We start from the raw sequence: 50,408 nt of genomic DNA, 5'->3' as shown, positions 1-50,408 counted from the left end.
TCGACGATCATTTCGATCAGCATCCGGATCTCAAGCGCGACAAGGCGCTGCTGGCCTCCATTCCAGGCATCGGCCAGACCTCGGCTCGCCATCTGCTGTGTCTGCTGGCTGACCGGGACTTTACCAGCGCCCGTCAGGCCGCGGCTTTTGCCGGCCTGGCCGTGGTGCATTTTGAGTCGGGTTCCAGTGTGCGCGGCAGGCCCCATTTATCCAAACAGGGCTCATCCAAACTACGGGCCGTTCTATACATGGCGGCCGTGGCCGCCCTACGCCATAACCGCGCTTTGAAGATGTTCTACGACCGCCTGCGACAGCGCGGCAAGCCCGCGTTGTCCGCACTGGGCGCGGTCATGCGAAAGCTCGTCCATATCGCCTTCGGCGTGTTCAAACATAAAACACCCTATGACCCGGCCCTGGCTGCTCAAAATGCTTGATCGTCCAGACGGTATCTACGCGCTGTGTGCGAACGGTTCTTTTTATCGTCCGCAAACGACGCGCTCTTGTAGGTTGGCTTAGGCCGCAGGCCGCAGGCCGTAAGCCAACATGGCAATCGCCCCGTGGGCAGCTTCGAGGCGCGTTGCCGTTTAACTCGGGGCTTCGTTCTTTGTTGGATTACGCTTCGCTAATCCAACCTACGCGGCTGTCTTTTCGCCTTATTCGCGTTTCTTCGCGTGTATTTGCGGACTGTTTTTTTAAAGCCCTGGCGATGAGGTCGGTCTGGCTGCGGCACGCGAAATTCGTCTTGCACATCCATTTCGCGGGCTGCGTTCTTTGTTGGATTACGCTGCGCTAATTCAACCTGCGTGGCTGTAAGGGCGCGACATGGGCCCGCTTAGCGGCCTGTCTTATTCGGCTCCGGCGACGCCCGGCAAGGCGCGCAAATGTATACTCGCGCCTTTGATTCGTTAGTGCCAATGCAACGCCAAGGGGCCGCGTGTGAGTTCCGAGATCGCCAAACCCATCGTTTTGTCCGGTATCCAGCCATCCGGCGAGCTCACGCTCGGTAACTATATCGGCGCGCTCAAGCACTGGGTGGCCATGCAGGACACCCACGACTGCCTGTTCGCGCTGGTGGACATGCATGCGATCACCGTACGTCAGGACCCGGCCGCGCTGCGCGAGCGCTGTCACGAGTTTCTGTGTCTGTATCTGGCTGCGGGCATCGACCCGGAGCGCGCGACCATGTTCGTGCAGTCGCACGTCCCGGCCCATGCGCAGCTGGCCTGGCTTTTGAACTGTCATACGTCGATGGGCGAGCTCAATCGCATGACCCAGTTCAAGGACAAGTCGGCCAAGAACGTCGACAACATCAACGCTGGCCTGTTCGACTACCCGGTGCTGATGGCCGCGGATATTCTGCTGTATCAGACCGATGCCGTGCCCGTGGGCAACGATCAGAAACAGCATCTGGAACTGGCCCGCAATCTGGCCGAGCGCTTCAATGCGCGCACCGGTGAAGACCTGTTTACCGTGCCCGAGCCGATCATCCCGGAAGTGGGCGCACGCATCATGAGTCTGGGTGATCCGACCGCGAAGATGTCGAAATCCGACGATGTCGAGGCCAATGTCATCAAGCTGCTCGACGAGCCCAAGCGCGTGGTCAAGAAGATCAAGCGCGCGGTGACCGATTCCGACGGCGAAATCCGTTTCGACGAAGCAGAAAAGCCGGGCGTGTCGAATCTGTTGTCGATTTATTCAGCGGTCACGGATGAAACCATCGCCGAGCTGGAAAATCGCTATGCAGGCCAAGGCTATGGCGCGCTCAAGGGCGATCTGGCCGATGCGGTGGTGGCGTTCCTGGAGCCGCTCCAGCAACGCTATGCCGAATACCGCGAAGACACCGCCGGCCTGGATGCGCTGCTGGCCCGGGGCGCAGCCGCAGCCCGCCAGCGCGCTGAGCCAACCCTGGAGCGCGCGTTCGCGTTGACCGGGTTCTTACCGTCGGCTTGATCTTGGGGGGGAGTTCGGAAAGGCGGTCCGCAAATGAACGCGAATTAACGCAAATTAAGACAACGGTGAGCCGTGGGACGCGGCATGCGCTGTCGCTCGGTGAACCGCCTGCTTCAAGCCGTTGTTTTATTTGCGAACGTTTGTATTCGACAAACTGCGCCCGATAACCACTGAGCGAGCGATCATTGAGCGAACAGGCCATCGACGACCAATACACCCGGTCCGCCCCAGGCGAGCCGAGCGTGGCCGTGCGCGTCGCGGGCGAGCCGCTCGAACAGCTGCCGGAAGATCTGTATATCCCGCCGGATGCGCTGCGGGTGTTTCTGGAGACGTTCGAAGGTCCGCTCGATCTGTTGCTGTATCTGATCCGCAAGCAGAATCTGGATATCCTGGATATTCCGGTGCATACCATTGCGCATCAGTACATGACCTATATCGAGGTCATGCAGGAGATGGCGATCGAGCTGGCCGGCGAATACCTGCTCATGGCCGCCATGCTCGCCGAGATCAAGTCGCGCATGTTGCTGCCCAAGCCCACCGAGGAAGAAGAGGAGGGCGAGGATCCACGCGCGGAACTGGTGCGCCGGCTCCAGGAATACGAACAGTTCAAACAGGCCGCCGAACAGCTGGACGAATGGCCGCGTGCGGGTCGCGATATCGCCGTGGTTCAGCATGGCCCGGAACGCCTGCATATCGAACGCCCGCAGCCGGAAACCGATCTGGCCGCGCTGCTGCATGCGCTACACGACGTACTCACCCGCGCCGAACTGTTTACCGAGCACAAGATCGAGCGCGAGCCGCTGTCGGTACGCGAACACATGAGCCGTATTCTCGAACGCCTGGGCAACGGTCAGCCCTGTGCCTTCGTGGCGCTGGTGGAAAGCAGCGAAGGGCGCCTCGGCGTGGTCGTATCGTTTCTGGCGATTCTCGAACTGGCCCGCGAAGCGCTCATCGCCATCGACCAGGCCGAGCCCTACGCCCCGGTCGCGCTGCGCCTGGCCGGCCCGCGCCCCGAATGAATCTCGACAAAGAGCCGAGCCTGTGAGCAACGATCCTTCCACCCAGCCCGATCCGCAGACCGATACGCTCGAGCGTGCGACCGAGCGCACCGACCCGAACGAGCCGGTACTGGCCGAATCCGTGCTGCGCTGTATCGAAGCGCTGCTCATGGCTGCGGATGCACCGCTGTCGGTCGACCAGATCGTACGGCTGCTGGAAACCACGCATGCGTTGGAGCGCGCCGACGTGCGCACCGGTATCGAGGCTTTGCAGGCCCGCTATGCCGACAGCGCCATGGATCTGGTCGAGGTCGCCAGCGGTTGGCGCTTTCAGGTGGGCGCCGATTATTCGTCGCTGGTGGCGCGGCTGTGGGAAGAACGGCCGCCGAAGCTATCTCGCGCCATGCTCGAAACGCTGGCGCTGATCTGCTATCGCCAGCCGATCGCGCGGTCCGACATCGAAGCCGTTCGCGGTGTGTCGGTGTCGTCGAACATCGTGAAAACGCTGCAGGAATTCGGCTGGATCAAGGTCGTGGGCTATCGCGATATGCCGGGGCGGCCTGCCTTGTTCGGCACCACGCCCCAGTTCCTGGATGATTTCGGCGTGACCCGACTGTCCGATCTGCCCAGCCTGCCCGAAATCCAGGATCTGGATGCCCTCGATGCCGCGCTCGCGCGTCTGCAGTCCGGCAACGACGCCGATTCGGCCGACGATGCGCACGCGGACCAAGCGACACAGAGCCTGGCGCAAAACGACGACCAGCCGCCCGCCGAGGCAGACGAAACTTCTGGTGGCGACGACGGTGCGGATGATGCAGGTCAACAGGCCGGCGACGCACGTCCGCCAGACTAGGGCATTAACGGCGTCGGCGCCTTGGAATCACAGCGCGCGCGCCCATTGTCGTCTTAGCAGTTTTCAAGCCGTCGTGCCTGGCGCGACGATCCGTTTCAAGCTTTTACAAGACCTCTCAACGCCATGGCCGCATTGAACTCCGAGCGTGTACTGAGCGTGCACCACTGGAACGATTCGCTGTTCAGCTTCACCACCACGCGCGATCGCGCACTGCGTTTTGAAAACGGTCAGTTCGTGATGATCGGCCTGCAGCAGGAGAAAAAACCGCTGCTGCGCGCCTACAGTATCGTCTCGCCCAACTACGAAGACCATCTCGAGTTCTTCAGCATCAAGGTGCCCAACGGCCCGCTCACCTCGCAGTTGCAACATCTGAAAGTAGGCGACGAGCTACTGGTCAGCCGCAAGCCCACGGGCACACTGCTGATTAGCGATCTGCATCCGGGCCGCAATCTGTATCTGCTGTCCACGGGCACCGGGCTTGCGCCGTTTCTGTCGATCGTGCGCGATCCGGCCACCTACGAGCGCTTCGAGCGCGTGATCGTGCTGCACGGCGTGCGCTACGAAAAAGATCTCGCCTACCACGAGCTGCTCTCGCAGACGCTGCCCAACGACGAACTGTTGGGCGAGATGGTCAGCGCGCAGATGCGCTACTACCCGGTCGTCAGCCGCGAGCCCTATCCGCACCACGGCCGGGTGACCGATCTGCTCGATAAGGGCCAGGTCTGTGAAGACCTCGACCTCGAACCGCTGGACCCGAAGCACGACCGCGCCATGATCTGCGGCAGCCCGGCCATGCTCGCCGACTCCGCCGCGCTGCTCGACGCCCGCGGTTTCGACGTTTCACCGCATATCGGCGCCCCGGGCGACTACGTCATCGAACGCGCCTTCGTCGATAAATAGCTTCTTGATTATCTGGGTAACCCAGCTGGCTGTTCTCAAGCAAGCAGGTTGTCCGCGAATGAACGCGAAGAAAAGCAAATAAGGCAAAGACAGATCACTCGAAGTTCGGGTGATCGGATGTCCCCGCCGCTCGCCCAGCTTTGTGCATGATCAAGTTAGTGCTTTAGAACAACTGGCTTTCGGCGAGACGTGAAAACGGCGCGAAGCCGTATTCGTACCCGCTCGATCAGCCTTGCCCCCCGAGTAATCTGTGCAATCCGCGTAATCTGCGGATAACCAAAACCGGCAGCTCGTCGATCTGGGCACTTCGGTTCACAGGAATTATTAACCGCAGATCAACGCAGATTCGCGCAGATCAAGGGCAGCCGAGGGTGGCGATCGTTGTCGACGAAACGCTGAGATACCGCCGAAAAAGCGCACGTTCAAACACCTACGGTCTCGCGCCCAAGGTTCGCCGCATTATCCTGCCGGGCCTTCGATTGCGTTGCATCTGCGTCGAGCTGTGGACAGGTCTTCGACTAGACGGGAAAACGGCGCGAAGTCGTATTCGTACCCGCTCGATCAGCCTTGCCCCCCGAGTAATCTGTGCAATCCGCGTAATCTGCGGATAACCAAAACCGGCGGCCCGTCGATCTGGGCACTTCGGTTCACAGGAATTATTAACCGCAGATCAACGCAGATTCGCGCAGATCAATGACAGGCGAGGGTGGCGATCGTTGTCGACGAAACGCTGAGATACCACTGCAAAAGCGCACGTTCAAACACCGGCATTCTCGCGCCCAAGGTTCCTCGCATTATCCTTCCGGGCCTTCGATCTGCGTTGCATCTGCGTCGATCTGCGGACAGGTCTTCGACTAGACGTGAAAACGGCGCGAAGTCGTATTCGTACCCGCTCAATCCAGCCGTGACCCACAAATAATCTGTGCAATCGGCGTAATCCGTGGATAACCAAAACCGTCGGCCCGTTGATCTGCACGGTTCGCAAGAACTATTAACCGCAGATCAACGCAGATTTACGCAGATCGTGATGGGCAAGGGTGGCGATCATTTTCGACGAAACGCTGAGATACCGCCGAAAAAGCGCACGTTCAAACACCGGCATTCTCGCGCCCAAGGTTTGCCGCATTATTCTTCCCGGCCTTCGATCTGCGTTGCATCTGCGTCGATCTGCGGACAAGTCTTCGACTAGACGGGAAAACGGCGCGAAGTCGTATTCGTACCCGCTCAATCCAGCCGTGACCGCCCCACCAGAAAGATAATCTGTGCAATCTGCGTAATCTGCGGATAGCCTTCTTCGCCTTCGCCTTCGCCTTCGCCTTCGCCTTCGCCGAACTCGGCCCCAACTTGAATCGCCCGGTTAAACTAGTGCATTCGCTCACCGGCGCCCACAGGAAGCCCCATGCCCGAACGTCTACAGAAGCTGCTTGCCAGTGCCGGCTATGGCTCGCGCCGTCAGCTCGAACAGGTTATCGAGGCCGGGCGTATACGTATCAATAACAAGGTGGCCACGCTCGGCGACAAGGCCGACGCGCGCGACGAGATCCGCATGGACGGCAAGCGCCTGAATCTGGACGAGCGCCTGAATACGCGTACGCGTGTGCTGGCTTACAAGAAGCACGTCGATCAGGTGGTCACCCGCAAGGACCCGGAAGGCCGGCCGACCATTTTCAAGAGCCTGCCCAAGATCAAGGCCGGGCGCTGGTTGGCCATCGGGCGCCTGGACGTGAATACCTCGGGTCTGCTGCTGGTGACCACCGACGGCGAACTCAAGCGCCGGCTCGAACACCCCAGCTACGAGATCGTGCGCAGTTACGCGGTACGGGTACGGGGCGAGGTGGACGACGCCATGATCGAGCGTTTGCTCGAAGGCGTGGAACTTGACGACGGCGTCGCCCGTTTCGATTCGATTCGTGTCGCCGACGATGCGCACAAGGCCAACCGCTGGTTCGAAGTGACCGTACGCCAGGGCCGTAATCGCGTGGTGCGCCGGCTGTGGGCCTCGCAGGGCGTGACGGTCTCCCGGCTCATGCGCATTGGCTTCGGTCCGGTCGCGCTGCCCAGTGGCGTCAAGGCCGGCGGTTGGCGCGAACTCGACCGCAAGGAAGTGCGCGAACTGGCAGCACTCGTCGACTTGCAACGCTAGGTGGCGAACGAAGAGCCGAGCGCATCGGCGCTACGCGAGTTCCACGATCGTCTGCGCGCAGCCTACGGGCCCCAGCACTGGTGGCCCGTCCAGGACACGGATAATCCGCGCTTCGAAATTCTCGTCGGCGCGGTGCTCACCCAGCATACGGCCTGGACCAATGTGGAAATGGCGATCGCCACGTTGCTTGAGGCCGGCTCCTTGCAAGCGCAGGCGCTGCTCGCCCACGAAGACTTACCGCAGCTGATTCGCCGCGCGGGGCCGCACAACATCAAGGCCAAACGCCTGCGCGCACTGTGCACATGGTTCGTCGAGCAGGGCGGTTTCGACGCGCTGCAAAAACGGGATAGCGCCACGCTGCGCCGTGAACTGCTGGCCCTGCACGGGATCGGCCATGAAACCGCCGACGTGATTCTGCTCTACGCCTTCCAACGCCCGGTATTCGTGGCCGATGCCTATGCCTTTCGCATCATGGAGCGTTACGGCTGGACGAGCGGTACACGCAATTACGAACGGCTGCGCCGGCGTATCGAACAGGCCGGCCCGGCGGGCGACGCCGCTTTCTACGACGAACTGCATGCGCTGATCGTCGCGCATGCCAAACAGCGCTGCCACAAGCGCAAGCCGGACTGCGAGCACTGTGTGCTTCACGATCGTTGTGATCACGGGCGGGCCACCATTGCTGGATCCGAGCGCGCCGTATAGCCGTGTAGGTTGGCTTAGGCCGCAGGCCGTAAGCCAACAAGGGCGAGCACGGTTGCCGCTTTCGGAGCGTGCGAGCCTGAGCGGTCTTGTCGGCTGCGTTTTTGTGTTGGATTACGCTTCGCTAATCCAACCTACGCGCTGGGGCGCTTCTCTTGTCGTCCGCAAATCTACGCGAATAGGCGCAAATGATGCAGCTTCGTAGGTCGGCTTAGGCCGATAGGCCGTAAGCCAACACGGCCGATGCCACGGGTGCCGGGCCAAACCTCGCCGGGCGAAAAGGAGCGCAGCAAAGCATTCGATGACGGTGCGACCACTGCAAGCGGGCAACATATGGCGGCCAGCGACGTCTTGAACTGCGCCGGCCGTATCAACACGTATCAGCTTCGTTCTGTGTTGGATTATGCTTCGCTAATCCAACCTGCGGCCCTGACGGGGTGTGAATACAGGCAGGCGCGTTTTCGATCGCTCAAGGTCGCGTTTATTCGTGGACCCGCCTGCTTTTGTCTTCGGGTTCGCAAGCGCGCTCCGCAAGCGCGAAGCCGATCCTAGGGAACCTCTGCATAACCTCTCGCGGCTCGCGTTCGAGTGCTCAAATGCGTTGCGACAAGGCGTCCGAGCGCAGCGCCTGCCTTATTGGCAGGTCAAGCTCGGCAACGCAGTCGCAGCGCATTTGAGGCCGAACCCCTTCGGGGCCGGGGCTTTGCGCGCGCCTGGTCGGCGTCGAGGCAGGCGCACCGTGCAACCAGCACGCTACGCCTACCTCTCCTTGCCAGACACGCGCAAAGCACGCCGGCGCGACCGCGACAGGTTGTGCAGAGGTTCCCTAGGTTGCGATCGGCTGCCCGTCGGCACCGACGATCTGGCCGGTGGTGCCGCGTGCGTTTGCCGAGAGCAGGTGGACATAGGTATCGGCGGCGGCTTCGGGCGCTTGCGCGTTGGGGTCGTCGCTGGGAAAGGCCTTGGCGCGGAGCGGGGTCTTGCGCGGGCCGGGGTCGATGCCGTTGAAGCGCAGGCGCCCGCTTTGTTCGTGTTCGACGGCGAACATTTGCACGAGCGCGGCCAGCGCCGCCTTGCTGACGCCGTAGGCGCCCCAGAACGCCTTGGGCGTGGCCGCGGCCTCGTCGAGCGTGAAGATCACCGAGGCATCGTCCACGGATTGCAGCAGCGGCAGGCAGATCTGGGTGAGGGTGAAGGCAGCGGTCAGGTTGATATGCATGATCCGCTGCCAGCCGTCGATCGGGTGCGTGGCCAGTGGCATGAGGCCGTCGAAACGGGCGGCCAGATGCACGATTCCGTCGAGACGGCCGCAGTCGGCGGCGATGCCGTCGACCAGGCGCTGGTAGTCGTCTTCGCCGGCGCGGGTCACGTCGAGCGGAAACAGCGCCGGTTCCGGGCTGCCGTCAGCAAAGATGGTGTCGAACACGGGGGTGAGCGTGCGTTCACGCCGGCCCAGCAGCACACACTCGGCACCGGCGGCGGCAACTGCGCGCGCCACCACGGCCCCGAGGCCGCCCCCGGCGCCGGTTATCAGAATCACGCGGTCGGCGAGCGGTTTCGAGTCGGAAGATACAGTCATTGGGTTGGGTCGTTGGCTCTCAAGTCGGATGGGCGCCGGCCACGGCCTGGGCGTCGAGTTGTTCGAGTGCGGCACGCAGGCCCGCCACGGTGTCGACCACGACATCGGCCTGCCAGCCGTGGATGTCGTCGCCGGGCGGAATATAGCCGTAGGCCACGCCAATCGTGGCCATGCCGGCGACGCGCCCGGCTTCGATATCGCGATCGGAATCGCCGATATAGACACAGCGCGTGGCATCCACGCCAATACGTTCGCAGGCCAGATACATTGGCGCCGGGTCGGGCTTGGCCACGCCCGCGGAATCACCGCCGATCACACACCCCGGCGGCGGGTCGAAATCCATATGCGTCATTAACGGCAGCGCGAGCGCTTCGAGTTTGTTGGTCACCACGCCCCAGGCCAGGCCGCTGTCGGCGAGCTGGCGTACGAATTCGCGCATGCCGTCGAAGGGCTGGGTGTCACGGGTCATGCGCGCGCGATAGGTCTCGATGAAACGGTCGTAGTTGGCACGATAGTCGGCATCGTCGGGGGTCAGATCGAGGCCCTTGCCGAGCATGCCGCGCCCGCCGAAGGAGCACATGGGGGCCAATTCAGATAGTGGCATGGCATCGAGCCCAAGCTCGGCGCGCATATCGTTGATCGCGCCGGCCAGGTCCGGGGCGGTATCGAGCAGGGTGCCGTCGAGATCGAACAGCACCGCATCGAAGGCCTGTAACTTCATGCCGGGCTCGCCGCGGGTTTGCGCGCGTGCAGGAAGTAATTCACGTCCGGGCTTTGCGCCAGGCTGGCCCGCCGGGTGAGCGGGTTGTAGTGCATGCCCGCGATCTCCGCGACTTCCAGATGGGCATGCCGGCACCAGGCACCCAGCTCCGACGGACGAATCAGCTTGTTGTATTCGTGGGTGCCGCGCGGCAGCAGGCCGAGCACGTATTCGGCGCCGCCGATCGCCAGCAGCCAGGCCTTGGCGCTGCGGTTGATCGTGGAAAAGAACAGATGGCCGCCGGGGGCAGCGAGCATGGCGCAGTCGTCGACCACATAGGCCGGCGTATCGACATGTTCGAGCATTTCGTAGCACACCACGATGTCGAAGGCGCCCGGCGCTTCGCGCATGAGATTACCGCTGGAGATGCAGCGATAGTCGATATCCAGCTCGCTTTGTTCGGCGTGTGCCTTGGCTGCTTCGATGAGTTCGGGGGCCAGATCGAGCCCGGTCACCTGGGCGCCGCGCCGGGCCAGTGCTTCCGAAAGAATACCCGCGCCACAGCCGACATCGAGCACGCGCTTGCCGGCCAGCGGCGCACGCCGGTCGATGAAATCGGTGCGCAGCGGATTGATGTCGTGCAGCGGACGCATTTCGCCCGCCGTGTCCCACCAGTGGTCGGCGAGACGCCCGAATTTGGCCAGTTCGGCATTCTGGTCGCTTGTCATGAGGGCTTCCTTGCATGGCTGGACAGCCGTTGCTGCCATTCGGCGGCACGTACTGCGATATCGGCTTCGTCGAGCGTGGTCAGTTGGCGGTCGGCGAGCAGCCGTTGTCCGGCCACCCAGGTGTCGCTGACCTGTTCGCGGGACACGTTATAAACCAGAGCGGCGATCGGGTCGAAGACAGGCCGGGTTTCGAGCGCGTTGAGATCGATGGCGCACAGATCGGCCATCTTGCCCGGCTCGATGGAGCCGGTGGTGTCGGCGATGCCCAGGGCTTCGGCGCCGCCCATCGTGGCCATGCGCAGCACCGTGTCGGCACTGACTGCGGCGGCGTCATCGGCGGCGATCTTGCCGATGAAGGCCGCGGTGCGCATTTCGCCGATCATGTCCAGATCGTTGTTCGAGGCGGCGCCGTCGGTGCCGAGTGCCACATTGATGCCGGCATCGAGAAGCTTCTGCACCGGGCACAGCCCGCTGGCCAGCTTGAGATTGGACTCGGGCGAATGCAGCACATGCACGCCGTTACGCGCGCACAGCGCGATCTCTTCGTCGGTGAGCTGAGTCATGTGCACGGCCAGAAAGTTCGGCGTGAGCAGACCCAGATCGTCGAGACGCGCGAGCGGACGCTGGCCATTCTTTTCCTGCGCGTCGTTCACTTCGAACGCGGTTTCGTGAACATGCATATGCACCCGCAGATCCATTTCGTCGGCATAGGTACGGATCTTTTTGAGCGGCGCGTCGGACACGGTATAGGGCGCGTGCGGGGCAAACACGGTGGAAATGCGTTCATGGCCGCGCCAGGCGTCGCGCAGGGCCAGACCTTTTTGTAGATATTCGTCTGCGTTGGCCGCCCACACGGTGGGGAAGTCGATCACGATCATGCCGACGCTCGCGCGCATGCCCGCAGCTTCCACACGTTCCGCGACCACGTCGGGGAAGAAGTACATGTCGTTGAAGCAGGTCGTGCCGCCTCTGAGCATTTCCGCCATCGCCAGATCGGTGCCGTCGGCGACGAACTCGGGCGACATGAACTCGCCCTCGGTTGGCCAGATGTATTCGGTCAGCCACGGCATGAGCGGCATGTCGTCGGCGATGCCGCGCATGAGATTCATTGCCGCGTGGGTATGGGTGTTGATCAGCCCCGGGATGAGCAGGTGCGTGTCGCGCTCGATGACCTCGCGGGCATCAAAGCGCGTGCGCGCCTCGTCGCTGGGCAACACGGCTTCGATCAGGCCGTGGCGAATGGCCACGGCATGGTTTTCGAGCAGCCGGGCATTGCCGCTTAGCGGGGCCACCCAGCGGGCATGAATAAGGGTATCGATCTGGCGCATGGAAACAGGCGTTCAGTGGGGAGCGCGAACGCCCGACACTCTAGCGCAGTCAAGCGGTTTTGGCACACGCGCTGTGCTAACATGACCGGCTTTACGCGACGGCGCTGAACCGCGTCGGACGACCGGCGAACGCCGCCGGATTCGTGCCGACTCCCAGCCCGTGGAACCGCACCGACCGCGGCCTGTGTTGCAGGCTGCTTGAACGAAAACAACTCTATGGCCGACGTCGCAAAAGAGATTCTTTCGATCAACCTCGAAGACGAGATGCGCCAGTCGTATCTCGACTATGCCATGAGCGTGATCGTCGGGCGTGCGCTGCCCGATGTGCGCGACGGCCTCAAGCCCGTGCATCGGCGTGTGCTTTATGCCATGCGCGAGCTCGGCAACGACTGGAACAAGCCGTACAAGAAGTCGGCCCGCGTGGTCGGCGACGTCATCGGTAAATACCACCCGCATGGCGATTCGGCGGTCTACGACACGATCGTGCGTATGGCGCAGGATTTCTCCATGCGCTATGTGCTGGTCGATGGCCAGGGCAACTTCGGCTCCATTGACGGCGACGCGCCGGCGGCAATGCGCTATACCGAAGTGCGAATGGCGCGCCTCGCCCATGAAATTCTGGCCGATATCGAAAAGGATACGGTCGATTTCATTCCGAACTACGACGAATCCGAGTCCGAGCCGGCGGTTCTGCCCACGCGCCTGCCCAATCTGCTGGTCAACGGCGGCACCGGTATCGCGGTCGGCATGGCCACCAATATCCCGCCGCACAACCTCACCGAGGTGGTGAATGCGGTGCTGGCGGTCATGGACGACCCGCAGATCAGCATCGCCGGTCTGATGGAACACGTGCCGGGCCCGGATTTCCCCACCGCGGCCATGATCAACGGCGCCGACGGTATTCGCGAAGCCTATGAAACCGGGCGCGGGCGTATCTACATGCGGGCCCGTGCGCACTTCGAGGATGTCGACGAGCGCGGCAAGCAGTCCATCGTGGTCACCGAGCTGCCTTACCAGGTCAACAAGGCACGGCTGCTCGAAAAGATCGCCGAGCTGGTCAAGGACAAGCGCATCGAAGGCATTACCGAGTTGCGCGACGAGTCCGATAAGGACGGCATGCGCATGGTCGTCGAGCTGCGCCGCGGCGAAACCCCCGAGGTCGTGCTCAACAACCTGTATCGCCATTCGCAGATGCAGACCGTGTTCGGCATCAACATGGTGGCGCTGGACGACGGCCAGCCGCGCACGCTGAACCTCAAGCAGCTGCTGGAAGCCTTCATCCGCCATCGGCGCGAAGTCGTCACCCGGCGTACCCAGTACGAGCTGGCCAAGGCCCGTGCCCGTGCCCATGTGCTGGAAGGTCTGACCATCGCGCTGGCCAACATCGACGAGGTGATCGCGCTGATCAAGGCCTCCAGTGGCCCGGCCGAGGCGCGCGAAGCGCTGATCAATCGCGAATGGCCGCCGGGGCAGGTCGTGGACATGCTCGATCGCGCCGGTGCGGCCTCCTCGCGCCCGGCCGACCTGTCCAAGGCTTATGGCTTGCAGGACAACGGCAGCTACCGGCTGACCGAAACCCAGGCCCAGGCGATTCTCGATTTGCGTCTGCACCGGCTCACCGGCCTGGAGCAGAGCAAGATCATCGAGGAGTTCGAACAGCTGCTCGACAAGATCGCCGATTACATCGAGATTCTGTCCAATATGGACCGGCTGTTCGAGGTCATCCGCGAAGAGCTGGAAGCGATCCGTCGCGACTACGGCGACGAGCGCAAGACCGAAATCCTCGACAGCCATCTGGATCTGACCACGGCCGATCTGATCACCCCGGAAGATGTGGTGGTCACGCTCACCCACGAAGGCTATGTGAAGTCCCAGCCGCTGGATGCCTATCGCGCCCAGCGCCGAGGCGGGCGCGGCAAGTCGGCCACCCAGACCAAGGATGCCGACTTCATCGACAAGCTGTGGGTCGCGCACACCCACGACACGCTGCTGTGCTTTTCCTCGGCCGGCAAGGCGTACTGGCTCAAGGTCTATGAGCTGCCCAGCGCCGGGCGCGGCGCGCGCGGCAAGCCGATCGTCAACCTGCTGCCGCTGGAAAACGACGAGCGCATCTCCCAGGTGCTGCCGATCAAGGACTTCAACACCAGCGAGAACGTGTTCTTTGCCACCCGCAATGGCACGGTCAAGAAGACCGCGCTGGAGCAGTTCTCGCGCCCGCGCTCCAACGGCATCATCGCCATCGATTTGCGCGACGACGATGCCCTGGTGGGCGTGGATCTGACCGGCGGCGACGATCAGCTGATGCTGTTCTCCTCGGGCGGCAAGGTGATTCGTTTTGCCGAACAGGACGTGCGCGAAATGGGCCGCAACGCAGCGGGCGTACGCGGTATCCGTCTGCCCGAGGACGAAGCGGATGCGGCCGTAATCGCGCTCATCGTGGTGCGTGAAGGCGATATTCTCACGGTCACCGCGCAGGGCTATGGCAAGCGCACGCCGGTGGATGATTATCCGCTGCGTGGGCGTGGCGGCCAGGGCGTGCTCGCGCTCAAGCAGTCGGACAAGAGCGGTGCGGTCGTGGGCGCGACCCAGGTGCTCGAAGACGATGAAATCATGCTGATATCCAATATGGGTACGCTGATTCGCACGGCCGTGGCCGAAATCTCGGTGCTCGGGCGCAACACTCAGGGTGTGCGCATTATTCGGGTGGCCGACGATCAGCACCTGGTGGGCGTCGACCGTATCGTCACCGAGGATGACGAAGACGACGACAGCGACGACGACGCCAGTGACGTCGCGGCGTCCGGGCCTGGCGGCGATGACGCGCCGGCCGACGACGACAACAGTTCGGAACCTGGTGCGGACTAACGTTCGCGCCCCGTCGATTTCCAAAGGAGATTTGTTCTATGGCACGCGTCTATAACTTCAGTGCAGGGCCGGCCACGCTGCCGGTGGAAGTGCTCGAAAAAGCCCAGGCCGATCTGCTGGATTGGCAGGGCACCGGCATGTCCGTCATGGAAATGAGCCATCGTGGCGATGCGTTCGTCTCCATTGCCGAAAAAGCCACCCAGGATCTGCGCAAGTTGCTGAATGTGCCCGAAGGCTACAGCGTACTGTTCATGCAGGGCGGGGCCGCGGGCCAGTTCGCCGGCGTGCCGCTCAACCTCATGGGCCGTTCGCAGAAAGCCGATTACGTCGTCACTGGCAGCTGGAGCAAAAAGGCGGTCAAGGAAGCCGGTAAATACGGCGATGCCCAGGTCGCGGCTGATTCCTCGGTCGACGGCGCGTTCACGGATGTACCGCCGCGCGCGGACTGGCAGCTGCGCGACGATGCGGCCTATGTTCACTACACGCCCAACGAAACCATCGAGGGCATCGAGTTCCCGGATGTGCCCGATACCGGGGATGTGCCGCTGGTCGGCGACTGGTCGTCGGCGTTTTTGTCCAAGCCGATCGACGTATCCAAATACGGCGTGATCTATGCCGGCGCGCAGAAGAACGCCGGCCCGGCCGGGGTCACGATGGTGATCGTGCGCGACGACCTCATGGGTAATCCGTTGCCCGGCGTGCCCATGGTATTCGACTACAAGAAGCAGGCCGATGCCGACTCCATGCTCAACACGCCGCCGTGTTTCGCCTGGTACATGGCCGGGCTGACCTTCGAATGGATTCTGAACAACGGCGGCCTCGAAGGCATGGCCGAGCGCAATCAGCGCAAGGCCGACAAGCTGTACGGATTTATCGATAGTTCCGATTTCTACAGCAACCCGGTCGCACCGCATGCGCGGTCGAACATGAACGTGCCGTTTCTGCTGGCCAACGAGGAACTCAACAAGACGTTCCTCGCGCAGGCCGAGGAAGCCGGATTGTCCACGCTCAAGGGCCATCGGTCGGTCGGCGGCATGCGGGCGTCGATCTACAACGCCATGCCGGAAGCGGGCGTCGATGCGCTGATCGACTTCATGCGCGGCTTCGAAAAAGCCAACGGATAAGACATATCGATCCGCAGATTGCGCGGATCGCGCAGATTTGAAGGCCGGCCGTAACCATTGTTTATCGCGCTTCTTCAACCTGCGTGGTCTGTGAAATCTGCGGATAAGTTTTCAAAAGAATTCGCGGATAAAGGTTAGTTATGACGTTCAAGATTCAGACGCTGAACAATATTTCGGCCAAGGGGCTCGATCGCCTGCCGCGCGATCTGTACGAAATCGCCTCGGAAATGTCCAAGCCGGACGCCATCATCCTGCGTTCGCACAACATGCACGACATGGCCATCGCCGATTCCGTGCGTGCCATCGGCCGCGCCGGCGCGGGCGTGAACAACATTCCCGTCGCCGAAATGAGCAAGCGCGGCGTGCCGGTGTTCAATGCCCCCGGCGCGAATGCCAACGCCGTGAAGGAACTGGTGCTCGCCGGTATGCTGCTGGCCTCGCGCAATCTCATGAGCGCCTGGCGCTATGTCGAGGAACTCACCTCGACTGGCGAAGAGCTCAAGAAGGAAGTCGAAGCCGGCAAGAAACGCTTCAAGGGCGTGGAACTGCCCGGGCGCACCCTCGGCGTGGCCGGGCTCGGCGCCATCGGCGTGAACGTGGCCAACGCCGCACAGGCGCTGGGCATGAGCGTGCAGGGTTTCGACCCGGGTATTACCGTTAACAACGCCTGGCGCCTGGCCGCCAATGTCTCGCAGGCACTGTCCATCGACGAGCTGCTCTCGCGTTCCGACTATGTGTCGCTGCACGTGCCGCTGGTCGACGACACCCGCGGGCTGGTCGATGCCAAGCGGCTCAAGCTCATGCGCAAGGGCGCGGTGCTGCTCAACTTCTCGCGTGCCGAAATCGTGGATGAAGACGCCGTGCTCGCCGCGCTGGAAAACGGCCGTCTGAGCTACTACGTCTGCGACTTCCCCTCCGAGAAGCTGCGCGGGCACGATCGCGTGATCACGCTGCCGCATCTGGGGGCGTCGACCGACGAAGCCGAAGACAACAGTGCGATGATGATCGCCGACCAGCTGCGCGACTATCTGGAAATCGGCAACATCCGTAACTCGGTGAACTTCCCCGAGGCGATCATGCCGCCGACCGCCAGCGCGCATCGCCTGGCCGTGGTCAACCACAACGTGCCCAACATGGTCGGCCAGATTTCGTCGACGCTGGCTCGTCATGGCCACAACATCGCCGATCTGCTCAACAAGTCGAAAGGCGAGGTCGCCTATACGCTGGTGGATGTCGATGCGCCCGTGGCCGACGAGGCCATCGACGAACTGCGCGGTATCGAAGGCGTGCTGTGCGTGCGTTATCTGGGTGCCGTGGGTAGCGACGCGGCGTAAGCAATGAGTGCGTCGCAAGACAAGTCCGACGATCAGGCGCTGGCCGGCGCGCGCGAGCGTATCGACGCGCTGGATGCCCAGATCCAGGCGCTGATTGCCGAGCGTGCCGGCGTGGCGCTGGAAGTCGCACGGATCAAGACCGAACGACAGCGTACGGACTTCTATCGCCCCGAGCGCGAGGCCGATGTGCTGCGCCGGGTCGCCGAGCGCAATGACGGCCCGCTCGACGATGCCACCATCATGCGTTTGATGCGCGAGGTAATGTCGGCCTGCCTGGCGTTGGAATCGCCGATGAAGGTGGCCTATCTCGGCCCCGAAGGGACCTATACGCAGGCCGCGGTCTACAAGCACTTCGGCCATTCGGTACGGGCGATGCCGCTGCCGGCCATCGACGAGATCTTTCGCGAGGTCGAGGCCGGCAATGCCGATTTCGGCGTGGTACCGGTGGAGAATTCCACCGAAGGCGTGGTCAGTCATACGCTCGACCAGCTGGTGGGCAGTTCGTTGCAGATCTGCGGCGAGGTCGCCCTGGCGGTACATCATCATCTGCTGTCGCGCGCCGCAGATCTGACCGGTGTGAAGCGGGTGGTCGCCCATGCGCAGTCGCTGGCGCAGTGTCGCAAGTGGCTCGATCGCCAGCTGCCCGGCGTGGTACGCGAAGCCGTGTCGAGCAACGGCGAAGCTGCGCGCCGCGTGGCCGGGGAAAATCAGGCAGCCGCAATCGCGGGCCGGGCTGCGTCGGAGTTCTACGAACTGCCGATGCTGGCCTCGAATATCGAGGACGAGCCGAACAACACCACCCGGTTTCTCGTGCTCGGCAAGCAGAAAGTGCCCGCCACGGGTAACGATATGACCTCGATTCTCGTGGCCATTCGCAACGAGCCCGGCATGCTCCATCGGCTGCTCACGCCGGGCGCACAGGCCGGGGTGGATCTCACCCGTATCGAGTCACGGCCATCGCGGCGCCAGGCCTGGGACTATAATTTCTTCATCGATCTGGAAGGCCATATCGATGAACCGCGGGTGCGACAGGTTCTTGACGCCATCGAATCACAGGCCGCGATGCTCAAGGTTCTGGGTGCCTATCCGCGTGCCGTGGATACCGTCTCGAGCTGAGAAGTCACGTTCGATTCAGCCGTTAACTAGTTGAATGATATGACCAAGAGTCTAGACGAACAGGCGCATGCCGGTATTCATGGCCTGCATGCCTATGTGCCTGGCAAGCCGATCGATGATCTCAAGCGCGAATTGGGCCTGAGTTCGATCATCAAGCTTGCCTCGAACGAAAATCCGTTCGGGGTCGCCCCCGCGGTCAAGCAGGCCTTTGCTGACTTCGTGGAACACGGGGCGGCGGATCTGCATCGCTATCCGGATGGCGGCGGCTATGCGCTCAAGCAGAAAATTGCCGCTATCCACGATATCGACCCGGCACGGGTGACGCTCGGCAACGGCTCGAATGACGTGCTCGAACTCACCGCCCGAGTATTTCTGGGGCCGGGCAAGAACGCCGTTTTCTCGCAGTACGCATTTGCGGTCTATCCCATCGTCGCCCAGGCCGTAAATGCCGAAGTGCGCGAGGTGCCCGCGCTCGGGCCCGACGCCGATATGCCCTACGGCCATGACCTCGACGCCTTTATCGAGCATATAGACGACAACACCGGGGTGGTGTTCATCGCCAGCCCGAACAACCCGACCGGCACCTGGCTGGCTCCGCAGGCCATCGAGGCGTTTCTCGAAGCGGTACCGCCTGGCGTGATCGTGCTGCTCGACGAGGCCTATCTCGAATACCAGGCCGATAGCGAACGTCCGGATAGCCGTGCGCTTGTAGATCGTTTTGATAATCTGATTGTTACGCGTACTTTCTCGAAAATTTATGGCATGGCGGGATTGCGTGTCGGCTATTCGCTGAGCACGGCGAAAGTGGCCGACTGGATCAATCGCATCCGTCAGCCGTTCAATGTGAATACGGTCGCACTGTATTGTGCCGAGGCCGCATTGGCCGACGAGGAATTCGTGCGCTATTCGATCCAGACCAACGCGGTCCAACGGGCTTCGCTGGCACGTGAACTCGAAGCGCGTGGGCACCACTGCCTGCCGTCACAGGCCAATTTTCTCACCTTCGACTGCGGGCGCGCGTCCACGCCGGTCTACGAAGCGATGCTGCACGAGGGCGTGATCGTACGTCCGCTGCAAAGTTACGACCTGCCTGAGCATTTGCGTGTAACTGTCGGAAGCGAAGAGGAAAATCGTGTATTTCTCGCCGCGCTGGATGCGGTGATGGAAGGCGAATGAGCACAGCCGGGGCCAGTCTGCATTCGGAGCGTGTCTGTGTCATCGGTCTGGGGCTGATCGGCGGCTCGGTGGTTCATGCATTGCGCGCGAACGGTTTTTGCGGCGAGATCGCGGGCGTCGTAGCCGACGTCGAACAGGCGCGCCAGGCACGCGAACTCGGGCTGGTCGACGCGCCGGCCACGGATATCGCCGCAGCAGTCGCGAATGCCACGCTGGTGGTGGTCGCGGTGCCAATCGGCGCGATGGCCGATGTATTCGCCCAAATTGCACCCGCACTCGCCGACGATGCGGTGGTCACCGATACCGGCAGCACCAAACTGAGCGTCATCCGCGAAGCCGAGGCGTGCCTGGGCGAGCGTATGGGCCGCTTCGTGCCCGGCCATCCGATTTCCGGCACCGAGCGCAGCGGGCTCGACGCGGGCTTTGCGACATTGTTCGCGGGCCGGCGCGTGATTCTCACGCCCACGCCGGCCACCGACAGCGATGCGCTGGCGCGGGTGGCGGCCCTCTGGCATGCGGTAGGTGCGCGGGTCAGCGAAATGGACGGCGCCCACCACGACGAAGTACTCGCTGCGACCAGCCATCTGCCCCATCTGCTCGCGTATACCCTGGTGGATACGCTCGCGCGCATGGCCGAACGCACGGAGATTTTCGAATACGCGGCCGGCGGTTTCGCCGATTTCACCCGTATCGCGTCGAGCAGCCCGTCGCTTTGGGCCGATATCGTCACGGCCAACCACGATGCCATTCTGCCGGTGCTGGATCGCTATATCGGCGATCTGGACGCGGTGCGCAGCGCGATTGCCGGAGGCGAGCGGGACCGGCTCGCAACCATTTTTACCCGCGCAAAGACGGCGCGCGACGGTTTTGCCACGGGACAAACCTGACTATGCGGCGTTTTTATCTACAGCCGGGCGGGGCCCTCAACGGCGAGATCAGCGTCCCCGGCGACAAGTCGGTTTCGCATCGCGCGGTGATGTTGTCGGCGATCGCGCACGGGCGCTCGCGTATCACCGGTTTTCTCGAAAGCGCGGATTGTCTGGCGACCCTGCATGCCTTCGAGGCCATGGGTGTGAGCTTTACGCGTGACGGCGCGGCGCTGGTGGTCGACGGCGTCGGCCGCGACGGCTTGCAGGCGCCGGCCACCGCGCTGGATCTGGGGAACTCGGGGACCTCCATGCGCCTGATGTCTGGCCTGATGGCGGGCCAGCGTTTCGATAGCCACCTGGTGGGCGATGCCAGTCTGTCGCGCCGGCCCATGGCACGCGTTATCGAGCCGCTCACGCGCATGGGCGCGCATATCGAGGGCCAGGAGGGCGGGCGCGCGCCGCTGTCGATACATGGTGGTCAGCGCCTGCAAGGCATCGATTACACGCCGCCTGTGGCCAGCGCCCAGATCAAGTCCTGTGTGCTGCTGGCCGGACTCTATGCGCAAGGCATCACGCGTGTGACCGAACCCGGCATCAGCCGCGATCATACCGAACGCATGCTCTCGGCCTTTGGCGTGCGCATCGAACACGAGGCGCGCACGTTGTCGATCACCGGCGGGCAAACGCTCGAAGCCGCAGATGTCGCCGTGCCGGCCGATCTGTCGTCGGCGGCCTTTTTCATCGTCGGCGCCACGATTGCCCAGTCCAGCGAGATCGTCTTGCCGGGCGTGGGCATCAACCCGACCCGGCGCGGGGTAATCGACATTCTTGTCCGCATGGGCGCGGATATCCGCCTGTACGACGAGCGTATCCAGGCGGGCGAGCCGGTCGCCGATATCGTGGTGCGCAGCGCGGCTCTCACGGGCGTGGATATCGGCGGTGCAGAGGTCGAGCTCGCCATCGACGAATTCCCCGCGATCTTCGTTGCCGCTGCCTGCGCCGAGGGCACGACCCGTCTGACCGGCGCGGCCGAGCTGCGGGTCAAGGAATCCGACCGTATCGCGGTGATGGCCGATGGCCTGCGCCAGTTGGGCGTCGAGGTCGAGGTGGCCGACGACGGGCTGACGATTGTGGGCCGCGGCGCGGCGACAGCCTTCGATGGTGCGCGCATCGCAAGCCACGATGACCACCGGATCGCGATGGCCTTTGCCATGGCCGCGCTGCGCGCCAACGCGCCCATCGAAATCGACGACTGCGATTTCGTCGATACGTCGTTTCCCGGCTTCGTGGATCTCGCCGCCGTCGCCGGGCTGCAGATCCAGGCCAGCGAGGTGTCGGTATGAGCGCTGCGCCGGTCATGACGCTGGACGGGCCGGGCGGGGCCGGCAAGGGCACGCTCGCCTCCGCACTGGCGCGCGAGCTCGGCTGGTGGCTGCTCGATAGCGGCGCGCTCTACCGGCTCGTGGGCCTGGTCGCGTTGCGCGATGGCCTGGATGCCGAGTTGCCGACCGACTGCGCGACCGCCGTGGCGGCCTCGCGCAGGCTGGATATCGTGTTCGAACCCGATCGCGGCGCGGGCCAGCGGGTGCGCCTGGCCGGCGAAGATGTCACCGACATCATCCGCAGCGACGCCGTGTCCGATGCCGCCTCCAAATGGGCGGTACAGCCGGCGATACGCGAGGCGCTACTGGCGCGCCAGCGCGATTTCGCCAGCGCGCCGGGGCTGATCGCGGACGGGCGCGATATGGGCACAGTAATCTTTCCCGATGCCGATCTGAAACTCTATATCACCGCGTCAGCCGAAGAGCGCGCCAGGCGGCGGTTTGCGCAGTTGTCGGGCCAGCATGTTGATGCTAATCTTGACCGGATATATCGAGAGATATTGGAGCGGGACGCGCGTGATGCTTCACGTGAAGTCGCGCCCCTGAAGCCGGCGGTCGATGCCCACGTCATCGATACCACCGGCGAAAGCGTGGCGACGTCACTCGACAAAGTACGCCGCCTCGTACGCGAAAAAGGCTGGATTCACGCATAAGCCGGCTTTTTCAAACGGGACCGTTCGCGGCGCAAGGCCGTTGATCGGAGTGTTTTATCAACCACGGAATGGCGCTCGCTTTTTTCAAGCGCCGTAGGATCTTTTCCCCTCATGTCTGAAAGTTTCGCCGAACTATTCGAGCAAAGTCTGCAGGGTCGTACCATGCAGCCCGGTTCCCTCATCAACGCCGAGGTGCTGGAAGTCAAGAACGATGTCGTCATCGTCGACGCGGGCCTCAAGTCCGAAGGCGTTATCCCGGTCGATGAATTCTACGACGAAAACGGCGAACTGACGGTCGCCGAAGGCGACAAGGTCGAAGTCGCACTGGAAGCCGTCGAAGACGGTTTCGGCGCCACGCGCCTGTCGAAGGAAAAGGCCCAGCGTATCCGCACCTGGGACTTCCTCACCGACGCCTACGAAAACAGCGAATCCGTGGTCGGTCATATCAGCGGCAAGGTCAAGGGCGGTTACACCGTCGACGTTGGCAACATCCGCGCGTTCCTGCCCGGTTCGCTGGTCGATGTGCGCCCGGTGCGCGACACGACCTATCTCGAAGGCAAGCCGCTCGAGTTCCGTGTCATCAAGCTCGACCGCCTGCGTAACAACGTGGTGGTTTCGCGTCGCGACGTGCTCAAGGAAGAGTACAGCGAAGAGCGCAAGCAGCTGCTCGACACGCTTCAGGAAGGCATCGTGCTCAAGGGCATCGTCAAGAACCTGGTGGACTACGGCGCGTTCGTGGACCTGGGCGGCATCGACGGCCTGCTGCATATCACCGACATGTCGTGGAAGCGCATCAAGGACCCGACCGACGTCGTCAACGTGGGTGAAGAGATCGAGGTCAAGGTGCTCAAGTTCGATCGTGAGCGCACCCGCGTTTCGCTCGGTCTGAAGCAGCTCGGCGACGATCCGTGGGTCGATATCGCCCGCCGCTACCCGGAAAACACCCGTCTGTTCGGCAACGTCACCAACATCACCGACTACGGTGCCTTCGTGGAAATCGAAGAAGGCGTGGAAGGCCTGGTGCACGTCTCGGAAATGGACTGGACCAACAAGAACGTCAACCCCGGCCAGATCGTGGACGTCGGCGACGAGGTCGAGGTCATGGTGCTCGAGATCGACGAAGAACGTCGTCGTATCTCGCTGGGCATGAAGCAGTGCAAGTCCAATCCGTGGGAAGACTTCGCCGCCAACCACCAGCGCAACGACACCGTGCGCGGCCAGATCAAGTCGATCACCGATTTCGGTATCTTCGTGGGTCTGCCGGGCAATATCGACGGCCTGGTGCACTTGTCGGATCTGTCCTGGAACGAAGCCGGCGAAGAAGTGGTGCGCGAATACTCGAAGGGCGACGAGGTCGAAGCCGTGGTGCTGTCGATCGACGCCGACCGCGAGCGCATCTCGCTGGGTATCAAGCAGCTCGCGCAGGATCCGATCGGTTCCTTCGTTGCGGATAACCCGAAGGGCAGCGTCGTGTCCGGCACCATCGCCAGCGTCGATGCGCGCGGCGCGACCGTGGATCTGGGCAACGACGTGGTCGGCTATATCCGGGCCTCGGATATTTCCCGCGATCGCGTGGAAGATGCGCGTACCGCGCTGTCGGAAGGTCAGGAAGTCGAAGCCCGCTTCGTGGGCGTGGATCGGCGCAACCGCACCATCAGCCTGTCGATTCGTGCCAAGGACGAAAAGGACGAGCAGCAGGCGATGCGCGATTACGCGGATACCGACGCTTCCACTGGCACCACCAGCCTTGGCGAACTGCTCAAGGAGCAGATCGACGCCAGCGACCGCAACAACTAAAACCATAGCGGTTGAAAAAATAAGGGTGTAAATAACGCGGGGCGCTTGCGCGCGCCCCGCGTTTTAACTACCTTTTCATCAGGGGCATGCCATTCGGCATGTGATGGGGGCGGCGTTTCCAGGGAGAGAACGCTGGATGACTAAATCAGAGCTGATCGAACGGCTGGTCCAGCGTCAGGCGCATATGTCGCACCGTGACGTCGAACTGGCTGTCAAACTTCTACTCGACGACGTGATCGCCGAACTGGCATCAGGTGGGCGAGTGGAAATCCGGGGCTTCGGCAGTTTTTCGGTACACCATCGCCCGGCGCGGCGTGGTCGTAACCCGAAAACCGGCGAATCCGTGGATATTCCGCGCAAGTATGTGCCCCACTTCAAGCCGGGCAAGGAATTGCGCGAACGGGTGAACACGAACAATTCATAGGCGGTCGAAACCCCTCCATTCAAACGGTGGGCTCGCCGCACAAGCAACGGGAATTAAATGCTACGCCTGATTCGTAATCTGATCGTGGTCGTGGGGCTCGTTCTGGGCGTGGCGTTCGGTTTCTTCAACTACGATCTGGTATCGGTCGACCTGCTGTGGACGACGACCGAGGCTCCGCTGGTCGTGCTTCTCGTTGTGGCATTCGTTCTCGGTCTGGCGATCGCCGCGCTGGTATGCGTAGGCAAGATCGCGCGTCTGCGTACACAGCTTTCGAGCGCGCGCCGCCGTCTCAAGGACGCACAGACCGAAATCTCCAATCTGCGGAGCATGCCCATTCACGATGCTTGACGGCGCCTGGTGGGTGCTGCTGGCGCTGCTGCCGCTTGCCGCCGCCTCCGGCTGGTACGTGCGTGGCCGCGCCGAACGCGGTGACGAACCCACGCCACCGGTCAACGCCGACTATTTGCGCGGCATCAGTCAACTCGTCAACGAAGATGCCGACCAGGCCATCGCAACGTTCGTGCGGGTACTGGAAGTCGATAACGACACCGCGGAAACGCATCTCGCGCTGGGTAATCTGTTTCGTCGCCAGGGCGAGGTGGATCGCGCACTGCGCATGCACCAGAACCTGGTCGCACGGCCGAACCTCAAGGCTATTCATCGCAACCAGGCGCGCTACGAGCTGGCCCAGGACTATCTGCGCGCCGGCGTGCTCGACCGCGCCGAGGGCCTGTTTCGCGAGCTGGCCGACCAGAACCTGTTTCTCGAGCGCTCGCTGTCCGGGCTGATCGCGATCTACGAACAGGAACGCGACTGGGATCAGGCCATCGCGACCACGCGGCGTCTGGAAACGGTGCGCGGCACCTCGCTGCGGCCGGTTATTGCTCAGTATTTCTGCGAACTGGCCGAACAGGCGCGTAGCGCGGGCCAGCGCGATCGCGCGCGCAACCATCTCAAATCGGCGCGTCAGTCGTTTCGCGATTGTGCCCGGGCGAGCCTTATCGGTGGGCTGATGGCCGAGCAGGATGGGGATTTCCGGGGCGCGATTCGTATTTACCGGCAGGTGATGCGCCAGGATGTGGACTTCATTAGCGAGATCATCCAGCCGATGCGTCGCTGTTTCGAGGCGCTGGACGATACTGCCGGCTATGCCCAGTTTCTATGCGATGTCATGCCGCTCTACGACGGCGCGCATCCGCATGTGGCCTATGCCCGTTTTCTGCATGCCCAGCACAAGACCGACGAAGCCATCGCCCATATCTCGCAATATCTGCAGACCGAGCCGAACTGGATCGGTTTCTATCATCTGCTCGATCTGACCTGGTCGCAGACCCGCAGTACGCTCACCGGCCCGCTCGACAGCCTGCGCCAGTCACTTGGTCAGATCATTGAACGCCAGCCGACCTACCACTGCGGGCAGTGCGGTTTTTCCGGCCGCTATCTGCACTGGCAGTGCCCGAGCTGTCGGCAGTGGAATACGATCGTGCCGGTACGCGACGTACGCCCGGTGGAATCTTCGCCCACCCGCGCAACACGTCAGCCCTAGCCTCGTTCCCCCTGAATCGACGCGCGTTGCGCGCACGTGGCTCAATAGCGGGCGTCGGCACTGACCTGTTCGCGGCATTCGCGCTCCGACCAGGTGGTATGGCAGGCCTTGACCATCTGGTCGAGCAGGGCGCGCAGGCGCGCCTTGTCGAAGGCGTTGAGTTCGGCGGTCTGCAGGGCGGTGCGTAGCTGATTGATCGCCGGGCCATAGGCGCCGCGCAGTTCGTAGTATTTGGCCTGGCGATAATAGGCTTCGCCCAGGTTGTCCTGCTGGCCGGCCACACGCGCAAGCATCTGCTGGGCTTCGGACGACTGGGCCAGCAGGTCGCGATCCTGGAGCAGGAAGGTCCGCATGGCCTGCAGATCGCCTTCGTTCATGAGCAGTTCGGCATAGTCGATCTTGACCGCCACGCTGTTGGGAAAGGCGCTGCGCGCGCGCTCGAGCAGATCCCGTGCTTGTGCGCTCTGTCCCGCCTGGGCCCGGGCATCGGCCAGGGCGAGTAGATAGGCCTCGCTCTGCGGCGCCTGGGCGAGCAGCGGTTCGAGCAGGGCAGTCGCGTCGCTCGTGCGCCCGAGCTGAAGCAGGGTCAGGGCATAGCCGTAATCGAGGGCGGGGGTATGGCCCTCGTCGGCGCGGCGCTGTTCGTAATAGCGCAACAGGTCGCTGTATTGCTTGCTCACCAGCACCCGCGCGCGTTCCTTCATCAGCGGGTAGGCGTCGCTTTCGTGTACGTCGGTATCTGCATAGTCGCGTGCGCGGGTCTCGGCCTCGGCCATACGCGTATTGCTCACCGGGTGCGACAACAGGATTTCCGGCAACTGATTGCCGTACAGCCGCGAGCGGCGCTGCATCTTTTCGAAGAAGCTGGCCATGCCGTCGGGGTTGTAGTCGGCCTCGGCCATGGTGCGAATGCCGATCCGGTCGGCCTCGAACTCGTGCGCGCGGGTGAAGTTCGTCTGCTGCTGGTTGAGATTCGACACGCCGGCGGTCACGGCGGCACTGAGCGCGTCGGGGTCGCCGCCGCCGGCGATCGCCGCCACCAGGATCGCCGCAGCCGTGGCCCAGCCCATGCCCGAAGTCGACTCGATCTGGCGCGCGATATGACGCTGGGTGACATGCGCCATTTCGTGGCCCATGACGCCGGCCAGCTCGCTTTCGTTATCGGTTTCGGTGATCAGCCCGGCATTGACGCCAATATAGCCGCCTGGCAGCGCAAAGGCGTTGACCTGGCTGCTGTCGATCGGATAGAAACGAAACGCACTGGCATCGGCATCGGTATGCGCGGCCAGGCGCGTGCCCACGCGGGTGAGATATTCGCGCAGCTGGATGTCTTCGATGATCAGATGGCGCGCGAGTAGCTGTGCGACCACCTGGCGGCCGATCTTGTCTTCCTCGGCAGGGGACATGTAGTTGTCGGCGGGCTGGCCGATGCTGGGCAGCTGATAGTCGCGCGCGCTGACGGCCGTGCTCACGGTCAGCAGTGCTGCCATGACTACGAGCAGAACACGGGTCGATCGAACGGTGGCAACAATCACGAGGTAAGCATGTCGGTGGTGCGGGAACACGATATTTCGACCGCAGATTAGCGTGTTTCGTTCATTCGATTAAACTGGATACCAAGGAACCGAACGATCTATTCATACACGGATCGCGTTTGCGCCCCGACGGCATCGACACAAGGCGCGTGGCGTCGCGTTGGCGCCGTGCGATGACCCGGCCATGTAACACCCGCCAGCCGCGGTTGGTGTCAAAATGGCGGGGCCCGTGTCTGGCGCCTGTCGCGCCGTCACGGCTTACGTATGTGCGAATGCAAACGGTCATAGCGGCGCTTTGTCGGTCGCTCAAAACACGCTGGCGCGGGGATAAATCTTCGGGTTGGCCAAAGAAACTGTCATTCAGCGTGCGGGTTCGCCTATCGCCCCAGCACACAGGAGCCCATGTGCCCAGTAATCTGTCCGCGTCGATTGTGTTCGTGCCCTGGGTGGCGCCGTTAGCGGCAGGGCGTGTGCAATGAACGTGGTACGCGAATGGTTCAGCCGCCATTTCTCCGACCCGCAGGTGGTCGCGCTGGCGTTGATTCTGGTCAGCGCCCTGGTGCTGGTGATGGTCTTCGGTGCGCTGCTCACGCCGGTGCTCGCTGCAGTGGTTATCGCCTATCTGCTGGATTCGCCCGTGATCTGGCTCGAGCGCGTGCATGTACCGCGCTGGGCCGGCGCGGCGCTGGTCTCTACGGCATTGCTGATCGGCGTGGTGTGGGTGAGCTTTGCGTTGCTGCCGCTGCTCACCCGCCAGGCCGGCCAGAGTCTCACCGAGGTACCGGGCCTGATCAGTAGCGCCCAGGACTGGATCGCGGCCTTGCCGAAGCGCTATCCCGCGCTGATCACCAACGAACAGATCAACGCCATGATCAACAGCATGACGTTTGATGTCGGCTCGCTGCGCCAGACCGTGGTCAGCCGCTCGCTGGTGGTTGGCATGAGCCTGCTGTATCTGGCGGTCTATCTGCTGCTCGTGCCGTTGATGGTGTTTTTCATGCTGCGCGACAAGGATCAGATCCTGCGCTGGTTCGCCAACTTCGGCCCGCGTAATGGCCGGCTCGTGCGCAATGTCTGGGCCGACGTAAACGCACAGCTGGGCAACTACGTACGCGGCAAGGCGGTGGAAATCGTCATCGTCTGGATCGTGGCCTATGTCGTGTTTTCCCTGCTCGGGCTCAAGTACGCCATGTTGCTTTCGGCCCTGGTGGGTTTTTCCGTTCTGGTGCCCTATATCGGCGCCTTCGGCATGACCGTACCGGTGATGCTCGTGGCCTATGCCCAGTGGGGATTCGAAGCACACACGCTCTATGTGCTGATCGCCTACGGCATTCTGCAGATGCTCGATGGCAACGTGCTGGTGCCCGTGCTGTTTTCCGAGGCAGTGAATCTGCACCCGGTGGCCATCATTACGGCGGTGCTGTTTTTCGGCGGTATCTGGGGCTTCTGGGGCGTGTTCTTCGCCATCCCGCTGGCCACGGTCGTACACGCCGTGATCAAAGCCTGGCCGCGCCGCGCGGCGGTGCTGCCGGAACTCGACAGCCCCCGCGACGAGCAATCGGCGGGCTAGCAAAGACACCGTGGCCTCGACCGACGCCATACCCGTAGCGCGTAGGGCGTAGGTTGGATTAGCGAAGCGTAATCCAACACCGAATGCGGCGCCGATAGCGACTCCGCCACCACGGCTCAAACGGCCTCGGTGGCCCGTTCCATGTTGGCTTACGGCCTGTCGGCCTAAGCCAACCTACGCGGCTACGCCGAGTTCATTCAAGTCCGCAAATGAACGCGAAAAGCGCAAATGCGGTTCCCCGAACGCCGGGCTCGGGCGTAGGGCGTAGGTTGGATTAGCGCAGCGTAATCCAACACCGAACGCGGCGCCGATAGCCACTTCGCCACCACGGCTCGAACGGCCTGAGCGGTACGTTCCGTGTTGGCTTACGGCCTGTCGGCCTAAGCCAACCTACGTGACTAGCCTAGTGGCGTGTCGCAATGAACACGCCGCTTTCTGCGGCTGCCGAGCTATGCCGCGGCGGCGGGTTCGAGCAATTCGATCCAGTGGCGTACCGGCACGCCGGCGGCGGATTCCAGATGCAGCTGGCAGCCGATATTGGCGGTAACGATGACATCCGGATCGCCGGCCTGGAGCGAGGCGAGCTTGTTCTCGCGCAGCTCGTTGGCCATGGTCGGCTGCAGGATCGAATAGGTGCCGGCCGAGCCGCAGCACAGATGCGGGTCGCGCACATGGGTGAGCTTGTAGCCCGCCTGGGTGAGAATTTCCGCGACGTTGTCGTGCAACTGCGGCGCGTTCTGCAGCGTGCACGGCGGGTGATAGGCCACCTGGCGGCCGTGGCCCAGATCGCCCAGCGTACTCAGGTCTTCCTGGGCAAGGATATCGCTTAGATCGCGTGCCAGTTCGGAAACACGCGCCGCCTTGTCGGCGTATTCGGGGTCATTGCGCAGCATATGCCCGTATTCGACCACCGATGCGCCGCAGCCACTGGCGGTGAGCACGATCGCCTCGGCGCCGTCTTCGATATAGGGCCACCAGGCATCGATATTGCGACGTGCGAAGTCGTTGGCCTCTTCGCGATGGGCCAGATGCTGCGACAACGCGCCACAGCAGCCGCTGGCCTTGGGCGCGACCAGGCGCACACCCAGCTGCGAGAAGATACGCGCGGCATGGGCGTTGGTATTGGGGGCGGCCACCGGCTGTACACAGCCGTCGAGCACGATCATCGTGCGGGTCGTGTTCTCGGCGCTCGGCCAGTCCAGCGCCTTGCGCCGCGGCGGCATCTTCTGCTTGAGCGGGGCCAGCGGGCCCACCAGCAACGGTTTGAACAGATGCCCCAGCGCGAAGAAGAAGGCAAAGCGGTTGCGATACGCCACGATATGGCGCAGCAGCCAGCGCAGCACGCGTTCGTGCATCGGCCGCTGAACCTGTTGTTCGACCAGGTCACGGCCGATGTCGGCCAGCTTGGCGTATTCCACGCCGGACGGGCAGGTGGTTTCGCAGGCGCGGCAGGTCAGGCAGCGATCCAGATGGGTCTGGGTCTTCTCGGTGGGCGTTTCGCCCTCGAGCATCTGCTTGATCAGATAGATACGCCCGCGCGGACTGTCGCGCTCGTCGCCCAGCAACTGGTAGGTAGGGCAGGTCGCGGTACAGAAACCACAGTGGGTACAGGCACGCAGAATACGATCGGCTTCCTCGCCGTCGGGCGTGTCGCGCAATTGCGGGATGATGGACGTCTGCATGTTGGACTCTTCTAGAGTTCGGGGTAGATACGGCCCGGATTGAGAATACCGGCCGGATCCATAGATTGTTTCAGGCGTTGCTGCAGGGCCAGGATCGACTCACCCATCGGATGAAAACGCGGTGTGGCCTCGCCGCGATAGACCGTGGCATGGCCACCGGCGTCCTTGACGATACGCCGCAGCGCCACGGCCTCCATATCCGAACGCACCCAGCGCTGCGCGCCGCCCCAGTCGAGCACGCAATCGCCGTTGATATCGAGCATGGGCGCGGCCGGCGGCACCGATACGCGCCACAACGCGCCCTCGCTGTCGCTGAAGAACGGACGCTCGTGTTCGCGTACCGCGCGCCAGAACGGGCGGTCGTCTTCCAGCGTTTCGCCGCCGAGTTTTTCGCAGGCGGATTCCACCGAAGACGTGGCGCCGGCCAGGCGCAGATAGGTCTTGCCGTCTTCCCAGTAGGCGCCGGTGATCGGCCAGGGCTTGAGCTGCCAGTCACTGATTTGAGTCAGCGACTGGGCGGCCGTATGTTCGAACACGCGCGTGATCTGGCTGCGGGCGACCGGCAGTACCTTGAGGCTGATATCGAGCAGCACACCGAGCGTGCCGTACGCGCCCGCCATCAGGCGCGACAAATCATAGCCGGCGACGTTTTTCATCACTTCGCCGCCAAAGCGCAGAATCTGGCCCTGGCCGTTGACGATGCGACAGCCCAGCACGAAGTCGCGGGCCGCACCGGTAAACGGCCGCGCCGGGCCGGACAGCCCGGTGGCAATGGTGCCGCCCAGGGTGGCGTTGTCGCCAAAATGCGGCGGCTCGAAGGCCAGCATCTGGTGCGACTCGTCGAGTACCGCTTCGAGCTCGGCGAGCGGTGTGCCGGCCCGCGCGGTCATCACCAGTTCACCCGGTTCGTAGTTCACCACACCGGTATGCCCGGTCACGTCCAGCGTTTCGCCCTGCACGCGTTCGCCGAGGAAATCCTTGCTGCCGCTACCACGCAGGTGCAACGGGGTCGCGTTGGCGAACGCCTCGCTGACGCGTTCGCTCAGTTGTTGGCTCTGATCGGCAGAGGTCGTCACAGTCGCTCCAATTCAGGGAAGGGCAGTTCGCCGTTGTGCACGTGCATGGCGCCGAATTCGGCACAGCGATGCAGGGTGGGCACCGCCTTGCCGGGGTTGAGCAAGCCCTTGGGATCGAAAGCCTGCTTGACGGCATGAAACTGGGTCAGTTCGTCGGGCGGAAACTGCACGCACATCTGGTCGATCTTTTCCACGCCCACGCCGTGCTCGCCGGTGATCGTGCCGCCATGTTCCAGACACAGCTCGCAGATCGCGCCGCCGAATGCCTCGGTGCGCTCCAGCTCGCCTTCGATGTTCGCATCATAGAGGATCAGCGGATGCAGGTTGCCATCGCCGGCATGAAACACATTGGCCACGCGCTGACCGTATTTCTCGGACAGCTCGCCGATGCCGATGAGTACGTCGGCCAGGGCCTTGCGCGGGATAGTGCCGTCCATGCAGTAATAATCCGGCGAAATCCGGCCCATCGCCGGAAACGCGGCCTTGCGCCCGGCCCAGAACACGGCACGCTCGGCATCGTCGCGGGATACGCGCACTTCCGTTGCGCCCTCGCGTTCGACCACTTCCCGCACATCGGCGATATGTTCATCCACCTCGGCATGGGTGCCGTCGACCTCGCACAGCAGAATCGCGGCCGCGTCGGTCGGATAGTCCGCGTGTACGAATTCCTCGGTCGCCACGATCGCCGGATTGTCCAGCATTTCCAGCCCGGCGGGCACGATGCCGGCCTGGATGATGGCGGCGACCGCATCGCCGGCCTTGCGTACGTCATCGAAGGCCGCGAGTACGACCTGGGCACGTTCGGGCTTGGGCAGCAGTTTGACCACCACCTGCACGATCACGCCCAGCAGGCCCTCGGAGCCGGTCATCAGCGCGAGCAGGTCGTAGCCGGGTGTATCCAGCGCTTCGCTGCCGATGGTCATGCGCTCGCCGTCGACGGTGACGATTTCCAGCTCGACGATGTTGTGCGTGGTCAGTCCGTATTTCAGGCAGTGCACGCCGCCCGAGTTCTCGGCGACGTTGCCGCCGATCGAACAGGCAATCTGCGACGACGGGTCGGGCGCGTAGTACAGCCCGAGATGCGAAACGGCTTCCGAAATCGCCAGATTGCGGACGCCCGGCTGGACCGTGGCGCGGCGATTGGCGGTATCGATATCCAGAATCTGCTTGAACTTGGCCAGCGACAGCAGCACGCCGTTATCCATCGGCAGCGCACCGCCCGACAGGCCCGTGCCCGCGCCGCGCGCGACCACCGCCACGTCGTTGGCATGGCAGACCTGCATGGCAATCTGCACCTGCTCGATGGTCTCGGGCAGGATGACGATCATCGGCAGCACGCGATAGGCAGACAGCCCGTCGCATTCGAAGGGACGTAAATCCTCTTCCGCGTGCAGCACGACATGTTCGGGCAGCTGGGCGACGAGTTTGTCGATCAGCTGCGCCTTGTCCGGGCGCGAGGCGAGGACCTGTTCCGCGGCGTCCGCGATAGCGGTATCGGCCATGGGCGATCTCCGAAGAAAAAGGGCCGGATACGGCGGGCGCGCCGTATCCGCGAGGGGCTAAAGTTTATCAGAGGCGTACTGGGCCAGCCGCGAGCGCTCGCCCCGTGCCAGGGTTACGTGACCGGCATGGCGCCAGTTGCGAAACCGGTCTACGACATTGGTCAAACCGGAGGTCGTTTCGGTCAGATAGGGCGTGTCGATCTGGGCAAGGTTGCCCAGGCAGACGAACTTGGTGCCCGGCCCGGCGCGTGTGATCAGTGTCTTCATCTGCTTGGGCGTGAGGTTCTGGGCCTCGTCGAGAATGACGAAGCGCTCCAGGAACGTGCGCCCGCGCATGAAGTTGACCGAACGGATCTTGATGCGCTTGGCCAGCAGTTCGTTGGTGGCGGCGCGTTCCCAGTCGGAGCCGCCGCCAGCGCCGGTGAGCACTTCGAGGTTGTCCATGAGCGCGCCCATCCAGGGCGTCATCTTTTCTTCCTCGGTGCCGGGCAGAAAGCCGATGTCGTCGCCCACGGGCACGGTCACCCGGGTCATGATGATTTCGCGATAGCGCGATTCATCCAGGGTCTGGGCCAGGCCCGCGGCGAGCGTCAGCAGCGTCTTGCCGGTGCCGGCCGCGCCCAGCAGCGTGACGAAATCGATATCCGGGTCCATGAGCAGGTTGAGCGCGAAGTTCTGTTCGCGATTGCGCGCATGTACGCCCCAGACGGCCTGCTTACCCACGCGATAGTCCTGGGCGAGTTCCAGAACCGCGCTGTCGCCTTCGATATCGCGGCTGATCAGTTCGATATCGTTATCGTGATCGAAATGCAGCAGCTCGTTGAGATGCCAGTCGGCGATCTGCGGGCCGCGCAGGCGGTAGAAGGCATTGCCGGCTTCGGTCCAGGACTCCATGGTCTGGCCGTGGGTATCCCAGAAATCGGCGGGCAGGGTGGCATGCCCGGTATAGAGCAGGTCGAGATCCTCGAGGACCTTGTCGTTGATGTAGTCCTCGGCCTCGATACCGACCACCGACGCCTTGATACGCAGGTTGATGTCCTTGGACACCAACACCACTTCCGAGCCGCCGAATACATTGCGCAGCGACAACGCGCTCAGCAGGATGGAGTTATCGGCCTTGTTGCCGGGCAGCATCGTCGGCAGCGTGCCTTCGGCCGGGCGCGTCTCGAAATACAGCCGGCCGCTGGCCTGCGGGGCCTCGTTGCTGCCATTGCTGTTGAACGTGACATCGGCATTCAGGGCCAGACCGGCGTCGATTTCGGCATGGCTTTTGTGCGCCATCAGTTCGTCGAGAAAACGACTCACCTGACGGACATTGCGGGCGACCTCGGATACGCCTTTCTTGCCGGCGTCGAGCTCCTCGAGCACGACCATCGGAATGAAGATGTCGTGTTCCTGAAAACGAAACAGCGCGGTCGGGTCGTGCATGAGCACGTTGGTGTCGAGAACGAACACGCGTCGGGACATTAGGATCCCTCGTCGGTTGTGGTGCGCGGGCAGGTAAGCGCTTAGGCGAGTGCGCGTACGGCGGCTAGAACTTCGTCGGCATGGTCGGCGACCTTGACGCCACGCCAGACATGGCGCACGACACCTTCGCCATCGATCACGAACGTGCTGCGCTCGATACCGATATGGGTGCGCCCGTACATGTTCTTTTCCTTGAGTACGCCAAAGGCGTTGCAGAGTTTTTCATCCGCGTCGCTGATCAGGTCGAACGGGAAATCGTATTTGGCGCGAAAGTTCTCGTGCTTGCGCAGCGAATCGCGCGAGACACCCACGATCTCGGCGCCGGCGGCCTTGAACTCGTCGTAGCGATCGCGAAAGGCCTCGCCTTCCTGGGTGCAGCCGGGCGTGTTATCGCGCGGGTAGAAATAGAGCACGAGCGTGCGGCCGGCGAAATCCGACAGCGACAGTTTCTTGTCGCCGGTGGCCGGGGCCGAAAACGCGGGGGCGTTGTCCTGGGTTTGCAGGGTCATGATCGGATGAACTCCGGTAATACGGCGTGTAATGCAACGCGACAGGGCGTTATGTCTTAATCGGGTCGAGCAGCCCGTCCGCATGCAGGTCGTCGCAGACATCCATGAACGCATCGCGCAGTGTCTGCGGGTGATGGGCCGTGGGCACGTTGATGGCCAGATGCAGGGTGCACATCAAGGCGCCGGTCAGCCCCGATTCATAAGACTGCGCGCTGATCTCGACGACCTGTGTGCCCTGATCGGTGAAGAAGTCGAGCAACTCGCCCAGCAGACCGGGCTGTTGCGGTGCGACCACTTCCGCGGCGTAGGGGCGAAAATCCGGCTGCGCCTCGGCCGGGCGCGAATGCTGGAACTGCACGGCCAAACCCAGATGCTCGGCCAGGCCCGGCAGCGCGCTTTCCATCTTGCCCATGGCGCTCCAGTTGCCACGCAACAGCATGGAAGCGGAAAACTGGTCGCCCAGCGGGGTGATACGGCACTCGCTGATTTCGCAGCCTCGCCGGGCGATCGCGCCCACCAGATCGCGGGCCAGCTTGTCGCGATTGCTGCCCAGCGCCACGATCGAAAGGTATTTCTTGATTTCCGGCATGAGCCTGATGTTGTCTCGACGGGCTAAAAGCCGGTTATGGTAGCACTACACGCGGCGTGTTCACGTGGTTACAATGCGCGCCCAATCGCTGTAGGAGAGAACAGTGGGTCAGGCCAATACACAACTGGGTGGCAGCATGGTGGCGATCGTCACGCCCATGCATGCCGACGGCAGTGTCGACTGGGACAGTTTCGAAAAGCTCATCGACTGGCATATCGCCGAGGGCACCGATGGCATCGTCGCGGTCGGCACCACCGGTGAATCCGCTACGCTCGGCTTCTCCGAGCACGACGAAGTCATCGAGCGCGCGGTCGAACTGGTCGACAAACGTGTACCCGTGATTGCCGGCACCGGTGGTAACGCCACCGACGAAGCGATCCGCCTGACGCGTCATGCCAAGCGCGTGGGCGCGGATGCCTGCCTGCTGGTCTGCCCCTACTACAACAAGCCGACCCAGGAAGGCCTGTATCGCCATTTCCATGCCATCGCGATGGCCGTGGATATTCCGCAGATACTCTACAACGTACCCAGCCGTACCGGCGTCGACATGCTGCCGGAAACGGTCGCGCGTCTGGCACATATCGACAACATCGTCGCACTCAAGGAAGCCAAGGGTTCGATCGAGCGTATTCATGCCCTGATCGAACAGGTCGGCGACGGCATCGATATCTTCACGGGCGACGACGGCACGGCCATGGAGTCGATGCTGGTGGGCGGCAAGGGCGATATTTCGGTCACCGCCAACGTGGCGCCGCGCCTCATGCACGAAATGTGTGCTGCTGCCATCGCGGGCGACCGGCAGAAAGCCGAAATGCTCGATGCCAAGCTGCAGCCGCTGCATACCGCGCTGTTTCTCGAACCCAACCCGATTGCGGTGAAATGGGCGCTCTATCAGATGGGCTATATCGGCCCGGGTATTCGCCTGCCGATGACCCCGCTGGCCGAGCACTTCCACGAGCCCGTACGCGATGCGTTGAGAACGCTTGGGCTGCTGGATGAGGCGGCGGCGAACGAACGGCGCGCCGGTTTGTGATCGCAGGCCAATTGGCTTAAGGTACAAGTGTCATATCAATCGAACCTAAACGGGTTCCGAGCATTAATAACTATGCGTAAGTTTTTGATTGCCAGTGCGTTTGTTGCTTTTGCTGCCCCTGGCGCAGTGCTCGCGCAGGCCAGCGGCGCTTCCGATTCCGCGGCTGGTTCCAATTCCGCGGGCGCTACCAATTCGGCGAACTCTGCGGGTGCGCCCAACGCTTCCGGGAGCGCGACGGCCGGCGGTAGCGGCTCAGCGGGTGGCGCGTCGGCTGGCGGCGGCGCTGTGGCTGGCGGCGGCGCGGCCGGCGCGGGCGCTGCGGTGACCAGTACGGCGGCACTCGCCGCTGTCGGTACGGCTGCGGTTGTCGGCGGCGCGGTCGCGTTGTCTAACAGTGGCGGCGGCGACGACGATGACGAGAACGTAACCACGGGCACGACCGGGACGACCGGTACTCGTTAAACGGTTATTGGTCGGTTGAAATTTCGCTTGCGTTGATGTGCGCCGGGCGATAAATTAGTAGATAAGGCTGTGTATCTGGCCATTCCAAGGGAGTCATCATGATTAAGAATATTCTTGCAGCGACTGCTATTGCTATGTTCGTCGCGTCGCCGATGGCTTTCGGCCAAGCGGCTTCGGGTTCTGCTGGCACGTCGGGTGTTGCTGCAGGCGGTGCCGCCGGTGCGGCCGGTGCTAGTGTGGCCGCGGGTGCTACGCTGGCCGTAGTCACCACGGCTGCTGTCGTTGGTGGTGTCATTGCTGCTTCGAACAGCGGCGGTGATGACGATGACAACATCACGGTGCCGACTGGCACGACGGGCACCACCCCGTAGTAAGACAGGATGAGTCGCCTCCATAGGCTTCTCCTTGAAGGCCGCCTTCGGGCGGCCTTTCTGTGTGTGGCCGTCGTATTGGTTTGCTTATCCGTGGCCGGCTGTGCCGAGGGGCGCCGGAGTAGTCCGTTCGTTTCAACGTTCGCGACATTTCTGCCCGGTGGGGGCGGCGATGTAGGCAAGCAGGCCGCTGCGATTCCCTATGCGTCGGTGAATCTATCCATCGGGCGGGCCGGGGGGCTGCTCATACTGGCCGAGAAGACCGACGACCTGACGTTCTGGCAATCCAGTACACGCGAAACCATTGTGTTTCGGGACGGCTATCTCGAGTCGACGCAGGGGTTGAATACGGACCTGCTCTATAGTCGGATGGGCGATGGCCAGAGCGGCCCTATGGCGCTGTGGCGCGAGGCGAGCGCCGGCAGCGGCCAGGCATTGCACTATGCGGTCCAGCGGGGCTGGCGCGATGCGAAAGGCAATACACATGCGGCGGCCGGTCAGGCCAGCTTCGAGTGTGAGGCCGCGCCCGAGCCGCGAGAGCTGCCATTGACCACACTGGATTTGATTCGCTGCGTGGAAAGCGTGGCATGGGCCGACGGCGCGAAAACGCGTTCGGTCGTTTGGCGCGAGCCGGCGACGGGGCGTATTTGGGCGGGCGATGTCGCCGCTTGGCCTGGCGGGTTGAGGGTGACCTGGGACGTTGCGCGGCCCTGGTGGTAACGCGAAAATACTAAGCGCGCGTCGCGCGTGAATTGGGGAGAAGCAGGGCATGCATAGCCGCGTCAAGAACGCTGGGCGCTACGGGTGGGCGCTGACCTGCGGCGTGTGTGCGCTGGCACTCTCGATTGCAGCGTATGCCGATTCCAGCGTGCCGGGTAACGGCGGCGAGGCGCCGCAAGCAGCGGGCTTTGCCAATGTGCTCGATGCATGGTTGGGTTTTCCGGACCTGGCGGACAGCGATACCCCCTACACCTATTTGCGCGCTGACCAAACCGCGGATAACACACGCGTGAAACGCCAGGATCTGGTGCGCGAGCTCGACGATCTGCGCTGGCGCCTGGAAGCCGGCGGTTATGCCGCTTTCGTTCAAGCCCTCGATCAATGGAAAACACAGCTGGCCGCGATTCGTGTCTTCCGCGAGCCGGGCGATTGGAGCCCGGCCTGGCTGATGGCCAATCCGCACCGCAATCCGCCGATCAGCCGGGTCGCTGCGATCGGCGCCTGCGACGCGCCGGACTGGGTGGAAATCTGGTCCGGCCAGGGAATCGAACGCACGCCTTGGCATACCGACCTCATGCTTTCCGATCTCGCCGCCAGCGGCGTCATGGATGTTGACGGCGTACGCGTGGTGAGTGTTGTCGCCCCCGACGGGCGCGTACGTCGCCTGGGTCAGGCCGCGGACAACTATTCCGATTCCGAGTTGTTGCCGGGTACGCGCGTGGTCGTACCGCTGCCGCTCAAAGGCGAGGCGTTCCCATGGATCCGGGACACCATCGCGCAGGTGCTTGCCCATGCGCCGTCCGGCCAGGACTGTACTGAAATGAGATTCGCGCAGACAGGGGCGCCGCAATGAGCGCCGATTCCAACCGGCTGAACTTACTGCAGCGTCACGCCTGCGCGGTTTGTGGGGCGTTGCTGGTGTTTCTGCCTGCCGCGCATGTCTGTGCGCAGGACGGCGACACGTCCGAGGGCGATCCGCTACCGGTTTTTCAGGCCGATTACGGCGGCGTAGGGCTTATGGAGACGCCCACCGCACGTATGGCGCCGGTCGGCACGTTTTCGTTTACCTACAGCGAAGTCGAGCCTTACACGCATTATGCGTTCAGCTTCCAGCCGTTCGAATGGATGGAGGCCGGCTTTCGCTATACCCAGATCGAAAACCGTCTTTACGGCCGCTCGATCGCCGGCAATCGGGACTATCTCGACAAGGGCGTCGACCTCAAGCTCTCGCTTGTCGACGAGGGCGCTTATATGCCGCGGCTCGCCGTCGGCTTTCGCGATTTCGGCGGCACCGGTCTGTTCGGCAGCGAATACCTGGTCGCCAACAAACGCTGGTACGACTTCGATTTCAGCCTGGGTGTAGGCTGGGGTTATCTGGGTTCGCGCGGTGATTTCAGCAACCCGTTCGGGGTTCTGGGCGAGCGTTACAAGGAACGCATCGACGAAGACACCGGCCAGGGCGGCGACTTCAACCTCAAACAGCTGTTCTCGGGCCGGCCCAGTGTCTTCGGCGGCATCGCCTATCACACCCCGTTCGAGCCGCTGACGTTGCAAGTCGAATATGAGGGCAACGACTACGAAAGCGAGCCGCTCGACAATCCGCAGGATCAGGATTCGCCAATCAACATTGGTGCGCGGATACAGGTCAACGACAACCTGACGCTATCGGCGGCCTGGGAACGCGGCAATACCGCCATGCTGGGCGCCACGTTGAGCGTGAACCTCGCCACCCTGAAACAGCCCAAGAACGATCCTTCGCCGGTCGCGGTCGGCGAGCCGGGTGCCGCGCGCGAACAGGGTGAGGGCTGGGACGAGGCCGCCAAACAGTTGTCGGCCAACGCAGGTATCGCCACCCGGCGCATCTCGCGCGATGGCAACGCGCTGGTGGTAGAAGGCTCGCCCACGCGTTACCGCGCCACGCCGGAAGCGGAACTGCGTGCCAATCGGATTCTGCATAACTTCGCCGACGCCGACATCGACCAGTTCCGCTATCGATGGGTCGAGCGTGGCATGGTCGCGCGCGAGGACACACTGCCGCGCGATCCGCTACCGGCCGAGCCCTTCATCGTCGAGCCGAGCAGCGTATTCAGTGATCAGGACTATCGCTACGGCGTCGCCGCGGTCGCCGCATCGGGCAAGCGCGCCGAGCGTGAAAGCGAGCAAACCCTCTACGAGGACTTTGGCGATGTCTTCAGCTGGCGCTTGTCGCCGGGCCTGCGCCAGAACTACGGCGGGCCGGATGGCTATCTCTATCAGATACTGGCCAAGCTCGATACCCAGCTCAAGACCGACGAACACGGCTGGTTCTCGGGCACGCTCGGCTACACGCTGCTCGATAATTTCGACAATTTCGACTATATCGCCGACTCCGATCTGCCGCGGGTACGCACCTACGTAGCCAACTACCTCGATGAAACCGAGCTGGGCGTGTACAACCTCCAGTACACGCGTACGGCGCGTCTGGCCGACAACTGGTTCGGCATGGCCTATGCCGGCTATCTCGAACAGATGTATGCCGGCGCGGGCGGCGAAGTCATGTACCGCCCGTTCAACAGCGATGTGGCCTTCGGAATCGATGCGAACTGGGTGCGTCAACGCGATTTCGATACCCAGTTCGGCCTGCGCGACTATGAAACCTGGGTCGGTAATGCCACGGCCTATATCGACACCGGTTTCAAGGACGTACTGGCCAAGATCAGCGTCGGTCGCTATCTGGCCAAGGACATCGGCACCACGCTCGATTTCTCGCGGCGCTTCGAGTCGGGTGTGCGCCTGGGCGCCTTCGCCACCTTCACCGATGCCGGCGACGATTACGGTGAAGGCGGTTTCGACAAGGGCATCTACCTGAGCATGCCGCTCGATCTGTTCTTCAACAAATCGTCGCGCAGCTACGCGTCGGTCGGTTGGCAGCCGCTCACCCGCGACGGCGGGGCGCAACTGGCACGCCGTTACTCGCTCTACGGCCTGACTGACATGCGTGCGATCGACGACTACTGGGAAAGCTACGAAGACGTGCGGCGCTAAGTTCGTGCGCCGGCGCGGCGTCCGCATGCGAACGGGCGGGCCGAGCGGTCGTGTGCGGCGCGCAACCGGTAGCGCGGCAAGCTGTGATCGCGTGCGCGCGGGAATCATCCGACCCGCGACGCGTTGCAGTACGAGGCGAGCGCCGCGTGTCGCCTCATGGTGTCGTCAGGACAAGGTTGGGCAAGTCGCGGATCACACGGGTCTGTGCGCAGCCGCGACGGCCCGCCAATGGTAGGATGCGCGAATTGTCAGCGCGCTGGCGCCAGTATTCGGCGACCGATTCAGTGGAGTGTTCGTGAATAAATTGCTTTTCCCGGTTTTAGCTTCGGGCCTGCTTGGGCTCGCCGCGTGCAGCACGACACCGGCCTGCCTGAAGACACAGTCCTATATGAACGCGCAGTCGTTCCCGCCGTTGAAAAGCCCGGCGGGCCTGGACGTGCCCCAACCCGATCCGAGCATGCGCATCCCCGATGTGGCGACAGGCCCGGTCGGCCATTTCGACGATGTACCCGCCGGCCGCGACGCCGAAGACCCGGCCGCGCGTTGTCTCGTCACGCCACCGGCAATGAACAGCTAGCTGTGTAAACCCACCAGGTTGTTCACGTCCAAGCCGAGTCGGCTAATGGGTGTTTTGTAATCGAGGCGGGCATGCGGGCGGTGCCAGGCGTAGGTTGGATTAGCGAAGCGTAATCCAACACCGAACGGAGCCCCTTATGGCGTGTACCCGCCAGGCTTCGGCTGGTCACTGCGCCAGCCCCCTGTTGGCTTACGGCCGTTGGCCTAAGCCAACCTACGCGGCTTCGACCGGCTCCGGTGCCTGACAATGTTGGCTTACGGCCTGCCGGCTCAAGCCAACCTACTTCGCCGACGTGGCTACGAGCCGTAGGGCGTCGCGCACAATCGGAGCTCGCCGGTAAGGAGATTCAACAATCCCTGCCGCTGCGCCACCCCGAAAGGGCTTTTTTTACGTTACAATGCGCGTCGCCGTAGGGGAGAGGTGTCCGAGCGGTCGAAGGAGCACGCCTGGAAAGCGTGTGTGCGCCTCCAATAATCGAGGCCCGTACCGAAGGTTCGACCAGCTGCACCGCAGCTGACGCGAACATGCTTCGCATGTGAGTCCGAAGGATTGAAGCTCGCGTTAGCGAGATTCAACAATCCCTCCCTCTCCGACAGCCCGATAGGGCTGTTTATAAGATACAATGCGTTTTTTGCCGCCGTGGAGAGGTGTCCGAGCGGTCGAAGGAGCACGCCTGGAAAGCGTGTGTGCGGTAACCCCGTACCGAGGGTTCGAATCCCTCCCTCTCCGCCACCCCGGCAAACCCTACCGACAGGCGTAGGTTGGATTAGCGAAGCGTAATCCAACAAAGAACCCCGCCTCGATATCGACTCGCCCACCAGCGCTTGAGCTGGCTAAGAAGCGAATCCGCTATTGGCTGACGGCCCGGCGGCCCGAGCCTGTCGATGCCAATACGGCACGCCAGTTGGGCAAAGCGCAGCGGGTAACGTCCGCTGCGCCTGGCGCGTCTTTAATAGGTAATCCCCGGATCGCCGCTCTGAATGGAGTCGTCGCCGACCTCGCCGCCTTGCGGCTTTTCTTCCTGGTCTTTCGAATCGTCGGCCTGGGGCTGCGCGTCATCCATCGTGGGATGGTCGACGTGCTGATCCGTGGTTTGCGAGTCGAGTGCGCTATCTTCGTCAACGCGTTGGCAGTTGACACCGCCATCGGCGGATTTACGGCACTCGGTGTCGGCCATGGCGGGCGCGGCCGCGCTGCACAATACGATACCAAGGCCGATAAGAAGCGTTTTCATGGGCATAAAAAGTTGGGATGGATTCATGACCACCAATAGAACATTGTCTGCACTGGCGCGCAAACGATCGTTAGCGAGCGATCGAGAATAGGTAAAAGTTTCGTATTGCGCGCAACTTGGGTACCGCATTAAAACGAGTTTGTGATAAACACTGTGCAACGGCGTACCGAGTAAAGTTTTCCGCGAGCGCCGTGGCACCGACCCGCCGATAGCAAGCGGGCAGCCGAAAACAATGCTTCGAGTGCGCCGGCAGCGCCCCTTGCGCGGCCGGCGCGCCGTTAAAATGGGGCTCGTATTTTGGGGGATAACGCGTTGCAAAGCGTTTATATGTTCGGGGAGTACCACGCGCCGTTGGTGGCGCTGTCGCTTCTCGTGGCAACGCTTGCCTCGTTTACGGCCTTCGATGTGGTCAGTCGCATGGGCGCGCGCGAGAGTTGGCGCGCCTACGGGTGGTTGCTGGCGGGCGCGCTCGCGCTCGGCACCGGGGTGTGGGCGACGCATTTCGTAGCCATGATCGCCTTCGAACTGCCGGTGAGCATCAGCTACGACCTGCCGCTCATTCTGTGTTCCTGGGCGATTGCGGTGCTCACCAGCGGGGTGGCGCTAAACGCCTCGACGCGTGCCGGCTCGCCGCGACGGCGTGTAGTCGTGGGTGCACTCGCGCTGACCGTGGGTATTGCGAGCATGCACTACACCGGTATGGAGGCAATGCATGTCCAGCCGCGCAGCGAATATCACTTCGATATTATCGCGGTATCGATCGCAGCCTCGTTCGTGGCCTGTCTTGTCGCCCTGTGGATGGCCTCGTTTCTGCGCCGGCCGCGTGCGCGCGGCGGCTTTGCGCGCAAGATTGGCGCGTCGCTCATTCTTGCCGGCGGCATTGCCGCGGTTCACTACATCGGTATGGCCGCCACGCGTTTCAGCGTCGGTAGCGCGTTCGGTACGCCCAGCGCACTGGATTCGGTATTGCTGGCGACGCTGGTCGGCGCCTCGACGCTGGTCTTTCTCGGCATCGCGCTGGTGGTTTCGATCCAGGATCGGCGCATCGAGTCGGAAACCGCGGAACTGGTCGCATCACTGAGCCAGGCCAACGCCGAGCTGTTACACCGCAGCCGCCACGACGCGCTTACGGGCCTGCCCAATCGCTCGATGCTCAATGAACGCATCGACAAGCGCCTGGAGCGCTGGAAGACCACGGGCGCGGGTTTTACCGTGGCCTATATCGATCTCGACGGCTTCAAGGCGATTAACGATCATCTGGGCCATCGCGCCGGCGATGTCCTGCTAAACCGGATCGCGGAGCTGCTCCGGCAATCGCTGACCCCGCAGGACATGGTCGCGCGCATGGGCGGCGACGAGTTCGTGGTGCTCATGGACAGCGTCGACGACGTCCGCGCGGCGAGCGCGGTCTGCGGGCGGATCTTGAGCGCGATCACTGCCGTGGAATATCAAGGCGTGGAGCTGGCGGCGAGCGTGGGGTATGCCGTGTGTCCCAACGACGGTGCCGAGGCAGAAATGCTCGTGGCCGCTGCGGATATGGCGATGTATCGCGGCAAGCTGGCCGGCAAGAACCGGGTCCAGCGCTATCGTGAAGATATGGGCGCGCGCATGTCCGACGACTTCGCTCTCCAGGGCGAACTGCGCGAGGCCATTCGCGGTGACGGGCTGGCGGTGTATTTCCAGCCGCGCTTTCATACCCGCGAACGCACGCTCATGGGCGCGGAGGCGCTGGTGCGCTGGCCGCATCCGGTACGCGGGTTCATATCCCCGGAGCGTTTCATCGGCATTGCCGAGCGCTGCGGTCTGATTACCGAACTCGAGATCCGGGTGCTGGATCTGGTGGGCGGGCATATCCGCAGCTGGCTGGATGCCGGGCTGCACGTGCCGCCGATTTCGGTCAATCTCTCGGCGGTGCGTATCCGCGATGAAGCGCTGCCGGATCACGTCCAGGCCTGTCTGGACAAATATTCGCTCGACCCGGGCTATATCAGCTTCGAGATCACGGAATCGCTGGCCGTGCGCGAGATCGTGCAGGCGCGCAGCGCGCTGGGCATGTTCAAGCACATGGGTATCGAGGTCGCCCTCGATGATTTCGGCACCGGCTACTCGAGCCTGTTCTATCTCAAGCAGTTGCCGATCCAGCAGATCAAGATCGATCGCGGCTTCATCGCCGACTTGCCCGATGTGAGCGAGTCCAAGGCGGAAATCGTCGAATGGATCATCCGGCTGTCGCACGAACTCGGGCTCAAGGTCGTCGCCGAGGGCGTGGAAACCGAAACGCAGCTGCACTATCTCCAGCAGATCGGCTGTGACGAGGTGCAGGGCTTTCTGCTCAGCCGGCCGCTGCCGGCGGAAGGCTTCCGGCAGTTGCTCATCCCGCAGGGCGCATAGCGCCTGGCAGGGCGCCGAAGCAGCATGTGCTGCACCCGGGTAGCTCAAGTACGTGTTTTTGTGTATCGTCTGCGCCCACAGGACAGCCAGCCTAGCGGCTGCGCATCGTTCTCACGCTTTCGAGGGTGGCCCGCGTCGGTGCCCCCGCGACGACATGCCGTGAACCCCGTCAGGCCCGGAAGGGAGCAGCGGCAGCGGCAGACTCGGGCGCCGGGGTGTCGCTGGCGCGGGCCGCCACCTTTACGCTTGAAACCGGCGGCCGTGGCCGCGATAGTCGTGCCTATGAGCCCTCATCGTGCGATGACCATCCGCGCCGTGTACCCGAGCGAATCATGATCGAGTCTTTTGCGCAATTGTTTGCCAGCCACGCGCATAGCGTATGAGTTTTCAGGCACTTGCCCGGACCTGGCGGCCGCGGCGCTTCGACGAGCTCGTCGGCCAGGCGCATGTGGTGCGCGCGCTCACCCATGCGCTCGAGCAGGACAAGCTGCACCACGCATTGCTGTTTTCCGGCACGCGCGGTGTGGGCAAAACCACGCTGGCGCGCATCATCGCCAAATGTCTGAACTGTGAATACGGCACCAGCGCGCACCCCTGTCGTGGCGATGAAGGCTGTGCGACCTGCCGCGAGATCGACGAGGGCCGGTTCGTCGACCTGATCGAGGTCGACGCCGCATCGCGTACCGGTGTGGACGATACCCGCGAGCTCATGGACAACGTCCAGTACGCACCGACGCGCGGGCGTACCAAGGTGTATCTCATCGACGAGGTACACATGCTCTCCAAGCATTCGTTCAACGCGCTGCTCAAAACGCTCGAAGAGCCGCCGCCGCGGGTGCAGTTCTTGCTCGCCACCACGGAACCGGAAAAGATTCCGGTGACCATCCTCTCGCGCTGTCTGCAGTTCCCGCTCAAACGCCTGCCGGTGGCGGAGATCACCGCGCAGTTGCGTCATATCGTCGATGCCGAATCCATCAGCGCCGAAGAACAGGCGCTGGTGGAAGTCGCCCGGGCCGCCGATGGCAGCATGCGCGACGGGCTGTCGCTGCTCGATCAGGCCATCGCCTTCAGTGGTGGCGCGCTCGAGGCCGAACCGGTACGCGACATGCTGGGCACCATCGGCCAGGGGCGGGTGGTCGAGCTCGTGGAAGCGATCGTGGATGCCCGCGCGCCGGCCGCGCTCGAGGCGCTGGCCGCGTTGTATGCCCAGGGCATCGATATGCGCTACCTGCTGGAAGCGCTGGCCACCGCCTGGCAACAGATCGCCACCATTCATGTCGTGGGCGAGGCCACCGACGAAAGCAGCCAGATATGGGAAGCGGTCGCAGGCCGGGCCGATCCCGCGAACGTGCATCTGTTCTACGACATCGCGCTCGCCGGCGTACGCGATCTGGCCCATGCGCCGGACCCGCTGGTAGGCGTGAAGATGAGCGTACTGCGCATGCTCGCGTTTGCGCCGGCCGGAACGGACGTAGGCACGGCGGCCCCGCCCCAGCAATCCAGCGCGCCGCCGCAATCCGCGCAGCCCGAAGTCCAGGCCAAACCGCAAAGCGCACAGACGCCCGCCAGCGGCATCGCTCAAGTTCGTGCCCAGCTGAACGGTAGCGCAAAGAAGACAACGCCCGCGCCAGCCGATCGCAAACCGGACGAAAAACCACAGGCTGCCGAGCCGCAGCCGCAGCCGCAGCCGCAGCCGCAGCCGCAGCCGCAGCCGCAGCCGCAGCCGCACGTCGACGATGCCGGTCAGGCGCGCGCGCCAGCGGCCGAGCCCACGGCTACGCCGGCCCCGGCAGTGACCGAGCACGAAGCGGCGCCGCCACACGCGCAGACAACCGCCCACGGCACCGCGCCGGACGCGCCGGACGATACCGCTCCTATCGACACAACCGAGCCACCGGCCGCGGCGGCGTCGCAGCCGGCAACCGTCGACGAGCGTTCTGCGCCGGCCGTGCCCTCAGAACCTGAGGCCGAGCCCGAGCCTGAGGCGGCATCGAACATGGGTGCCGACGAATGGCACACGCTCGTCGAGCGCCTGTCGCTGGGCGGGTTCGCCGCGCAACTGGCGCATAACGGCATCTGTCGCCGACTCGACGAAAACCAGATCGTGCTGGCACTGGCCCGGTCCAATGAATTTCTCGCCACGCCCAATAACAAGGACGCCCTGCAGCAGGCCCTGGCCAGCGAATGGGCACCGAAAGAGGCGCCCCGGGTCGTCATTGAATATGTCGACGAGGCCCGTGACACACCGGCCCAGCGCATCGAGGAGGATGCCCAGGCGCGCCAGCAGGCCGCCATCGCCTCGATCGAGAACGACCCCTTTGTTAAACAGCTGCGCGAGCGCCTTGGCGCACAACTGCGCGCAGAAACCATCAAGCCCCATCGCAACAAAGACGCGATGCCCAACCGAGACGAACTATGAAAGGTCAACTAGGCAAGATCATGCAGCAGGCCCAGGCCATGCAGGGCAAGATGCAGGAAGCCCAGGCCGAGCTCGCCAAGATGGAAATCACCGGCGAATCCGGCGCCGGCCTCGTCAAGGTCGTGATGAACGGCAAGCACGAGGTCAAGAATGTGGTCATCGACCCGAGCGTGTTCGAAGAAGACCGCGAATTCGCCGAAGACCTCATCGCCGCGGCGATCAACGACGCCGTGCAACGCGTGAGTGCCGCGAGCAAGGAAAAGATGTCGGAAATGACCGGCGGCCTCGATCTGCCGCCCGGCATGAACCTGCCGTTCTGAGCATGCTGCGCATCGTGTGGGTGGCCAGGTCAGGGCAGGGCTAGTCGGCATGGCCTTTTCTCCGGCGCTCACCAGCCTGATCGATGCCCTGCGCATACTGCCGGGCGTCGGCGCGAAAAGCGCGCAGCGCATGGCGTTTCACATGCTGCAGCGTGAACGCGAGGGCGCGGCGCATCTGGCGCGCAGCATCGAACAGGCGGTCGAAAACGTCCACCACTGCAAGTCCTGCCGCATGTTTACCGAGCACGAGATTTGCGATATCTGTGCCAACGAACGCCGCGATGCCTCGGTGGTATGCGTAGTGGAAAGCCCGGCCGATGTCATGGCCATCGAACAGAACACCGACTTCGGCGGCCGTTATTTTGTGCTGCTCGGTCGGCTGTCGCCCATCGATGGGGTTGGCCCGAACGAACTCGGACTGGATATTCTGCGCCAGCGGCTGGCCGAAGGCACCGTGGAAGAGGTCATTCTGGCCACCGGGGCCACCGTCGAAGGCGAAGCCACGGCCCAGTACGTGGCCGATCTCGCCCGCCAGCACAATGCCAGCGTGTCACGAATCGCCCATGGCGTACCCATCGGCGGCGAACTCGAATACGTCGACGCCGGCACCCTCAGCCAGGCCTTCAGCGGCCGCCGCGCCCTCTAGCGCAAGCCTCAAGTAGTCAAGTAGGTTGGATTAGCGAAGCGTAATCCAACAAAGAACGCAGCCCACAGAGCCAATCAGGCCGCCGTGCTTCAAATTGGCCTCGAGGCTTGCCGCACGTTGGCTTACGGCCTGTCGGCCTAAGCCAACCTACAAGACTACAAGACCTCGATCCGGCGTAGGTTGGATTAGCGAAGCGTAATCCAACAAAGAACGCAGCCCGCAGATCCAACCCGGCCCCGTGCTTGCAATCGCCCATGAGTCTTGCCCGCGTTGGCTTACGGCCTGTCGGCCTAAGCCATATATGGATCCGCTCCGGTAAGCAACCTCGATCATCAACAGAGCAGGCGGCGTCCGTATATTCGGCCTCGGTGTTGGCACATCCTTGGGTGCCGGGCCTTGATGAGTATTCGTACGCCCGAGCGCACAATCGACCTATCGGCCTCGCAGGCCTGTGGCTTAGTCGGCGTTTCAAGGGCGTCGGTTTGACCTGTTGTTCATCAGTCGCGATTGCCGACACGTGGCGGTGACCGATTCAGAGCACCGCGTGATCGGGTGTCAGTGCATACACAGACCTTGGCTATTGCTGTGTGTGGCTTTGATGATCGTGTGCACACGCATGGCTCAGGCCGCGCGATAGCTATCGCCGCTGTACATCAGCGCCCAGAGAATGCGGGCGTTCTTGTTCGCCAGCGCCACGGCCGCCTTGTTGCGCCCGTTGCGCGCCACGCGTTGACGTAGCCAGTCGCCACGTCGGCCCGGCAAATGCTCAACCCGGGTCAACAGCGCACGGGCGCCGTGAACCAGCAGCGTGCGCAGATAGCGCGACCCTCGTTTGGTAATCGAGCCCAGCCATTGGCGATCGCCGCTGGCATGCTGTTTGGGCACCAGCCCCACCCACGCCGAGACCTGCCGGCCGTTGTCGAACAACGCCGCATCGCCGACCGTGGCGTAAAAGGCGGTCGCGGTCTGGGCTCCGATACCGCCGACCGCCATCGCCCGGCGACAGAAGTCGATCTGATTCGCCAGCGCCTTGATGTCCCGATCGTATTGCTGCATGCGCGCTTCGAGCGCATGAAAATGATCGTACAGATCGGCCACCAGCGCGCGCAGGCGA

The 50,408-nt window shown here is 63.1% G+C and carries 43 protein-coding genes, 2 tRNA genes and 1 other RNA gene; 33 read left to right on the top strand and 13 right to left on the bottom strand.

All coding sequences use genetic code 11. The features are described from left to right. The 7 genes from T5B8_RS17875 to T5B8_RS17845 all read left to right on the top strand — a co-directional run. A partial coding sequence (locus T5B8_RS17875; protein WP_353180723.1) for a transposase occupies nucleotides 1-434 on the top strand: 434 nt, incomplete at its 5' end. A gap of 514 nt (nucleotides 435-948) precedes the next feature. Continuing rightward, on the top strand, nucleotides 949-1,950 hold the full coding sequence (gene trpS, locus T5B8_RS17870; protein WP_353180726.1) for a tryptophan--tRNA ligase: 1,002 nt from the start codon (nucleotides 949-951) through the stop codon (nucleotides 1,948-1,950). Nucleotides 1,951-2,150: 200 nt separating this feature from the next. After that, complete coding sequence (locus T5B8_RS17865; RefSeq protein ID WP_353180725.1) at nucleotides 2,151-2,969, top strand: segregation and condensation protein A; 819 nt, start codon at nucleotides 2,151-2,153, stop codon at nucleotides 2,967-2,969. A gap of 22 nt (nucleotides 2,970-2,991) precedes the next feature. Then, on the top strand, nucleotides 2,992-3,801 hold the full coding sequence (gene scpB / locus T5B8_RS17860; protein ID WP_353180722.1) for an SMC-Scp complex subunit ScpB: 810 nt from the start codon (nucleotides 2,992-2,994) through the stop codon (nucleotides 3,799-3,801). A gap of 123 nt (nucleotides 3,802-3,924) precedes the next feature. After that, a complete protein-coding gene (locus T5B8_RS17855; RefSeq protein ID WP_353180721.1) occupies nucleotides 3,925-4,701 on the top strand; it encodes a ferredoxin--NADP reductase in 777 nt (258 codons plus the stop codon). A 1,399-nt stretch (nucleotides 4,702-6,100) separates the two neighbouring features. Next, nucleotides 6,101-6,844 carry a pseudouridine synthase gene (locus T5B8_RS17850; protein ID WP_353180720.1) on the top strand — a complete coding sequence of 248 codons (744 nt, stop codon included), beginning with the start codon at nucleotides 6,101-6,103 and terminating at the stop codon, nucleotides 6,842-6,844. Further along, complete coding sequence (locus tag T5B8_RS17845) at nucleotides 6,845-7,549, top strand: endonuclease III domain-containing protein (RefSeq protein WP_353180719.1); 705 nt, start codon at nucleotides 6,845-6,847, stop codon at nucleotides 7,547-7,549. It abuts the gene before it with no gap. A gap of 823 nt (nucleotides 7,550-8,372) precedes the next feature. Here the strand turns inward: T5B8_RS17845 and T5B8_RS17840 are convergent. From T5B8_RS17840 to T5B8_RS17825, 4 genes are read right to left on the bottom strand one after another with little or no spacing between them, the layout of a single operon-like run. After that, nucleotides 8,373-9,125 carry an SDR family NAD(P)-dependent oxidoreductase gene (locus tag T5B8_RS17840; RefSeq protein WP_353180718.1) on the bottom strand — a complete coding sequence of 251 codons (753 nt, stop codon included), beginning with the start codon at nucleotides 9,123-9,125 and terminating at the stop codon, nucleotides 8,373-8,375. A 19-nt stretch (nucleotides 9,126-9,144) separates the two neighbouring features. After that, complete coding sequence (locus T5B8_RS17835; protein ID WP_353180717.1) at nucleotides 9,145-9,846, bottom strand: HAD family hydrolase; 702 nt, start codon at nucleotides 9,844-9,846, stop codon at nucleotides 9,145-9,147. Continuing rightward, the gene (ubiG, locus tag T5B8_RS17830) at nucleotides 9,843-10,553 is read right to left on the bottom strand and encodes a bifunctional 2-polyprenyl-6-hydroxyphenol methylase/3-demethylubiquinol 3-O-methyltransferase UbiG (protein ID WP_353180716.1); all 711 of its coding nucleotides are present in this window, start codon (nucleotides 10,551-10,553) and stop codon (nucleotides 9,843-9,845) included. The genes T5B8_RS17835 and ubiG overlap by 4 nt, the downstream gene beginning before the upstream one ends. Then, nucleotides 10,550-11,881, bottom strand: coding sequence for a TRZ/ATZ family hydrolase (locus tag T5B8_RS17825; protein ID WP_353180715.1), 1,332 nt, complete (start codon nucleotides 11,879-11,881; stop codon nucleotides 10,550-10,552). Before T5B8_RS17825 ends, ubiG begins: the two co-directional genes overlap by 4 nt. Before the next feature lie 216 nt (nucleotides 11,882-12,097). Here T5B8_RS17825 and gyrA point away from each other — a divergent pair, with 216 nt between their 5' ends. The 12 genes from gyrA to lapB all read left to right on the top strand — a co-directional run bounded on the left by gyrA (nucleotide 12,098) and on the right by lapB (nucleotide 26,167). Continuing rightward, nucleotides 12,098-14,746 carry a DNA gyrase subunit A gene (gene gyrA, locus T5B8_RS17820; RefSeq protein ID WP_353180714.1) on the top strand — a complete coding sequence of 883 codons (2,649 nt, stop codon included), beginning with the start codon at nucleotides 12,098-12,100 and terminating at the stop codon, nucleotides 14,744-14,746. A 38-nt stretch (nucleotides 14,747-14,784) separates the two neighbouring features. Continuing rightward, entirely contained in the window at nucleotides 14,785-15,870 is a 1,086-nt protein-coding gene (gene serC, locus T5B8_RS17815) for a 3-phosphoserine/phosphohydroxythreonine transaminase (RefSeq protein ID WP_353180713.1), read from the top strand. A 140-nt stretch (nucleotides 15,871-16,010) separates the two neighbouring features. After that, a complete protein-coding gene (locus tag T5B8_RS17810; protein WP_353180712.1) occupies nucleotides 16,011-17,204 on the top strand; it encodes a phosphoglycerate dehydrogenase in 1,194 nt (397 codons plus the stop codon). Nucleotides 17,205-17,207: 3 nt separating this feature from the next. Then, the gene (gene pheA / locus T5B8_RS17805; protein ID WP_353180711.1) at nucleotides 17,208-18,320 is read left to right on the top strand and encodes a prephenate dehydratase; all 1,113 of its coding nucleotides are present in this window, start codon (nucleotides 17,208-17,210) and stop codon (nucleotides 18,318-18,320) included. Nucleotides 18,321-18,359: 39 nt separating this feature from the next. Then, a complete protein-coding gene (gene hisC / locus T5B8_RS17800; protein ID WP_353180710.1) occupies nucleotides 18,360-19,496 on the top strand; it encodes a histidinol-phosphate transaminase in 1,137 nt (378 codons plus the stop codon). Next, nucleotides 19,493-20,383 (top strand): prephenate dehydrogenase, encoded by an 891-nt coding sequence (locus T5B8_RS17795; RefSeq protein ID WP_353180709.1) that lies wholly within the window; start codon nucleotides 19,493-19,495, stop codon nucleotides 20,381-20,383. Before hisC ends, T5B8_RS17795 begins: the two co-directional genes overlap by 4 nt. A gap of 2 nt (nucleotides 20,384-20,385) precedes the next feature. After that, the gene (gene aroA / locus T5B8_RS17790) at nucleotides 20,386-21,708 is read left to right on the top strand and encodes a 3-phosphoshikimate 1-carboxyvinyltransferase (protein ID WP_353180708.1); all 1,323 of its coding nucleotides are present in this window, start codon (nucleotides 20,386-20,388) and stop codon (nucleotides 21,706-21,708) included. Beyond that, nucleotides 21,705-22,400: a (d)CMP kinase gene (gene cmk / locus T5B8_RS17785; RefSeq protein WP_353180707.1), complete on the top strand. Its 696-nt coding sequence runs from the start codon at nucleotides 21,705-21,707 to the stop codon at nucleotides 22,398-22,400. Before aroA ends, cmk begins: the two co-directional genes overlap by 4 nt. 111 nt (nucleotides 22,401-22,511) lie before the next feature. Continuing rightward, on the top strand, nucleotides 22,512-24,197 hold the full coding sequence (gene rpsA / locus T5B8_RS17780) for a 30S ribosomal protein S1 (RefSeq protein ID WP_353180706.1): 1,686 nt from the start codon (nucleotides 22,512-22,514) through the stop codon (nucleotides 24,195-24,197). 136 nt (nucleotides 24,198-24,333) lie between these two features. Then, nucleotides 24,334-24,621 (top strand): integration host factor subunit beta, encoded by a 288-nt coding sequence (locus T5B8_RS17775; RefSeq protein WP_353180705.1) that lies wholly within the window; start codon nucleotides 24,334-24,336, stop codon nucleotides 24,619-24,621. Nucleotides 24,622-24,678: 57 nt separating this feature from the next. Then, a complete protein-coding gene (locus tag T5B8_RS17770; protein WP_353180704.1) occupies nucleotides 24,679-24,969 on the top strand; it encodes a lipopolysaccharide assembly protein LapA domain-containing protein in 291 nt (96 codons plus the stop codon). Beyond that, nucleotides 24,962-26,167 (top strand): lipopolysaccharide assembly protein LapB, encoded by a 1,206-nt coding sequence (lapB, locus tag T5B8_RS17765; protein ID WP_353180703.1) that lies wholly within the window; start codon nucleotides 24,962-24,964, stop codon nucleotides 26,165-26,167. The genes T5B8_RS17770 and lapB overlap by 8 nt, the downstream gene beginning before the upstream one ends. Nucleotides 26,168-26,208: 41 nt before the next feature. Here the strand turns inward: lapB and T5B8_RS17760 are convergent, their stop codons facing one another. Further along, on the bottom strand, nucleotides 26,209-27,657 hold the full coding sequence (locus T5B8_RS17760) for a M48 family metalloprotease (RefSeq protein ID WP_353180702.1): 1,449 nt from the start codon (nucleotides 27,655-27,657) through the stop codon (nucleotides 26,209-26,211). 520 nt (nucleotides 27,658-28,177) lie between these two features. Here T5B8_RS17760 and T5B8_RS17755 point away from each other — a divergent pair. Beyond that, the gene (locus tag T5B8_RS17755) at nucleotides 28,178-29,272 is read left to right on the top strand and encodes an AI-2E family transporter (RefSeq protein WP_353180701.1); all 1,095 of its coding nucleotides are present in this window, start codon (nucleotides 28,178-28,180) and stop codon (nucleotides 29,270-29,272) included. Nucleotides 29,273-29,721: 449 nt separating this feature from the next. On the opposite strand, the gene glcF is transcribed toward T5B8_RS17755, so the two are convergent. Genes glcF through T5B8_RS17725 form a run of 6 tightly spaced genes read right to left on the bottom strand, consistent with a single transcriptional unit; the run spans nucleotide 29,722 to nucleotide 36,097 of the window. Beyond that, nucleotides 29,722-30,954, bottom strand: a complete 1,233-nt coding sequence (gene glcF, locus T5B8_RS17750; protein WP_353180700.1) for a glycolate oxidase subunit GlcF — start codon at nucleotides 30,952-30,954, stop codon at nucleotides 29,722-29,724. 11 nt (nucleotides 30,955-30,965) lie between these two features. Further along, nucleotides 30,966-32,030 (bottom strand): glycolate oxidase subunit GlcE, encoded by a 1,065-nt coding sequence (gene glcE, locus T5B8_RS17745; protein ID WP_353180699.1) that lies wholly within the window; start codon nucleotides 32,028-32,030, stop codon nucleotides 30,966-30,968. After that, nucleotides 32,027-33,532 (bottom strand): FAD-linked oxidase C-terminal domain-containing protein, encoded by a 1,506-nt coding sequence (locus tag T5B8_RS17740; protein WP_353180698.1) that lies wholly within the window; start codon nucleotides 33,530-33,532, stop codon nucleotides 32,027-32,029. Before T5B8_RS17740 ends, glcE begins: the two co-directional genes overlap by 4 nt. Before the next feature lie 57 nt (nucleotides 33,533-33,589). Further along, nucleotides 33,590-34,999, bottom strand: coding sequence for a PhoH family protein (locus tag T5B8_RS17735; protein WP_353180697.1), 1,410 nt, complete (start codon nucleotides 34,997-34,999; stop codon nucleotides 33,590-33,592). 41 nt (nucleotides 35,000-35,040) lie between these two features. Next, nucleotides 35,041-35,508: a peroxiredoxin gene (locus T5B8_RS17730; RefSeq protein ID WP_353180696.1), complete on the bottom strand. Its 468-nt coding sequence runs from the start codon at nucleotides 35,506-35,508 to the stop codon at nucleotides 35,041-35,043. A gap of 49 nt (nucleotides 35,509-35,557) precedes the next feature. Next, nucleotides 35,558-36,097 (bottom strand): glycine cleavage system transcriptional repressor, encoded by a 540-nt coding sequence (locus tag T5B8_RS17725; protein ID WP_353180695.1) that lies wholly within the window; start codon nucleotides 36,095-36,097, stop codon nucleotides 35,558-35,560. A gap of 136 nt (nucleotides 36,098-36,233) precedes the next feature. Between T5B8_RS17725 and dapA the strand changes: the two genes are divergently transcribed. From dapA to T5B8_RS17685, 8 genes are all read left to right on the top strand, one after another. Next, nucleotides 36,234-37,130, top strand: a complete 897-nt coding sequence (dapA, locus tag T5B8_RS17720) for a 4-hydroxy-tetrahydrodipicolinate synthase (RefSeq protein WP_353180724.1) — start codon at nucleotides 36,234-36,236, stop codon at nucleotides 37,128-37,130. 560 nt (nucleotides 37,131-37,690) lie between these two features. Then, nucleotides 37,691-37,963: a hypothetical protein gene (locus T5B8_RS17715; RefSeq protein WP_353180694.1), complete on the top strand. Its 273-nt coding sequence runs from the start codon at nucleotides 37,691-37,693 to the stop codon at nucleotides 37,961-37,963. A 9-nt stretch (nucleotides 37,964-37,972) separates the two neighbouring features. Continuing rightward, a complete protein-coding gene (locus T5B8_RS17710; protein ID WP_353180693.1) occupies nucleotides 37,973-38,683 on the top strand; it encodes a YjbF family lipoprotein in 711 nt (236 codons plus the stop codon). Between the two features lie 49 nt (nucleotides 38,684-38,732). Then, nucleotides 38,733-39,536: a hypothetical protein gene (locus T5B8_RS17705; RefSeq protein WP_353180692.1), complete on the top strand. Its 804-nt coding sequence runs from the start codon at nucleotides 38,733-38,735 to the stop codon at nucleotides 39,534-39,536. Further along, nucleotides 39,533-41,707: a YjbH domain-containing protein gene (locus T5B8_RS17700; protein ID WP_353180691.1), complete on the top strand. Its 2,175-nt coding sequence runs from the start codon at nucleotides 39,533-39,535 to the stop codon at nucleotides 41,705-41,707. Before T5B8_RS17705 ends, T5B8_RS17700 begins: the two co-directional genes overlap by 4 nt. Before the next feature lie 295 nt (nucleotides 41,708-42,002). Next, on the top strand, nucleotides 42,003-42,284 hold the full coding sequence (locus tag T5B8_RS17695) for a hypothetical protein (protein WP_353180690.1): 282 nt from the start codon (nucleotides 42,003-42,005) through the stop codon (nucleotides 42,282-42,284). A gap of 414 nt (nucleotides 42,285-42,698) precedes the next feature. Continuing rightward, nucleotides 42,699-42,876, top strand: a tRNA-Ser gene (locus tag T5B8_RS17690). Between the two features lie 49 nt (nucleotides 42,877-42,925). After that, a tRNA-Ser gene (locus tag T5B8_RS17685) sits at nucleotides 42,926-43,016 on the top strand. A gap of 217 nt (nucleotides 43,017-43,233) precedes the next feature. Here T5B8_RS17685 and T5B8_RS17680 read toward each other — a convergent pair. Further along, nucleotides 43,234-43,518, bottom strand: a complete 285-nt coding sequence (locus T5B8_RS17680) for a hypothetical protein (protein ID WP_353180689.1) — start codon at nucleotides 43,516-43,518, stop codon at nucleotides 43,234-43,236. A gap of 312 nt (nucleotides 43,519-43,830) precedes the next feature. Here T5B8_RS17680 and T5B8_RS17675 point away from each other — a divergent pair, with 312 nt between their 5' ends. The 5 genes from T5B8_RS17675 to recR all read left to right on the top strand — a co-directional run bounded on the left by T5B8_RS17675 (nucleotide 43,831) and on the right by recR (nucleotide 49,294). Beyond that, entirely contained in the window at nucleotides 43,831-45,909 is a 2,079-nt protein-coding gene (locus T5B8_RS17675) for a putative bifunctional diguanylate cyclase/phosphodiesterase (protein ID WP_353180688.1), read from the top strand. Nucleotides 45,910-46,042: 133 nt separating this feature from the next. Next, nucleotides 46,043-46,139: signal recognition particle sRNA small type (gene ffs / locus T5B8_RS17670), an RNA gene on the top strand. A gap of 149 nt (nucleotides 46,140-46,288) precedes the next feature. Next, nucleotides 46,289-48,328 (top strand): DNA polymerase III subunit gamma/tau, encoded by a 2,040-nt coding sequence (gene dnaX, locus T5B8_RS17665; protein WP_353180687.1) that lies wholly within the window; start codon nucleotides 46,289-46,291, stop codon nucleotides 48,326-48,328. Further along, on the top strand, nucleotides 48,325-48,648 hold the full coding sequence (locus T5B8_RS17660; RefSeq protein WP_348767345.1) for a YbaB/EbfC family nucleoid-associated protein: 324 nt from the start codon (nucleotides 48,325-48,327) through the stop codon (nucleotides 48,646-48,648). Before dnaX ends, T5B8_RS17660 begins: the two co-directional genes overlap by 4 nt. A gap of 49 nt (nucleotides 48,649-48,697) precedes the next feature. After that, nucleotides 48,698-49,294, top strand: coding sequence for a recombination mediator RecR (gene recR, locus T5B8_RS17655; RefSeq protein WP_353180686.1), 597 nt, complete (start codon nucleotides 48,698-48,700; stop codon nucleotides 49,292-49,294). Nucleotides 49,295-49,915: 621 nt separating this feature from the next. Here the strand turns inward: recR and T5B8_RS17650 are convergent. After that, nucleotides 49,916-50,408 (bottom strand): IS110 family RNA-guided transposase (locus T5B8_RS17650; protein WP_353180685.1); only part of this gene is annotated, 493 nt, incomplete at its 5' end.

The sequence above is a fragment of the Salinisphaera sp. T5B8 genome (genome assembly GCF_040361255.1).
Lineage (GTDB): Bacteria > Pseudomonadota > Gammaproteobacteria > Nevskiales > Salinisphaeraceae > Salinisphaera.
Note: the sequence above shows the minus strand (reverse complement) of the source record. Positions and strands in the feature narration are given on the sequence as shown.

Bases quoted from the DNA above. Each gene is read 5' to 3' on its own strand.
- T5B8_RS17855 (WP_353180721.1), top strand. From the start codon at position 3,925: ATGGCCGCATTGAACTCCGAGCGTGTACTGAGCGTGCACCACTGGAAC.
- T5B8_RS17850 (WP_353180720.1), top strand. From the start codon at position 6,101: ATGCCCGAACGTCTACAGAAGCTGCTTGCCAGTGCCGGCTATGGCTCG.
- T5B8_RS17840 (WP_353180718.1), bottom strand. From the start codon at position 9,125: ATGACTGTATCTTCCGACTCGAAACCGCTCGCCGACCGCGTGATTCTG.
- T5B8_RS17835 (WP_353180717.1), bottom strand. From the start codon at position 9,846: ATGAAGTTACAGGCCTTCGATGCGGTGCTGTTCGATCTCGACGGCACC.
- ubiG (WP_353180716.1), bottom strand. From the start codon at position 10,553: ATGACAAGCGACCAGAATGCCGAACTGGCCAAATTCGGGCGTCTCGCC.
- T5B8_RS17825 (WP_353180715.1), bottom strand. From the start codon at position 11,881: ATGCGCCAGATCGATACCCTTATTCATGCCCGCTGGGTGGCCCCGCTA.
- gyrA (WP_353180714.1), top strand. From the start codon at position 12,098: ATGGCCGACGTCGCAAAAGAGATTCTTTCGATCAACCTCGAAGACGAG.
- serC (WP_353180713.1), top strand. From the start codon at position 14,785: ATGGCACGCGTCTATAACTTCAGTGCAGGGCCGGCCACGCTGCCGGTG.
- T5B8_RS17810 (WP_353180712.1), top strand. From the start codon at position 16,011: ATGACGTTCAAGATTCAGACGCTGAACAATATTTCGGCCAAGGGGCTC.
- pheA (WP_353180711.1), top strand. From the start codon at position 17,208: ATGAGTGCGTCGCAAGACAAGTCCGACGATCAGGCGCTGGCCGGCGCG.
- hisC (WP_353180710.1), top strand. From the start codon at position 18,360: ATGACCAAGAGTCTAGACGAACAGGCGCATGCCGGTATTCATGGCCTG.
- T5B8_RS17795 (WP_353180709.1), top strand. From the start codon at position 19,493: ATGAGCACAGCCGGGGCCAGTCTGCATTCGGAGCGTGTCTGTGTCATC.
- aroA (WP_353180708.1), top strand. From the start codon at position 20,386: ATGCGGCGTTTTTATCTACAGCCGGGCGGGGCCCTCAACGGCGAGATC.
- cmk (WP_353180707.1), top strand. From the start codon at position 21,705: ATGAGCGCTGCGCCGGTCATGACGCTGGACGGGCCGGGCGGGGCCGGC.
- rpsA (WP_353180706.1), top strand. From the start codon at position 22,512: ATGTCTGAAAGTTTCGCCGAACTATTCGAGCAAAGTCTGCAGGGTCGT.
- T5B8_RS17775 (WP_353180705.1), top strand. From the start codon at position 24,334: ATGACTAAATCAGAGCTGATCGAACGGCTGGTCCAGCGTCAGGCGCAT.
- T5B8_RS17770 (WP_353180704.1), top strand. From the start codon at position 24,679: ATGCTACGCCTGATTCGTAATCTGATCGTGGTCGTGGGGCTCGTTCTG.
- lapB (WP_353180703.1), top strand. From the start codon at position 24,962: ATGCTTGACGGCGCCTGGTGGGTGCTGCTGGCGCTGCTGCCGCTTGCC.
- T5B8_RS17760 (WP_353180702.1), bottom strand. From the start codon at position 27,657: ATGGCAGCACTGCTGACCGTGAGCACGGCCGTCAGCGCGCGCGACTAT.
- T5B8_RS17755 (WP_353180701.1), top strand. From the start codon at position 28,178: ATGAACGTGGTACGCGAATGGTTCAGCCGCCATTTCTCCGACCCGCAG.
- glcF (WP_353180700.1), bottom strand. From the start codon at position 30,954: ATGCAGACGTCCATCATCCCGCAATTGCGCGACACGCCCGACGGCGAG.
- T5B8_RS17740 (WP_353180698.1), bottom strand. From the start codon at position 33,532: ATGGCCGATACCGCTATCGCGGACGCCGCGGAACAGGTCCTCGCCTCG.
- T5B8_RS17735 (WP_353180697.1), bottom strand. From the start codon at position 34,999: ATGTCCCGACGCGTGTTCGTTCTCGACACCAACGTGCTCATGCACGAC.
- T5B8_RS17730 (WP_353180696.1), bottom strand. From the start codon at position 35,508: ATGACCCTGCAAACCCAGGACAACGCCCCCGCGTTTTCGGCCCCGGCC.
- T5B8_RS17725 (WP_353180695.1), bottom strand. From the start codon at position 36,097: ATGCCGGAAATCAAGAAATACCTTTCGATCGTGGCGCTGGGCAGCAAT.
- dapA (WP_353180724.1), top strand. From the start codon at position 36,234: ATGGTGGCGATCGTCACGCCCATGCATGCCGACGGCAGTGTCGACTGG.
- T5B8_RS17715 (WP_353180694.1), top strand. From the start codon at position 37,691: ATGATTAAGAATATTCTTGCAGCGACTGCTATTGCTATGTTCGTCGCG.
- T5B8_RS17710 (WP_353180693.1), top strand. From the start codon at position 37,973: ATGAGTCGCCTCCATAGGCTTCTCCTTGAAGGCCGCCTTCGGGCGGCC.
- T5B8_RS17705 (WP_353180692.1), top strand. From the start codon at position 38,733: ATGCATAGCCGCGTCAAGAACGCTGGGCGCTACGGGTGGGCGCTGACC.
- T5B8_RS17700 (WP_353180691.1), top strand. From the start codon at position 39,533: ATGAGCGCCGATTCCAACCGGCTGAACTTACTGCAGCGTCACGCCTGC.
- T5B8_RS17680 (WP_353180689.1), bottom strand. From the start codon at position 43,518: ATGAAAACGCTTCTTATCGGCCTTGGTATCGTATTGTGCAGCGCGGCC.
- dnaX (WP_353180687.1), top strand. From the start codon at position 46,289: ATGAGTTTTCAGGCACTTGCCCGGACCTGGCGGCCGCGGCGCTTCGAC.
- T5B8_RS17660 (WP_348767345.1), top strand. From the start codon at position 48,325: ATGAAAGGTCAACTAGGCAAGATCATGCAGCAGGCCCAGGCCATGCAG.
- recR (WP_353180686.1), top strand. From the start codon at position 48,698: ATGGCCTTTTCTCCGGCGCTCACCAGCCTGATCGATGCCCTGCGCATA.